This window comes from Nocardioides marmoriginsengisoli, assembly GCF_003725695.1.
GTDB classification, from domain to species: Bacteria; Actinomycetota; Actinomycetes; order Propionibacteriales; family Nocardioidaceae; genus Marmoricola; species Marmoricola marmoriginsengisoli.
In genome coordinates this window covers 454,346-510,369 of the sequence record NZ_RJSE01000009.1, presented here as the reverse complement: position 1 = coordinate 510,369, position 56,024 = coordinate 454,346, and the positions used below count along the sequence as shown (strand labels likewise).

Sequence of the window (56,024 nt, the reverse complement as noted above, 5' to 3'; positions counted from 1 at the left end):
GCCTCCGGCGTCACCCGCGCCCGGTTGCCGCGCGACAACGAGGTGCTCTGCACCCTGCGGGATCCGCGCGTCCCGGAGCTGGCGACTGCCTTCGGCACCACCCGGTCGGCCGCGGCGCTCGCACTCTGGGGCGACCGTCTCGACGGCGCGGTGGTGGCGATCGGCAACGCGCCGACGGCACTCTTCCACCTGCTCGAGATGCTCCTCGACGGCGGGCCGCGACCGGCCGCGATCGTCGGCGTACCGGTGGGCTTCATCGGTGCCGCCGAGTCCAAGCAGGCCCTCGCCGCACTGGCCGCGGACCACGGCATCGACGTCCCGTTCCTGACCGTGCACGGGCGGCGCGGCGGATCGGCGATCGCCGCCTCGGCGCTGAACGCCCTGGCCCAGGAGGCGGAGCTGTGACGGCCCTTCGCGACGGCGCCGGCGCGCCTCCTCGGGGCACCGCCGGGCGCTTCTGGGGTGTCGGCGTCGGTCCGGGCGATCCCGAGCTCACCACGCTGAAAGCGGCCCGGCTGATCGCCGCGGCCGACGTGATCGCCTACCACTCCGGCGTCGGCAAGCAGTCCAACGCCCGCCGGATCGCGGCCGACCTGGTGCCCGACGGGGTGATCGAGGAGAACCTGGTCTACCCGGTCACCACTGGGCTGACCGAGCACCCCGGCGGGTACGCCGGCGCGATGGCGGAGTTCTACGAGGCCAGCGCCGACCGGCTCGCCGGCCACCTCGAGGCGGGGCGCGACGTCGTCCTGCTCGCCGAGGGGGATCCGCTCTTCTACGGCTCGTTCATGTACATGCACGACCGGCTCAGCGGCCGCTTCAGCACCGAGATCGTCGCCGGGGTGCCGTCGTTCGCGGCCGCCACCGCGAGCGTCGCGACCCCGCTGGTCCGGCAGACCGACGTCCTCACGATCCTGCCCGGGACGCTGCCCGAGCCGGAGTTGGCCCGCCGCTTGGCGGACACCCAGGGCGCCGTCATCATGAAGCTCGGCCGGACGTTCCCGAAGGTGCGCTCCGCCCTGGAGCAGGCCGGGCGACTCGACCACGCGATGTACGTCGAACGCGCCTCGATGCCGGAGCAGCGCTGGTTGCCGGTGCGCGACGTGGACGCCGACACGGTGCCCTACTTCTCGTTGATCGTGGTGCCGGGCGACTCGGTCGCCGCCGACCCGGCCGGCCGGCGGAACGAGCAGCCCCGGACGTCGAGCCGCGGTGACGGACCTGCAGAGGTCCACGTCGTGGGCCTCGGCCCCGGCCCCGACGCCTGGCTCACCCCCGAAGCCAGCGCGATCCTCGCCGAGGTCGACCACGTCGTCGGCTACGCGCCGTACGTCGACCGGGTGCCGCAGCGGATCGGCCTGAGCCGGCACGCGTCCGGCAACACCGTCGAGGTCGACCGGGCCAGGTTCGCGCTCGACCTCACGCTCGCCGGTGAGCGGGTCGCGGTCGTCTCCGGCGGCGACGCCGGCGTCTTCGGGATGGCGGCCGCGGTCTTCGAGGCTGCCGAGGACCCGGCATACGCCGAGGTCGCGATCCGGGTTGCCCCCGGGGTCAGCGCCGTCCAGGCGGTGGCCGCGCGTGCCGGCGCTCCGATCGGCGGAGACTTCGCGGTGCTGAGCCTCTCCGACCGGCTCAAGCCCTGGCCGGTGATCGAGCGGCGGATCCGGGCGATCGCCGAAGCCGACCTGGTGCTGGCGATCTACAACCCGGCCTCGCGCTCCCGGACCACCCAGGTCGCCGAGGCACAGAAGCTGCTGCTGGAGGTGCGCTCCGCCGACACCCCGGTGGTGGTCGGCCGGGACGTCGGCCGGGCCGAGGAGTCGCTCACCGTCACCACGCTGGCCGAGCTCGACGCCGACAGCATCGACATGAAGTGCCTGCTGATCGTCGGCGCCGCCGGCACCCGACGTACCGCGCAGGGGCAGGTCTGGACGGCGAGGTCGGTCCCGGCGGCGGAATGAAGCCGAGCCCCTAGGCAGCCAACTAAGGTTAGGGTAACCTAACTCGCATGACTCGCCCGTCGACCGCGCTCACCCTCACGCCGGCGGAGCGCGCCCGCACCATCGTCGCCTCCGCCAGCACCCTGCGGGTGGTCTCGGCCGACCTGTCCCTCGACGTGCACCGCCACGGCGTGATCCCGGACGGCTCGCTGATGTTCCAGGCTCCCGCCGACGCCTTCTTGAACGCGTCGGGGGTCGGCGACCTCGGCCAGCGGGTGACCGCGACCGCCGTCGACGTCACCACCGTCCCGCAGCCGGACCGGCTCCGCGGCACCCTGACCCTGGCCGGCCCGGTGCACGACGTCGTCGAGCCGCTCCCGGCCGGGATGCGGATACACCTCACCGGCTCCGACAAGCCCGACCCGAGCACCCGGCTGCTCCGCCTCGTCCCGGACAGCGTCGGCCTCGCCTGGCGTTGCGAGGCCGGCGACGGCGAGCCGCCCGCTCGGCAGGTCGCTCTGGCCGACTACCGGTGCGCCTTCCCCGACCCGCTGCTCGGCTACGAGGCGGAGTGGTTGCCGCACCTGCAGGCCGACCACAGCCAGATCCTCACCGCGATCGCCCGCTACGAGCTGGGCTGGGAGGAGGACCCGGACGACGTCCGTGCCCTCGGCATCGACCGCTTCGGCCTCGTTCTGCGGGTCCGCGACGCCGCACTCGACGGCGGCGGCCGGGACCTGCGCCTCGGCTTCGACCGCAGCGTCGCCTGCGGTTGCGACGTCCGCAACGCATTCTCGGCCCTCCTCGAGCGAGCGCTCCCCGGCTACGGCCCCATCTGCTGATCCCGGCCTCGACAGGCGCACCAGGCGGTGGTTCAGGTCGCCACAACCTGCACCACCGCCCGGTGGGCTTGTCGAGGCCACGTCGTCGTACAGGGACCTGCGAATGTCGCGCATGTGGCGCACGGGAGTCACACGTGCACCGGCAGTGACATTCGCAGGTCGGTGTACGAGCCCGTGACCGTCAGCGTCGTTTGGCCGACCGGTCCCGGTCCGCGGCGTACAGGTAGGACTCGCCGACCTTCTCGGGGTCGAGGACGCGGCCGACCAGGATCACCGCTGCCTGCGTGAGTCCGGCCTCCTCGACCTGGTCGGCGATCGTGGCCAGCGTCCCGCGCAGGACGACCTGCTCCGGCTGGCTCGCCCGGTAGACGACCGCGACCGGGCAGTCCGACCCGTAGTCGGCGACCAGCGAGTCCGCGAGCTCGCGGGTGCGGGTGATCGCCAGGTGCAGGGCGAGGGTGGCGCCGGTCGCGGCGAAGGCGGCCAGCGACTCGGCCTCGGGCATCACGGTCGAACGAGCCTGGGCCCGGGTCAGGACGACGGACTGACTCAGCAGCGGCACGGTCAGCTCCCGGCCGAGGACCGCGGCCGCCGCGGCGTACGCCGGCACTCCCGGGGTCACGTCCCAGGGCACCCCGGCCGCATCGAGCCGAAAGGTCTGCTCGGCCACCGCGGAGTACAACGACGGGTCGCCCGAGCAGAGCCGCACCACCTCGCGGCCGGCCAGGTGCGCGGTCACCAGTTCGGCGGTGATCTGGTCCAGGCTGAGGTCCTGCGTGTCGACCAGCCGTACGTCGGCCCGGCAGTGCGCGAGCACGTCCTGGTCGAGGTAGGTCCCGGCGTAGACCACGACATCGGCCCCGCGCAGCAGCTCGGCCGCGCGCAGCGTGATCAGGTCGGCGGCTCCCGGGCCACCGCCCACGAAGTGGATCGTCATGCGGGTGCCCTCCAGGACCACTGGGTGATTGCCCGGCTCGGGGTCCAGCCGGTGAACGTGCCGATCGGACCGGCGGTCTCGACGTGCAGCCGGGTGAGGTCGCCGCCGAGGTCGCCGTACCGGCCGATCAGAAGTGCTTCGGTCTGGTGGGTCACCCCGTGGACGACCAGGCGGCCCCCCGGCCGCAGTGCCGCGGTGACCGCGTCCAGGACGCCGGCCCGGGTGGCGCCGCCGCCGACGAAGACAGCGTCCGGGGTCGGCAGGCCGGCCAGCGCCTCCGGTGCCGAACCCGCCACCACCTCGAGCCGCGGAACGCCGAGCGCACGCGCGTTCACAGCGATCCGGCGGGCGCGCTCGGGGTTCGACTCGACCGCCACCGCGCGCAGCGACGGGTGCACCCGCAGCCACTCGATGCCGACCGATCCCGCTCCCGCGCCGACGTCCCACAGCAGGTCGCCGGGGATCGGTGCGAGGCGGGCCAGCGCCGAGGCGCGGGCGTCCCGCCGGGTCAGCTGGCCGTCGTGCTCGAACGCGTCGTCGGGCAGCCCGGTCGTCCAGCCGTGGCCGTCACCGACGCAGGCGATCGCGATCACGTTCAGCGCCGGGGACGTCCCGGACCAGTCCGCCGCCAGGCCCTCGCGACGGCTCTCGCCGAGAGCCCCGAGATCGCCGAGGACGGTCAGCCGGCTGGTGCCGAAGCCGGCCGCGGAGAGCAGCTCGGCCACCTGGGCCGGGGTGGAGGCGTCCGAGGAGAGCACCAGCAGACGGTGCCCGTCGGCCAGCGAACGGCGCAGCGCGTCCGGGTCGCGACCGACCAGGGTCACCACCTCGACGGTCTCCGCGGCCCAGCCCATCCGGGCCCGTGCCAGCGCTACCGAGGACGTCGCCGGCTCGATCCGGACCCGGTCCGACCCGAGCAGGTCGATCAGCGTGCTGCCGATGCCGGAGACCAGCGGGTCGCCGGACGCCAGGACGACGACCTGCCGATCCGCGTGCTCCGCGAGCACGGCCGGCAGCTGTTCGCGCAACGGCGTCGGCCAGGCGACCCGGCGCTGACCGGGGACGTCCGGCAGCAGGTCGAGGTGCCGGGTTCCGCCGAGGACCACCTCCGCGGCGAGGATCTCCCCCTGCGCTCGGGAACCTAGTCCCGCCCAGCCGTCGGCACCGATGCCGAAGACGGCGAGCGAGGAGTCCATGACCGGAGACGATATCGTTGCCGCTCCAAGCACGAGGTGCCCCTGAGTCCGAGCAGTGATCGAGCTGATCACGACGAGGTCGACGGGGAGAATCTGGGAAGCCGGTGAGAATCCGGCACAGGGCCCGCTGCGGTGACCGGCGCACGCACGATGTGACGCCGGAAGTCCGAAGACCGGCCTCGCGCTCCGATGTTCGTTGGCTAAAGCGCGGGAGCCCCCATGCCACTGCAGTACCCCTTCACCGCCGTCGTCGGATCCGACTCGATGGCGCTGGCCCTGATCCTCACCACGATCTCGCCGGAGGTCGGCGGCGTCCTGGTCCGCGGCGAGAAGGGCACCGCGAAGTCGACGATGGTGCGCGCCCTCGCCGCGGTGCTGCCGCCGATCGAGGTGGTCGCCGGCGACCGGTTCTCCTCCGATCCGGCCGACCCGGGGGCGCTCTCCCCGGACGGTCCGTTCGCGACCGACGCGCCCGTCGAGACCCGGCCGGTGCGGCTGGTCGAGCTGCCGGTCGGCGCCACCGAGGACCGGGTCCTCGGGTCGTTGCACCTCGAGCGCGCACTGTCGGACGGCAAGGCCGAGTACGAGCCCGGCCTCCTCGCTCGCGCCCACCGCGGCATCCTGTACGTCGACGAGGTGAACCTGCTCCACGACCACCTGGTCGACCTGCTGCTCGACGCCGCCGCGATGGGACGGTCGACGGTCGAGCGCGACGGGATCTCGGTCGCCCACGCTGCACGCTTCGTCCTCGTCGGCACCATGAACCCGGAGGAGGGCGAGCTCCGGCCGCAGCTGCTCGACCGGTTCGGGCTCACCGTCGAGGTAGCCGCGCCGCGGGACCCCGCGCTCCGGGTCGAGGTGGTCCGGCGGCGGATGGCCTACGACGCCGACCCGGCCGGCTTCGTGGCGTCGTACGGTGACGCGGAGCGTGCCTTCACCAGCAGGATCGAGACCGCCCAGGCACTGCTGCCGGAGGTGGTGCTCGACGACGCGGCGCTGCTGAAGATCGCCGAGATCTGCGCCGCCTTCGACGTCGACGGGATGCGCGCCGACCTGGTCACGGCGCGGGCCGCGATCGCGCACGCCGCCTGGAACGGCCGCACCCGGGTGACCCGCGCCGACCTCCGCGCGGCCGCCTTGCTCGCACTGCCGCACCGCCGCCGGCGCAACCCGTTCGACGCCCCCGGTATCGACGAAGACCTGCTCGACCGGATCCTCGGGGAGGACGAGCCGGAGCCGACGCCCCCGGACGACCCGGACGTCGAGCCTGTCGAGACGCCCGCACCCGACTCCCCGGACGTCGAGCCTGTTGAGACGCCTGCGCTCGAGAACGAGACTCACGACAGCGCCGAACCTCAAGACGTCTCGACAAGCTCGACGTCCGGGGACAGCGCGGAACCTCAAGACGTCTCGACAGGCCCGACGTCCGGTCATGAGTCGGACCCGGGCGACCAGTCCGGGGCAGGCGACGCGACGACCGTCAGCGCCGGCGAGCCCTTCCGCCCGCGCCTCTTCTCGGTCTCCGGCGTCGGCGCCGGCGAGCAGGGCCGGCGCAGTCGCGCGATCACCACCTCCGGTCACCGGATCGGCGCGCGCAAGCCGGGCTCCGAGGGCGGCGCGGTGCACCTGATCGAGACCATCCGGGCCGCGGCACCGCACCAGGGCGCTCGCCGTACGGGAGGGACCCGGCTCAGCCTGCGCGCCGACGACCTCCGGGTGGCGGTGCGCGAGGGGCAGGAGTCGAACCTGATCCTGTTCTGCGTCGACGCCTCCGGATCGATGGCCGCACGGGCCCGGATGCAGCAGGTCAAGGCCGCCGTCCTGTCGCTGCTGCTCGATGCGTACCGCCGTCGGGACAAGGTCGGGCTGGTGACGTTCCGCGGCAGCGACGGCGTCCTCGCGCTGCCACCGACGTCCTCGGTCGAGATCGCCGCTGCCCGGCTGGAGGAGCTCCCCGCCGGCGGGCGGACCCCGCTGGCCGAAGGGATGCTGACCGCGCTGGAGTCGCTCCGGGTGGAGAGCGTCCGGGACCCCAACCGGCGTCCGCTGCTGGTGCTGGTCACCGACGGCCGGGCGACCTCCGGCACGAACGCCGTCGAACGCTCCCGGGTCGTGGCGCGCCACCTGGCCGCACGCGGGATCGCCAGCCTGGTGATCGACTGCGAGACCGGGCGCTTCCGGATGGGCCTGGCCCGCGAGCTCGCCGCAGACCTGGGCGCCGAGTACGTGCCGCTCGGCGAGGTGAGCGCCGAGGCGCTCGCCGGCGTCGTCCGGCTCAGCACCGACCGACACCGTGGGGGAGCAGCCTGATGCCGCAGGGACAGCCGGAGAACGTGCCCGACGACGGGCTCAGCACCAAGCAGCGCCGCAACCGACCGCTGATCGCCGTCCACACCGGCGACGGCAAGGGCAAGTCGACCGCGGCGTTCGGGCTCGCCCTGCGCGGCTGGAACCAGGGCTGGAGCCTGGGCATCTTCCAGTTCGTGAAGTCGGCCAAGTGGCGGCTCGGCGAGCAGTCCGTCTTCGAGCAGCTCGGCGAGCTGCACACCAGCACCGGAGCGGGCGGACCGGTCGACTGGCAGAAGATGGGCTCCGGCTGGTCGTGGTCGAAGAAGGCCGGCACCGAGGACGACCACGCGGCTGCTGCCGCCGAGGGCTGGGCCGAGATCAAGCGCCGGATCGCCGCCGAGGAGCACGACCTCTACCTGCTCGACGAGTTCACCTACCCGATCAACTGGGGCTGGATCGACATCGACGACGTGGTCAGCACGCTGACCGAGCGTCCCGGGCACCAGCACATCGTGATCACCGGCCGGCGCGCCGACGACAGGCTCGTCGAGATCGCCGACCTGGTCACCGAGATGGCCAAGGTCAAGCACCCGATGGACGCCGGCCAGAAGGGCCAGCGCGGCATCGAATGGTGAACCTCCCTCGGCTGGTGATCGCCGCGCCGGCGTCCGGTCACGGCAAGACCACCATCGCCACCGGGCTGATGGCGGCGCTGGCGCGCACCGGGATGACGATCAGCGGGCACAAGGTCGGGCCGGACTACATCGACCCCGGCTACCACGCGCTGGCCACCGGCCGCCCCGGCCGGAACCTCGACCCGCACCTCGTCGGTGAGGACCGGCTGGTGCCGCTGCTGCTGCACGGCGCCGCGGGTGCCGACCTCGCGATCGTCGAGGGCGTGATGGGCCTGTACGACGGCCAGCTCGGCGGCGACGGCTTCTCCTCCACGGCGCACGTCGCGGCGGTGACCAGGACCCCGGTGATCCTGGTCGTCGACATCTCGCACGCGTCCCGGTCGATCGCGGCGACCGTGCACGGGCTCCGCACCTGGCCGGAAGCCTCCGGCGGAGCCGGCGTCGACGTGGTCGGGGTGGTGCTCAACAAGGCCGGCTCGGTGCGGCACTCCGACGAGGTCGTCCGGGCGCTGTCCGGCAGCGGCCTCCCGGTCCTCGGCATCCTGCAGCGCGACGACGGGGTGGCCGCGCCGTCGCGGCACCTCGGCCTGGTGCCCGCGGCCGAGCGGCCGGACGCGGCAGCCTCCCTGGACCGGCTCGCGGCGCAGATCGCCGAGCGCATCGACCTCGAGGCGGTGGTCCGGCTGGCGCGCTCGGCGCCCGGCCTGACCGGTGAGCCATGGGACCCGGCAGCGGCGCTCGCCGTACCGGCGTCTGGCCCGGCTCACCCGACCAGAACGCCGGACCAGAACGGCCGACTCGACGAACGGCCGGTGATCGCAGTCGCGGGCGGGCGGGCGTTCACCTTCGCGTACGCCGAGACCACCGAGCTGCTGCGAGCGGCCGGGTGCGAGCCGGTGGTCTTCGACCCGACGACCGACGAGGCGCTCCCGGCCGGCACCCGGGGCCTGTACCTCGGCGGCGGCTTCCCGGAGATGCACGCGGCCGACCTCTCCGGCAACGAGTCGCTGCGCACCCGGATCCGGGAGGCGATCGGTGCCGGCCTGCCGACCGTCGCCGAGTGCGCCGGCCTGCTGTACCTCTGCCGGGGAGTCGATGGCGCCGCCATGGTCGGTGCCATCGACGCGGAGGCGGAGATGGCTCCGCGGCTGACCCTCGCCTACCGGCGGGCGACCGCGCCCGCCGACAACCTGCTCGCCCGCGCCGGCGAGGTCGTCACCGGCCACGAGTTCCACCGCACCCACCTGCTCGGTTCCACGGGCGCCCCGGCCTGGTCGTTCGCCACCGAGACCGACGACCGTGACCTGGTCGACGGGATCGCTGGCCCGACCCTGCACGCGTCGTACCTGCACACGCACTGGTCCGGCCACCCGCAGCTCGCCGCCCGTTTCGCCGCGGCCGCGCACGCCGCCGTACCGGTCGCGCCGCCCCCGCTTCGGTCGCCCGTTCGTCCGCCGACCCCGTCGTACACGGACCTGCACATGTCACCGGTGGGGCAGGAGCGCACTCCCCACGCCCCAGCCGACACCTTCGCAGGTCCGTCTACGACCGCGAACCAGGCACCACCCCAGGTCCCCGCCGACCCGCTCCGCCACCACGGCGACGTCGAGGCCACCGACGGACTGCTCGACTTCGCCGTCAACGTGTACGACGGCCCGCGACCGGGGTGGCTCGACAGCGCGCTCGCGGCGGCACCGATCGGCCGGTACCCGGACGCCCGCCCGGCCACCCACGCGATCGCCGCGCACCACTCCCGCCGGCCCGAGGAGGTGCTTCCCACCGCAGGCGCCGCCGAGGCGTTCGGGTTGGTCGCCCGCCTGCGCCGGTGGCGTCGCCCGGTGGTCGTGCACCCGCAGTTCACCGAACCCGACGTCGCCGTGCTCGCGGCCGGGCTCGCGCCGGAGCACGTGCTCCTCGACGCGGCGCAGGGCTTCGCGCTGGACCCGGCCGCGATCCCGCCGGACGCCGACCTGGTCGTCCTCGGCAACCCGACCAACCCGACCGGTGTCCGGCACCCGGCCGCGACCGTCCGGGCCCTGCTCGCTCCGGGACGCCTGGTGGTCGTGGACGAGGCGTTCAACGACGACGGCGTGGAGTCGTTGGCCGGGGCGCTCGAAGCCGGAGCGCCCGAGGACGGTCTCCTGGTGATCCGGAGCCTGACCAAGCTGTGGTCGATCCCCGGCGTACGCGCGGGTTACGTCCTCGGCGATCCGGAGACGATCGCCGGCCTCGGGAGTCTGCAGACCCCCTGGTCGGTCTCGGCCCAGGCCGTGGCCGCGCTGGTCGCCTGCCACACCGACGAGGCCCGGGCCGAAGCCGAGGTCCGGGTGGCCCGGATCTCCCAGGACCGCGAGCACCTGGTCGCGGGTCTCGGCGCACTGGGCATCACCCAGCTCCCGTCGACCGCACCGTTCGTGCTGGCCCGGCCGGGCGCCGGCGTCCACGAGGCTCTGCGCGAGGCCGGGATCGCCGTACGACGTGCGGACACGTTCCCCGGACTGGACGCCTCCTGGGTCCGGATCGCAGTGCGAGACAGGGACCTGACCGACAAGCTCATCGATGCCCTACGATGCATCCATCAGGCTCGAGGAAGCCGGTGGGAATCCGGCACAGTCGCGCTACTGTGACATCGCCCCGATCAGCAGCACCGGGGCGGTGGAGTCAGACCCGACAGCCTGATATCCCAACACTGGGACTTCAACTACCTGGGACGCATTCATCCCAAAGGAGGCTGAAATGGCTATCGCCACCCCCGCCGCTCCGAGCGTCGAGATCCCTACGATCCCGCTGCGTGAGCTGCTCCCCTGGCTCTTGATGTTCGCCCTGCTCGCCGTGCTGACGATCTTCTTCGTCAGCGCCGACCAGGGTGCGATCTCGATCCCCGCCGGCACCGCCATCCACGAGTGGGTGCACGACGGCCGCCACCTGCTCGGCTACCCCTGCCACTGAGCCCGCTGCGCCGCGTGCGCACCTGAGGTCCCGGGACGACCGCGCTGACGCCGGTCGCGAGACCTCCTTTCACCGTACGGCGACCTCGCCGACCCCTCCGTATCGAACGGACCCCTGATGACTGCACGTACCTTCCTGATCCACGGCCTGATCGCCGGCCTTCTCGCCGGTTTCGCCGCCTTCCTCGTCGCCTACCAGATCGGCGAACCCCCGGTCGAGGCCGCGATCGCCCTCGAGGAGGCCGGCGCACCCGCCGACGCCCACACCCACGAGTCGCCCGAAGCCGGCCACTCCCACGACGACGAGGGCGGCACCGAGGTCTCCCGGCAGAACCAGTCCACCTGGGGCCTGCTCACCGGCACCGTCGCGATCGGTACGGCGCTCGGCGGCCTGGTCGCTCTCGCCGCTGCCGGCGTCGTCGGCCGGATCGGCCGGCTGCGACCCTCGCAGTCGACGGCCCTGGTCGCGCTGATCGGCTTCGTCGCGGTCGCGCTGGTCCCGTTCCTGAAGTACCCGGCCTCGCCGCCGGCCACCGGCAACCCGGACACCATCGGTGACCGCACCTCGTACTACTTCGCGTTCCTGGCGATCTCGTTGCTGGTCGCGATCGCCGCCACCGTCCTCGGCACCCGGCTGCTCCCCGGCCTCGGCGGCTACCGGACGGTGCTGGTCGCGGTCGGCTCGTACCTGGTGGTGCTGGTGCTCGCGGCCGAGCTGATGCCGGCCGTCAAGGAGCTCGGCGAGTTCCCGGCGCAGACCCTGTGGGAGTTCCGGCGGGCCTCGCTCCTGACGATCGCCACCATGTGGGCCACGATCGGCGTCGTGCTGGTCGGCCTGGTCGGCCGGGCGCACGAGAAGGTCGCCGTCGAGAACGCCCGCCGCGAGCTGGCGGCGAGCCTGTGACCGTCAAGCCGCCGTCGGCGGCCGCCCAAGAGGAAGCCGCCGACCGGCTCGCCGGTCTGGCCACCCCGGCCGGTGCCCTGGGTCGCCTCGGCGAGCTCGGCGTCTGGCTGGCGGGCGTCCAGGGGCAGTGCCCGCCGGCGGTCCCCGAGCGCGTGCGTGCGGTGATCTTCGCCGGCGACCACGGCGTGACGTCGTACGGCGTCTCGGCCTACCCGGCGGCAGTCACGCCGGCGATGGTGCGGACCTTCGCCGCCGGTCGCGCGGGCGTCTCCGCCCTCGCCGCCGCCCACGGCGTCACGGTCCGGGTGCTCGACATCGCGGTCGACGACGACCTCGAGGGCATCGACCCGGACGTCCAGCGCTTCAAGGTACGGCGCTCCAGCGAGCCGCTGCACCTGCGCGACGCGCTCACCGTCGAGGAGACCCACCGGGCCCTCGACGCCGGCACCTCGGTCGCGGCAGAGGAGATCGCCGCCGGCGCGCAGCTGCTGATCAGCGGCGACATGGGCATCGGCAACACCACCCCGGCGACCGCGCTGATCGCGGAGAGCCTGGGGCTGCCCGCCGCCGAGCTGACCGGCCGCGGCACCGGCATCGACGACGAGGCGCTGGCGGCGAAGACCGCCCTGATCCAGCAGGCGCTCGACCGGGTCAAGGATCGCGGGCTCAGTCCCGTGGAGACCCTGGCCGCCCTCGGCGGCGCCGACCTGGCCGCCTCGACCGGGTACCTGGTGGCGGCGGCGCGGGCCGGCGTACCGGTACTGCTCGACGGCGTGATCGCGGTCGCGTGCGCGGTGATGGCGGACCGGATCGAGCCCGGTGCGGCCGACTGGTTCGCCGCCGGCCACCGCTCGACCGAGCCCGCCCAGTCGCTCGCCCTGGACAAGCTCGGCCTGGTGCCGCTGCTCGACCTGGGGATGCGCCTGGGCGAGGGCAGCGGGGCCGTCGCCGCGGTGCCGGTGGTGCGCTCGGCGGCGGCGGTGCTGCGCGACGTGGCGCTGCTCTCCGAGCTCGCGATCTAGAGCCGTGCGGATCCTGGTCACCGGAGGGGTGCGGTCGGGCAAGTCGGCCCACGCCGAAGCCCTGCTCCGGGACCGGGACACCGTCACGTACGTCGCGCCCGGACCGATGCCGTCGGCCGACGACGCCGAGTGGGCGGCCCGGGTCGCGGCGCACCGGGCCCGGCGACCGGCGACCTGGACGACCCGGGAGAGTACCGACCTGGGCGACCTCCCCGGCGGCAGCGTGCTGGTCGACTGCCTCGGCACCTGGTTGACGGCTCAGCTCGACGAGCTCGGTGCGTGGGAGGCGAACGCCGCTTCCACCTGGCGGACCCGGTTCGACGCACGCCTCGACGCCGCGGTCACCGCCGCGTCGACCGCGGCGGACCTGGTGCTGGTCACCAACGAAGTCGGCCTCGGGGTCGTCCCCGAGCACGCCTCTGGTCGCCTCTTCCGGGACCTGCTCGGCACCGTCAACCAGCGGTTCGCGGCGGTCTGCGACGAGGTGCACCTGGTCGTCGCCGGGCGCGTCCTGGTGCTGTGAGGAGCCGCGCGGCCGGGCTGGTTCTCGGCTTCGCCGCCGACCGGCTGCTCGGCGACCCCCGCCGCTTCCACCCGGTCGCCGGGTTCGGTCAGGTCGCCGCCCGGCTCGAGCAGCGCCTGTACGCCGACAGCCGGGCCCGCGGCGCGGCGTACTGGCTGGTGCTGGTCGGCGGGACCACGGCGGCCGGGATCGCGGTCGAGCGTGCCTCCCGGCACCGCCCGGTCCCGCACGCGCTGCTGACTGCCGCAGCGACCTGGGCGGTCCTCGGCGCCCGGTCGCTGGACCGCGAGGCCGCCGCCGTCGAGTCGCTGCTCGCCGACGACCTGCCGGCGGCGCGCCAGCGCCTGACCCACCTCGTCGGCCGGGACACCCGGTCCCTGGACGAGGCCGGCGTCGCCCGCGCCGTGGTCGAGTCGGTCGCCGAGAACACCTCGGACGCGGTGGTCTCCTCGCTCGTCCTCGGCGGGCTCTTCGGGATCCCCGGACTGCTCGGCCACCGGGCGGCGAACACGCTGGACGCGATGGTCGGCCACCGCAGCGTCCGCTACACCCGGTTCGGCTGGGCCAGCGCCCGCGCCGACGACGTCCTCAACCTCCCCGGCTCCCGGTTGACCGCGGCTCTCGCGGTGGCCCTCGCCGACGACCGACCCGCCGCGGTCGCCGCCTGGCGCCGGGACGCGGCCGCGCACCCGAGCCCGAACGCCGGCCCGATCGAAGCAGCCTTCGCCGGCGCCCTCGGCATCCGGCTCGGCGGCACCAACGTCTACGGCGACCAGGTGGAGGATCGCGCCCGCCTGGGCGACGGCCGGCCCGCCACGACCCGGGACATCGGCCGCGCCCGCGACCTGGCCCGGCGCATCGACCTCGCTGCCCTGGTGCTCGTCACCGTCGTCGCGTGGCGCCGGTCCCGGTAGCCGGAGCGCCTATCCGCTGGAGCGGATGACCCACGCAGCCGCCGCGGCCGGGTCACCGACCACCTCGACTCCCGACACCGCCGGCTTCCGTCGTACGACGACCACCGGGATCCCGAGCTCACCCGCAGCCGCCATCTTCGGCCAGGTCCAGTCGCCTCCGGAGTCCTTGGTGACCAGGACGTCGGCACCGGCTTCCACGAGTAGCTGCTTCTCGGACGCGAGCTCGTACGGCCCCCGGCTCAGCAGGATCCGCCACGAAGCCGGCACCTCCAGGTCAGGCTCGTCGACGACTCGCGCGGTCACCGCCAGCCGGCCCAACGCCGGCACGAACGAGCCGAGCGATTGCCGGCCGATGGTCAGGAACGGACGGGCCCCGAGCCGGGCCGCCACCGCAGCAGCCTCCTCGTGGGTGTCGACCCAGTGCCAAGTCTCCGCCTGCGGAGCACCGCCCCAGCCGGGACGTTCCAGCCGGAGCAGCGGGACCTGCACGGCAGCGCAGGCAGCGGTCGCGTTCGCCGAAATCCCAGCGGCGAACGGATGGGTCGCGTCGACGACCGCCGTCACCGCTTGGTCGCGCAGGTAGGCGATCAGCCCGTCGACGCCGCCGAAGCCGCCGATCCGCACGGGGCCTACCGGCAACCGCGGGCGGGCCACCCGGCCGGCGAGCGACGAGGTGAGGTCCACCCCGGCGTTCAGCAGCAGCGCCGCCACCTCGCGAGCTTCGGCGGTGCCGCCGAGCACCAGCACCTTCACCGGACAGCCCTCCTCGGCAGCACGCAACACCGGGGCGCAGGGCCGACCCGCGGAACCGTCGTCGGTGGCCGAGCCTCGGCCCTCCCCCCGAGCACCAGCACCGTCACCGGTCGGCACCCGGCGGCAGCAACGGCAGCCCGGGCGGCGCCCCGGTGACCGCGAGGTCGAGCAGCGCATCGACGTCGAGGTGCTCCTCGACGAGGTCGCCGAGCAGGTCGAGCCGTGCCTCGCGCCGTTCCGCGAAGACCACCGACGACGGCGTCCGGGTCCGTCCGACCGCGGCGGCCACCTCGCTCAGCAGTGCCTGCCGGAACGCGTCGCTCTCCAGGCTGCCGTGCCACATCGTGCCGAACACGGCACCGTCGCGGACCCCTCCCGGGAAGTCCTCCCCGGCGTCGACCTGCAGCCGGCCGTGGTGGATCTCGTAGCCGGAGACCGGCTGGCCCAGGCCCTGGCCGGTCGGCAGCCGCAGCACCTTCTCGGCACCGAAGCTGGTCCGCGCAGGCAGTAGGCCGAGACCCTCGGCCGCGCCACCGGCCCGGCCCTCGACCCCGTCCGGGTCGGCGATCTCGGTGCCGAGCATCTGCGCTCCGCCGCAGATCCCGAGCACGGCGCGGCCGGCGCGGGCGTGCTCCAGGATCGCCTGGTCCAGGCCGCGGGAGCGCAGCCACTCCAAGTCGGCCAGCGTCGCGCGGGTCCCGGGGAGGACGATCAGGTCGACCCCAATCAGGTCCCGGGGCGAGGCCGCGAACGAGACGTCCAGGTCGGCCTCCAGGCCGAGGGCGTCGACGTCGGTGAAGTTGCTGATCCGCGGCAACCGGACGACCGCGACCTTGAGCACCTGCGTCGCGTCGTCGCGGGACCGGCGGCCGTCGAGGTCCAGGGCGTCCTCGGAGTCCAGCCACAGCTCCGGGTGCCACGGCAGCACCCCGTACGTCGGCCGGCCGGTGAGCCGGGTCAGCTCGTCGATGCCGGGGCGCAGCAGGTCGAGGTCGCCGCGGAACTTGTTCGCGACGAACCCGGCGATCAGCGCCTGGTCGGCGGCCTCCAGCAGCGCGACCGTCCCGTGCAGCGCGGCGAAGAGCCCGCCGCGGTCGATGTCGCCGACGACCACGACCGGCAGGTTCGCGTGCCGGGCGAGGCCCATGTTCACGTAGTCACCAGAACGCAGGTTGATCTCGGTCGGGCTGCCGGCGCCCTCGGCGACGATCACGTCGTACCGGCTCGCCAGGTCGTCGTAAGCGGCGTGCGCGGCGGTGGCGAGGTGGCGCCGACCGGACTCCCAGTCGGAGGAGGAGACGGTCCCGCCGGGCTTGCCCATCACCACGACGTGACTGCGGGTGTCACCGCCGGGCTTGAGCAGGACCGGGTTCATCGCGGCCTCGGGCTCGGCACGAGCGGCGCGGGCCTGGACCCACTGCGCCCGGCCGATCTCGGCGCCGTCCTCGCAGACCATCGAGTTGTTCGACATGTTCTGGGCCTTGTACGGCGCCACCTTGATCCCGCGGCGGAGCAGTGCGCGGCACAGGCCGGTGGTGACGATGCTCTTGCCGGCGTCCGAGGTGGTGCCGGCGATCAGCAGCCCGCTCATGCGTCGGTGTCCTCGTCGTTCCCGTCGTCCTCGTCCGGTACGGCGGTCGCGACCTCGTAGCTGTCCCGGCACCACCGGAACCAGACGAAGAACGCGAAGGCGGCGAAGACCCACCACTCGATCGCGTAGAGGAAGTTGCGCAGCGCGGTGAACCCGGAGACCTCCGGGATCGCGGCGAGGGTGACGCTCTCCAGGCCGTCGGGCGCGCCGGAGACGTCGCGGGCGACGACGTACGCGCTGAACAGGTCGGCGTCGACGTGCTCGACCAGGGTGGCTAGCCGCATCATCGGAATCACGTCGTCGTGCGGGTCCTCGTCGATCGGTCCGCTGCCCTCGGTCGCCTGCAACCACCCGGTCACGGTGACGTCTCCGCTCGGTGCCGGGGCCTTCGGCTCCGGTGCCCAGCCGCGGACCACCGGCATCGCCGACTCGCTCCCGTCGACCTTGACCGGCGTGACCACCCAGTAGCCGCGCTCCTTCTTGCGGAAGCGGTCGGAGACGTAGACGGTCGAGTCGCTCATCCAGGTGCCGCTGAGGGTGACCGGCCGGCCGAGCGAGCGCCCGGGGAACGGGCTGTCGCCGCTCATCAGCGTGGCGAGCGCGACGGGAGCGTCGTTCGAGATATCCCGAGCGGCGTCGGCGCGACGGGTCTGCCAGGCGTCCAGCTGCCACACTCCGAGGCCCACCGCGATCGAGACGCAGACCACCATCGCCAGGTGCCCCGGCCAGTACCGCGGCCGAAGCAGCATCACGAACACTCGACCAGCCTACGGGTGAGGTGCAACGATCACGTTCGTGACCTCTTCCATTCGGCATCTGAACTGCGTGACCATGTCCCCGCGCGCACCCGGCGGGCTCACTCCCGCCCGGATGGTGGCGCACTGCCTGCTCGTCGAGGGACCCAACGGGCTGACCCTGATCGACACCGGGTTCGGCACCGCCGACATCGCCGAGAAGCGGATGGGCCGAGGCTTCATTGCGCTGATGGGCGCCGCACTGGACCCGTCCGAGACGGCGATCTCGCAGGTCCGCGCGGCCGGGCACCAGGTCGAGGACGTGACCGACGTCGTGGTGACCCACCTCGACCTCGACCACGCGGGCGGGCTCGGGGACTTCCCGAACGCCCGCGTGCACGTCTTCGCCGACGAGCTCGACGCGGCGCGCAAGCGGGCCTCGGTCAAGGAGAAGAACCGCTACATCGAGGCGCAGTGGGCGCACGGCCCGAACTGGATCGAGCACACGGTGGCCGGGGACCAGTGGCTCGGCTTCGAGTCCGTCCAGGCCGTCAGCGAGGACATCCTGCTAGTGCCGTTGCGCGGGCACACACGGGGACATTCCGGTGTCGCCGTACGCCGCCCCTCCGGAGGGTGGTTCCTGCACGCCGGCGACGCGTACTTCTCGCACGGCGAGAAGGAGACCCCGCCCACCTGCCCGAGCGGTCTGTCGATGTTCCAGACGATGGTGCAGATGGACAAGAAGGCGCGGCACGCCAACCAGGACCGGTTGCGCTCCCTGCACGCCGAGCACGGCCCCGACTCCGGTGCCGCCGAGATCGTCACCATCTTCAGCGCCCACGACGCCGTCGAGTACGACGCCCTGGCGGACGTCACCGACTGATCAAGGACGCGTCAGCGGACTTGATCGATGGCCGTCGAGCGGCGAACTCGGCGACCGAGCAGGTCGAGCTGTCGTGACGGACCCGCAGTCCTACGACATCCCGCCGTCGTGGGCCAGCACGCACCCCGTGATCATCCGGGCCGCCGGGCTCGCCAGGTAGACGATCGACGCACCGATCTCTCCGGGTGAGATCGCGCGTCCGGGCAGCATCATCATCAGCCGGTCGGCGACGCGGGGGTCCAGGTCGTCCGGGTACTTCTCGGCGACCTCGGAGACGATCGGGGTGTCGACGGTTCCGGGGCAGATCGCGTTGACCCGGATCCGCTCCGGAGCGAGCTCGAGCGCCAGCGACCGGGTCAGCTGGGTCAGTCCGCCCTTGGCTGCGGAGTACGCGGTGGTGTATCCCTGCGGCACCCGCCCGGCGACCGACGAGACGTTGACGATGTTGGCGTTCCGGGTGGCGCGCAGGTGCGGCAGCGCCTCCTGCATCACCATGAACGGCCCCTTGAGGTCGACGGCGTGGATCCGGTCCCACTCGTCGTCGGTGATGGTGTCGAACCGGCCGAACTGGACGATGCCGGCGACGTTGGCGAGCACGTCGATGCGCCCGTGCTCCGCGGCCTTGGCGATCGCGGCCTTGACCGACTCCCGGCTGCCGACGTTGCACTCGACGTAGGTCACGCCGTCGGGCACGGTCGGGTGGATGTCGAAGCCGTAGACGATGTCGCCGAGGTCGCGGAAGAGCTCGGCGGTGGCGTACCCGATGCCGGACGCGGCTCCGGTGATGACGACGACGCGCGGGGTGGTCTCAGACATGCGGGCTCCTGGGCTCGTGAGGCGTTGCTCGGACGGTAGCAGCAGAACTAGAACATGTTCTAGGGCAATCCCGCGTGGATTCGAATCCACAGCTGTGGGTAACTCTGTGGACTAAGTCCGCCTAAGTCCATACTCTAAAGGCATGGCGGCGATGGTCAACGTCCACGAGGCGAAGACGCACCTCTCCAAGCTCCTGGAGCGCGTGGAGAACGGCGAGACGATCGTGATCGCGCGCGCCGGGAAGCCGGTCGCGGAACTGCGCGCCTACAGCCCGAGAGTCCCGTTCGTCTTCGGAGGCCTCAAGGACACCGTCTGGTACGACGACAGCGGCTGGGACGACGAGCGGTGATCCTCCTCGACACCCGCACCTTCCTGTGGGCGGTAGCCGACGACCAGCGGCTCGGACCGGAAGCACGCCGCGTCATCGCGACGGCCGACGTCCGCTACCTCTCCTCGATCAGCCACGTCGAGCTCGCCATCAGGTCCGCGAACGGATCGGTGCGCCTGCCCCAGGACTACGAACGCTTGCTCGGAGCCTTCGGCATCGAGTCGCTTCCCTTCACCGACGAGCACGCCACGAAGGTGGCGGTCGACCGGGAGCACGGTGGCACGTTCGACTGGATGCTGCTCGCCCAAGCCGCCGCCGAGGGACTCATCCTGGTCACCGCCGACCGGGCCCTGAGCACGTACGACGGCACCCTCGACGCAACCCGCTGAAGGAGCACCATGACCGACCTCCCCGACTGGGCCGCCGACCTCGACCTGCGCCCGCACCCCGAAGGCGGCTGGTACGCCGAGACCTACCGGCACCACGCCGACGTCGAGACCGGCGCGGGCACCCGGTCGCTCGGGACGGCGATCTACTTCCTCCTGCTCCCCGGGGAGTCGTCGGCCTGGCACCGGGTCGCCTCCGACGAGCTCTGGTTCCACCACCGCGGCGGTGCACTGCGGCTCTGGATCGGGGACGACCCGGAGACCGCCTCGGAGCAGGTCCTCGGACCGGACATCGCGGCCGGCGAGCGGCCGCAGCTTCTGGTCCCGGGCGGCCGGTGGCAGGCAGCCCGCCCGGTGGACGACGCCGTCCTGGTCAGCTGCGTCGTCGTCCCGGGCTTCGACTTCGCCGACTTCGAGCTCGGCGGCGCGGCACCGAACTGATCAGCGACGCATGCCCTTGTAGATCGCGCGCCGGACGACCCACGGCTGCAGGAACGACCAGGCCGGCAGCGAGAACGACTGCCCGCCTGCGGTGAACACCTCGAGCTTGTTGCCCTGGGCGCCGACCACCGAGCCCCACCGACGGGTGGCCGGCTCGAACCGCTTCGCCGTACCGTCACCGAGGTCGGCGCGGATGTTCCGCGCGAGCAGCCCGTCGGCCCGGCCGCGTGCCGAGGTCCGCAGCGGGTCGGTGGCGGCGACGTCGCCGATCGCGTACACCCCGGGCGCGCCGGGGACCCGCAGGTACTCGTCGACCGCCACGAACCCGTCCGGGTCGAGGAGCGACGGCGGCAACCAGCCGGTGTTCGGGGTGACCCGGCCGATCGTCCAGAGGACCGCATCGGCCGTGCTCGCCGGCTGGCCGGTGCTCCAGGTGACCTCGCCGGCGGCGAGACCGTCACCGAACCCCGCCGGTACGACGGCGCGGTGCCCCGGGTGCACGCCCACACCGGCCCTCTCCAACCTGCCGCGCAGGATGGTCCACACCTTGCCGTGATGGTGCGGCAGCGCGCGGTCGCCGGGGAAGTACAGGTCGACCCGCTTCTCGGGCCAGGTCGTCGCGGCGTTGAGCGCGCTGCTGACCGCGGCCGCCCCGCCGCCGATCACGATCACGGTCGCCGCCTCCGCGAGCCGCTGGTGCGCCGCCGCGATCTCCGCGTCGATCTCGGCGGCGGTCTGCAGGTCGGGCCGGCGCCAGAACCCGTTGGTCACCCCGGTGGCGATCACCAGGGCGTCGTACGGCTCGGTGCTGGGGGTGCCGTCGGCGCCGACCACCTGCACGGCACGTTTCTCCAGGTCGAGACCGGCCAGCGAGCCGTGCACCGTCCGGACGCGGTCGAGCTTGCGGTAGCGGTCGAAGTGGTTCCAATAGTCCCGCGCCCACTCCTGCGGCCGGGCCAGGCGGAGGCCGAGCTCCTGCCCGCTGACCAGGCCGGGTTTCGCCGAGATCCCGACGACGTCGGCGTGCTTGTGCAGGTGGATCGCGGTGAGCAGGCCGGTGTCGCCGAGCCCGGCGACGACGATGCGGGGGCGGCTCATGCGGCGGCCTTCCGCGGCGGGCGGGGCACGAAGCGCGGAACCCGCGCCACCACGTCGGCGTACGACGGCCTCCGCTCGAGGCTGCGCTGCTCCATCATCGGGATGCTGGCGCCCTGGAACATCGCGTAGATGCCGAGCGCTCCGACCAGGGCCCACCACGCGTCCGGGTCGGCGGCCACTGCGAAGAGGCCGAGGGAGAGCCAGAAGGCGAACTCACCGAAGTAGTTCGGGTGCCGGGACCAGGACCAGAGCCCGCGATCCATCGCCTGCCCCGGCTGGCGGGAGCACGCGAAGCGGTACATCTGCAGGTCGGCGACGAACGCGAGGACCACCGCGCCCAGCCCGACGACGACCGCGACGACGTCGAGCCAGCCGATCTCACGACCGGTGCGGGTGAGGACGACGTACACCGGCACCATGCCGAGGAAGACCTGGAGGGTCGGCACCAGGTGGATGCCGACCAGGTCGACCACCGCCTCCGCCTTGCCGGCACGGTCGCGCAGCATCGAGTAGCGCCAGTCCTCGTGGTGCAGTCCTGGGAAGGCGTAGATCCAGTTGCCGGTCAGCCGGATCGACCAGACCAGCATCACCACGGCGACCAACCAGGCGCGCGGATCGTCTGCGGGCGTGCCGGACTCGATCCACCACGTCAGCATCAGCAACGGCGGCAGCACGCTCCAGTACGCGTCGTAGAAGCTGGAGTTCCGGTGCAGGCGGCTGGCGGCGAAGACGACCAGCGTGGCGATCAGGTCGGCGATCAACCCGTCCAGCCAGAGGTGGTCGGTGTTCGGCCCCCAGGCCATCCAGGCACCGCCGGCCCCGAAGGCGAACAGGTAGGAGATGCCGACGCGCGCGATCGACTCGGTCTTGCTCATCCGGCCGGTGTCCATGGGAGGACCGTATCTAGAACGTGTTCTAGTGCGCCAGGGTTCCGTGAGCCGGACCTCGAACGGGTCGGCCTACGAGCCGCCGAGCAGACCACCCAGCAGACCACCGAGCAGGCCGCCGTTGTTCGGAGCCGGCGGCGGGGGAGGGGTACTCGGCGCGGGCGGCCGAGCGGGGGTCAGCGGCTTGGCGTACCAGAGCGTCCGTCGCGACCAGTTCCCCGGACCTCGCCGCTTCCCGGAGCAGGTCACGATGACAACGCGCTCGGGACCGGAGGTACGGAAGGCGCTGCGGGTCGGCACCTTCTTCGCCGGATAGCTCTTCCGCTTGAAGATCACGTAGCAGGCCTTCCGGCCCTTCTTGCCGCGCAGGACGATGCCGTCGCCCTCGTGGAGGTTCCGCAGCATCGCGTTGCCGAGTGCGGATCCGTCGGGCCAGGTGTGACCCGAGAGCAGCACGCTGCCCCGGCGGCTGGCCGCGCGGTTGTGCGGGTCCATCGCCATCAGCCACTTCCCGGCCCTCGTCACCGGGCCCGCACCGGCCGCACCGCTCGCCGTACGACGGACCTGGATGACGCGTACGCTCCGCCCGATCGAGGGGATCGCCGCCCGGGTCGGCACGAAGCCGCGAGCCGGTCGGGTGCACGCCCTCGCCTGGGTCTGCACCTGAGCCTTCACGACCGGTTCGGCTGCTCCCGACGCAGCTGCTCCGGACTGGGCGGATCCGGACTCGGTCAGGAGTGCCTGCACCAGCACCACGGCCAGGAGACTCGCGCAGGCCCGAGTGTTTCGGGCAGGGCTCCACCAGTTCGTCACACCACCACAACGAAGGGGTGGTTCCGGGGTTACCCCGGAGTCCTCCGCCCAAGGAGTTCACGGATCGGTTGGTCGAGGAGGTCGATCGCATCGTTCATCAACGACTCACGGATGGGTGCGTCGCGATCCACGACGCCACGCAGGTCGCGCTCGGTCACCTGGAGCATGCTGGCATCGTTCCCGGTCCAACGGGTGACGGAGTCCCGGAGCCGGTCTATCTGGGAGGTCCACTCGACATCGTTCTCGGCGAGATCATTGGGGCGCACGATCAGGAGGTCGATGTCGGACTCCGTCGTGGCGTCGCCGCGAGCGACCGACCCGAACACCGCGGCGCCGACGGCGGGCACCGACCATGCGGACAGTTGGCTGCGCAAGCGGTTGAAGAACTCGCCCCTCAGTCCGGCCAGGGCGACCGCGATGCCGGCCGCGATGTGGTCGCGGTTCAGGAGATACACGTAGGCGTTGCCGGTCGCCTCCGAGAAGACGACACCTTGGTCGACCAGTCGGTTCAGCGCCTTGTTGATACTCGGCGCCGTCCCACGCCGCGACTGCCGGTGAACGTCTCGCCCGGTCAGACCCCGATTGGTCTGCGCAAGCACAGCGAGGACAGCACCGTCCAGTGACGACACTGCCGCTGTCGTCGGGTCGTTCCAGTCCATTGGCACCTCCACTATGTAAAGAAATCTTTACATTTGTAACGGTACCTTTACATAGCCTTTGAGGGGAAGCCCGTTCCGGAATGGTGGTGCAGTCACTCAGGACTGACCGCTATCTCCGTGAGCTCGACGTATGACCTCAGTGGAGCCAGCGGACTCGACAGACGAGCATGGTGGAGCCTAGGGGACTCGAACCCCTAACCCCCTGCTTGCAAAGCAGGTGCGCTACCAATTGCGCCAAGGCCCCGAGCCGACGTGGGCCGGCGGTGGGAGTGGAGGTGGATCAGGCCTTCGTGACCGGGTCGGTCGCCTGCTGCCAGAGATCCTGCTCGTTGCGCCCTTGGTCGATCTTCTTCTTGACGAAGACACCGGCAACTGCGGCGAGGACTACGAACAGGATCTTCTTCATTCCGACCTCCATGGTGGATCCTTTGTGGGCCTAAGAGGACTTGAACCTCTGACCTCTTCCTTATCAGGGAAGCGCTCTAACCGTCTGAGCTATAGGCCCGGGTGGCCGGCAGTTGCCTGCGTGACCGACAGCGAAGATTACCCCATGCGGTTCGGCCCCTACAAAACGAGGTCGGCCCTCGTGGAGCTGCGGCTCACTTGTCCTCGGCGAAGGTGACCTCGATACCCCCGACGAGGGTCGCCGCGAGGTTGTAGAGGAACGCCGCCAAGGTGGCGATGGCGGTGATCAGGACGATGTCGGCGACGGCGACCAGCATCGTGAAGCCGAGGATCCGCGAGGTCCCGAGGTAGTCCTGGATCTGGAACGGCGCTCCCTTGCTGTCCCCGATCGAGTCCTGCACGATCGAGTTCACCGAGTCCCAGAGCCCGGCCGCGCCGAGCACGCCCCAGACGATGGCGACCGCGACGACGGTGACGATCGCGATCGCGACGGAGAGTACGAACGCCGCCTTCATCACCGACCAGGGCTCGACCTGGACGAGGCGGAGCTTCGCCTGCCGCACCTGGCGGGGCGCGCCCTCGGCAGCACCCGGCGTACCGGGACCGGCGGCCGGCTGCAGACCTTCGCGCTCGGTACGGCGGAACCGCGAGGTCAGCGAGACCTTGTCGTCACCGGCCGTCCCGGGCTGTGCCGGAACCTTCGGCCCCTTCACCATCTGGGTCTCTCCCTCGGCCGCCAGCGTGCGCGCGGGAGCGATCGGCGAGGTCTCGCGTTTCGAAGCCATCAACTCTCCTCGCCGGTCTCAGTTGCCTCGATTGTTGCATCCGGGGCCTGAGCCTCCGCCGTCTCGACGCCCTCGCCCTCGGCGCCCTCGACACCCTCGCCCTCGACGAGGTCCTCGTCGTCCTCGGAGGACCGCTCGACGCTGCGCGCCACGACCGCCACCGAGTCGTCCTTCTTGGGCGTCACGAACTTCACGCCCATCGTCGAGCGACCGGTGGCCCGGAAGTCGGCGTTGATCGGGCTGCGGACGACCTGACCGCCGGAGGTGATCGACAGGATCTCGTCGCCCTCGACCACGATGAAGGCGCCGACCAGGCCACCGCGGTCCTCGTTGGCCAGCGACATCGCCTTGATGCCGATACCGCCGCGCGACTGGATCCGGTACTCCGAGATCCGGGAGCGCTTGGCGAAGCCGCCATCGGTGATCGTGAAGACGTACTGCACCTTGATCTCGTCGCCGCCCTCGGCACCTTCCTCGAGGGCCTCGTTCGCGACCTGGTCCGCGCGGATCACCGACATCGACAGCAGCGAGTCACCCTCGCGGAACTTCATCCCCTGGACGCCGGACGTGGCCCGGCCCATCGGGCGCAGCTGGCTGTCGTCCGCCGGGAACCGGATCGCCTGACCCTTCCGAGAGACCAGCAGGATGTGGTCCTCGGAGTCCACCAGCTCGGCACCGATCAGCTCGTCGTCGTCCTCGCGGAAGTTGATCGCGATGACGCCGGCCTGGCGCGGGCTGTTGTAGTCCCCGAGCCGGGTCTTCTTGACCAGGCCGTTGCGGGTCGCGAGCACCAGGTACGGCGACTGCTCGTAGTCCCGGATCGCCAGCACCTGGGCGATGCTCTCGTCGGGCTGGAAGCTGAGCAGCCCGGCGACGTGGCCGCCCTTCGCGTCGCGCGACGCCTCCGGGAGGTTGTACGCCTTCGTCCGATAGACGCGCCCGGCGGTCGTGAAGAACAGCAGCCAGTGGTGGTTCGACGTGGAGATGAAGTGATCCACCACGTCGTCGCCGCGCAGGGTCGCGCCGCGGACGCCCTTGCCTCCCCGCTTCTGGGTCCTGTACTGGTCGGCCCGGGTGCGCTTGGCGTAGCCGCCGCGGGTGATGGTGACGACCAGGTCCTCGTCCGGGATCAGGTCCTCCATCGACAGGTCGCCGTCGGCCGCGATGATCTGGGTACGACGGTCGTCGCCGTACTTCTCCACGATCGCGGCCAGCTCCTCGGAGACGATCGAGCGCTGCCGGCTGACGTTCGCGAGGATGTCGTTGAGGTCGGCGATCTCGAGCTCGATCTCCGCCAGGTCGTCGATGATCCGCTGACGCTGCAGTGCGGCCAGCTGGCGCAGCTGCATGTCGAGGATCGCGTTGGCCTGGAGCTCGTCGATGTCGAGCAGCGCGATCAGCCCCTCGCGCGCGTCGTTCGCGTCGGGGGAGTTCCGGATGAGGGCGATCACCTCGTCCAGCATGTCGAGCGCCTTGACCAGACCACGCAGGATGTGGGCGCGCTCCTCGGCCTTGCGCAGCCGGAAGGTGGTCCGCCGCTGGATGACCTCGATCTGGTGCGCGACCCAGTTGGAGATGAACTGGTCGATCGTCAGCGTCCGCGGGACGCCGTCGACGAGCGCCAGCATGTTCGCGGAGAAGTTGGTCTGCAGCTCGGTGTGCTTGAGCAGGTTGTTCAGCACCACCCGGGCCACCGCGTCGCGCTTCAGCACGACGACCAGGCGCTGACCGGTCCGGCCCGAGGAGTCGTCGCGGACGTCGGAGATGCCCTGGACCTTGCCGGAGTCGGCGAGCTCGGCGATCTTCAGCGCGAGGTTGTCCGGGTTCACCATGTACGGCAGCTCGGTGATCGAGAGGCAGGTGCGGCCCTTGCTGTCCTCGTCGATCTCGATGACCGCGCGCTGGGTGACCGAGCCGCGCCCGGTCCGGTACGCCTGCTCGATGCCCTGGCGGCCGACGATCAGCGCGCCGTTCGGGAAGTCGGGTCCCTTGATCCGCTCGATCAGCGCGTCCTGCAGCTCCTCGCGGCTGGCGTCCGGGTGCTCGAGCGCCCACTGCGCACCCTCGGCGACCTCGCGGAGGTTGTGCGGCGGGATGTTGGTCGCCATCCCGACGGCGATGCCGGCGGAACCGTTGACCAGCAGGTTCGGGTAGCGGGCCGGCAGCACGGTCGGCTCCTCGGAGCGGCCGTCGTAGTTCGGCTGGAAGTCGACGGTCTCCTCGGTGATGTCCCGGACCATCTCCAGCGCCAGCGGCGCCATCCGGCACTCGGTGTACCGCATCGCCGCGGCCGAGTCGTTGCCCGGCGAGCCGAAGTTGCCCTGGCCGTGGATCAGCGGCGCGCGCATCACCCACGGCTGCGCGAGCCGCACCAAGGTGTCGTAGATCGCGGTGTCGCCGTGCGGGTGGTACTGACCCATCACGTCACCGACGACGCGCGAGCACTTCGAGAAGCCGCGGTCCGGACGGTAGCCGCCGTCGTACATCGCGTAGAGCACCCGGCGGTGCACCGGCTTCAGACCGTCCCGTACGTCGGGCAGCGCACGCCCGACGATGACCGCCATCGCGTAGTCGATGTAGGCGCGCTGCATCGAGGTCTGCAGCTCGATCGGCTCGATCCGGCCGCTGGGGCCCGGGTTCTCGGTGGGGGTCTCAGTCATCCTTGGTTCCCTTTTTCCTTCGTCGTACGGCGTCTCGACAAGCTCGACATCCGGGTCACGCGGAGATCGAGCCTGTCGAGATCCCCGGACCTTGCAGAGCTAGATGTCCAGGAAGCGAACGTCCTTCGCGTTCCTCTGGATGAAGGACCTGCGCTGCTCCACGTCCTCACCCATCAGCGTCGAGAACACCTCGTCGGCCTGGGCGGCGTCGTCGAGCGTCACCTGGAGCATCAGCCGCGCGTCCGGGTTCATCGTGGTCTCCCACAGCTCCTCGGCGTTCATCTCACCGAGACCCTTGTACCGCTGGACCGGGTTCTCCTTCGGCAGCTTCTTGCCGTTGTCCAGACCGTCGGCCATCACCGCGTCGCGCTCCGCGTCGGAGTACACGAACTCGTGGTCAGCCGGCTTGTTCCACCGGATCCGGTAGAGCGGCGGCTGCGCCATGTAGACGTAGCCGAGCTCGATCAGCGGCCGCATGAACCGGAACAGCAGCGTCAGCAGCAGGGTGTTGATGTGGTGGCCGTCGACGTCGGCGTCCGCCATCAGCACGACCTTGTGGTACCTCAGCTTCTCCACGTTGAACTCCTCGTGGATGCCGGTACCGAGCGCGGAGATGATCGCCTGGACCTCGGTGTTGGCGAGGACCTTGTCGATCCGGGCCTTCTCGACGTTGAGGATCTTTCCGCGGATCGGCAGGATCGCCTGCACCCGCGGGTCCCGGCCCTGACGCGCGGAGCCGCCGGCCGAGTCACCCTCGACGATGAAGACCTCGCACTCCTCCGGGTTGGTCGACTGGCAGTCGCTGAGCTTGCCGGGGAGCCCGCCGCCGCCGAGCAGGCCCTTGCGGTTGCGGGCCAGGTCGCGGGCCTTGCGCGCGGCCAGCCGGGCCTGCGCCGCTGCCTGCGACTTGCGGATGATCTCCTTGCCCTCGGCCGGGTTCTCCTCGAGCCAGGCACCGAGCTGGTCGTTGACGATCCGCTGCACGAAGCCCTTGGCCTCGGTGTTGCCGAGCTTGGTCTTGGTCTGGCCCTCGAACTGCGGCTCGCCCAGCTTGATCGAGATGATCGCGGTCAGGCCCTCACGGATGTCGTCGCCGGAGACCCGGTCCTCGCGCTTCTTGATCAGGCCCCACTCCTCGCCCCAGCTGTTGACCAGCGTGGTGAGCGAAGCACGGAAGCCCTCTTCGTGAGTACCGCCCTCGTGGGTGTTGATCGTGTTCGCGAAGGTGTGCACCGACTCCTGGTAGGAGGTGTTCCACTGCATCGCGAGCTCGAGGCTCATGTGGTTCTCGGAGCCCTCGGGGGTCTCCGCCTCGAAGCTGATGATGGTGGCGTTCGCCACCACCTTGCGGCGGTTCAGGTGCTCGACGTAGTCGACCAGGCCGCGGTCGAACTTGAACCGACGCTCGAGAACGCCGCCCTTGCGACCCTCGTTCTCGGTCGCCTCATCGTCGGTCATCGGGTCGACCTGGGCGTCCGGGTCCTCGATGACGGCGTCGTCGACATCGGTCTGCATCGCGTCGTCGAGGATGTCCTCAAGACCCTCGGCCGGCGGCCGCTCGTCGCGGACGATGATCTCCAGGCCCTTGTTGAGGAAGGCCATCTCCCGGATCCGGTTGGTGACCGTCTCCAGGTTGTAGGTGGTCGTCTCGAAGATGTCGTCGGAGGCGTAGTACGTGATCGTGGTGCCGGTCCGCTCGCCGTCCTCCATCGGACGCACCTCGGCCAGGTCCGCGTCCGGTACGCCGACGGTGAAGGTCTGCCGCCAGAGGTGCCCGCGATTCTTCACCTCGGCGATGACCTTGGTGGAGAGGGCGTTGACCACCGAGATGCCGACGCCGTGCAGACCGCCGGAGACCTTGTAGCCGCCGCCGCCGAACTTGCCGCCGGCGTGCAGCATGGTCAGCGCCATCGTCAGCGCGGAGATGCCCTCGGTCGGGTGGATGTCGGTCGGGATACCGCGACCGTTGTCCTCGACCCGGACGCCGCCGTCGGCCTGCAGCGTCAGGATGATCTTGTCGCAGTGGCCGGCGAGCGCCTCGTCGACCGAGTTGTCGACGACCTCCCAGATCAGGTGGTGCAGACCGCGCTCCCCGGTGGAGCCGATGTACATGCCGGGCCGCTTGCGAACGGCTTCCAGGCCCTCGAGGACCTGGATCGCGCTGGCGTCGTAGTTGCCATCCTCGACGGCTGAACCGGTGGTCCCGGATTCGGATTGCCCTACTTCGTTGTGCGCCGGGTCAGCCACGAGCTACCTCTTCGTTCGGAGAAAGACGGCGTGCACGTTCGAAACGGTGTGCACGCACGGAAAATGGCCGCCGGCGCAATGTCTCCATCACTAGGACGACCACACCTCAGTCTACCCGCCAGGCCTCTTAAATCACGTGTCCATCCACAGGTTTGGGGGGATCTTCGACGAAATGTGGCCCCTGGAGGCCTCCGAAGGCGTCTCCAGCCTCACCGCAGGGCTTCAGGTGAGGGGGTGTACCGCTGCGATGCCCGCAGATCGGCACTGAAGCGATCCCGATCAGCCGTAGGTGTCCCGCGGCCCGCGGCCCTTGACCCGCAGCCGCCCACTGGTCCAGCGGGGCACGTGCGGACCGAGCACGTCGATCACCTCGATGGTGCCGTCGCCCAGCTCCTCGTTGAGTCGTCGTACGACGTTCGCAGCCAGCATCTTCATCTGCGTCGCCCAGGCCGTGGAGTCGGTGCGCACCACCAGGCGGCCCTCGACGTAGGACTCCGGGGTGACGTGCTCGGCGACCTCCTTGCCGACGATCGCCGGCCACCGGGTGAACACGCCGTGCACCCGGAGCTCGGTCTGCCAGCCCTGCTCGGTGACGAACCGGCCGAGGGTCGCGTCGAGGGTCTGCGGGTCGCGGTCGTCGGGGTGGGCCGAGCTCGACTGGACGGGGGTACGCCGCGGCGCCTTCCCCTTCCGCCGCAGCGGACCGGTCGTTCCGGCCAAGCCGCGGGCGATGCTCTTGGCCAGCTCGAGTCCGCCGTCGTCGTGCTCGGACGTCGAGGCTTTCGGGGAGCCGTCCGTGATCTCGACAGGCTCGGTCTCCGGGTCGACCGCGGGCTCGAGCTCCGGCTCGACCTCCGGGTCCGGGGTCCCGTCACTCATCCAAGGTCACCTCCCCGCCGGCGACGATGAAGCGACGACCGCGGAGCTGTTCGGGGATGTCCTCGGGAACCGCCGCGGTGATCAGCACCTGCTCCGCATCGGCGACCAGGTCGGCGAGCTGGGCACGCCGGCCGGAGTCGAGCTCGGCGAACACGTCGTCGAGGATCAGCACCGGGTCGTCACCACTGGCACGGAGCAGGTCGTAGGAGGCCAGCCGCAGCGCCAGCGCGAACGACCAGGATTCGCCGTGGCTGGCGTAGCCCTTCACCGGCAGGTCGCCGAGCCCGAGCAGCAGGTCGTCGCGGTGCGGGCCGACCAGGGTCAGGCCGCGCTCGAGCTCGTCGGCGCGGCGGCGGCCGAGCTCGTCGAGCAGCTGCTGCTCCAGCGGTACGTCGGGGACCAGGTCCAGGCTCGGCTTGTAGTCCACCGTGGTGTCGTCGCGCCGCGCGCCGCGGGCCACCGCTTCGTACGCCTTCCCGATCAGCGGGGCGAGGTCGGCGACGAGCTGGAGACGGCGGCGCAGGATCTCGGCGCCGAGCTCGGAGAGCCGGGAGTCCCAGACCGCCAGCGTGGAGAGCAGGGTCTCGTCGGCGTCGCGGGCGCGCCGGTTGGTCCGAGCCGTCTTCAGGAGCGAGTTGCGCTGCTTGAGCACCCGCTCGTAGTCGGCACGGATCCCCGCGAAGCGGGGCGAGATCTGGACGAGGAGGTCGTCGGCGAACTTCCGGCGCTCCGACGGGTCCCCCTTCACCAGGGAGAGGTCGTCGGGGGCGAACACCACGGTACGGACCAGGCCGAGGAGCTCCTTCGCCTTCGGGAGCGGCGACTTGTTGATCCGGGCCCGGTTCGACTTGCCGGGGTTGATCTCGATCTCCAGCACCGCACGGCGCTCGTCACGGATCACCGCGGCCCGGACGATCGCCTGCTGGGCGCCTTGGCGGACCAGCGGCGCGTCCGACGCAACCCGGTGCGAGGAGAGGCTCGACAGGTAGTCGATCGCCTCGACCAGGTTGGTCTTGCCCTGGCCGTTGCGGCCGACGAAGGCGGTGACCCCCGGACCGATCTCGACCTCGACGGCGGGATACGAACGGAAGTCGTGCAGGGAGAGGTGGGCGACGTACATCGCTACGCGCTGGCGGCGTCTCCGCCGGCCGGCGGCTCGGTGTGCAGCGCGTGACCGCCGAACTGGTTGCGCATCGCCGCGATCGCCTTCATCGCCGGGCTGTCGTCCTGGCGCGAGACGAACCGGGCGTAGAGCGCGGCCGTGATCGCGGGTGTCGCGACGGCGTGCTCGATGCCGGCCTCGACCGTCCACCGACCCTCACCGGAATCGTCGGCGTAGCCGCGGATCCCCTCGAGGCCGGGCTTCTCGTCGAGGGCAGCGACCAGCAGGTCGAGCAGCCACGACCGGATGACCGTGCCCTCCTTCCAGGAGCGGAAGACCTCGGTGACGTTCTCGACCAGGTCGACCGTCTCGAGGAGCTCCCAGCCCTCGGCGTAGGACTGCATGATCGCGTACTCGATGCCGTTGTGAACCATCTTGGAGAAGTGCCCGGCGCCGACCTTGCCGGCGTGCACCCAGCCGTACTCGCCCGCCGGCTTCAACGCATCGAACGCCGGCTGCACCTTGGCGATGTCGGCAGCACTGCCGCCGGCCATCAGCGCGTAGCCGTTCTCCAGCCCCCAGACGCCGCCGGATACACCGCAGTCCACGAACCCGATGCCCTTCGCGGCCAGCAGCTCGGCGTGCCGAAGGTCCTCGGTCCAGCGCGAGTTGCCGCCGTCGACGACGAGGTCGCCCTCACCGAGCAGTCCGTTCAGCGCGACCACGGTGTCGTCGGTCGGACCGCCGGCCGGAACCATCACCCAGACGACCTTGGGACTCGGCAGCGCCGCGACCAGCTCCTCGAGGCTGGCCGCGTCCGAGACCTCCGGGTTGCGGTCGAACCCGGTGACCGTGTGGCCGGCGTTGCGCAACCGGGTGCGCATGTTGCCGCCCATCTTGCCGAGGCCGACGAGTCCGAGGTGCATGCGCTGCGTCCTTTCGGTCAGGAGAGCAGGCGGCGAGGCATCAGGAGGTACTTGAAGGTCGAGTCGGTCGCGTCGCCGGAAGACTCCAACGTGTCCACTCCCGAGAGTACGACGGGCTTGGCCGACGTGGTGAAGGCCAGCTCCACGAACGGGGTCTCCAGGGCCGTCAGTCCGTCGAGCAGGAACTGCGGGTTGAAGCCGGTGGTCAGGTCGTCACCGGTGATGTTGGCCTCGATCGACTCGCTCGCCATCGCCTCCTCGCCGGACCCGGCGTCGAGGGTGAGGACCCCGTCGGCGAACGCCAGCTGGACGGCGGTGTTGCGCTCGGCGACCAGGGCGACCCGCTTCACCGCGTCGATCAGCACCGAGCGGTCGACCCGCGCCAGGGTGAGGTGCTCGCTCGGGAAGAGGGACCGGACCTTGGGGAACTCGCCGTCGAGCAACCGGGTCGTCGTACGACGGATGCCGCCGCCGGCGGAACCCTCGAAGCCGATGATGCCTTCACCGGCGCCGGAGGCGGAGAGGGCGATCGCGATCTCGGCACCCCCGGTCAGCGACTTGGCGGTATCGGCGAGGACCTTCGCCGGCACCAGCGCGGCGGCCGACAGATCGGGTGCGCCCGGCTCCCACTCGAGCTCGCGCTGGGAGAGCCGGAAGCGGTCGGTGGCGAGCATCGAGATCGAGCTGCCGTCGAGCTCCAGCCGGACACCGGTCAGCACCGGCAGCATGTCGTCCCGGCCGGCGGCGGTGACCGCCTGGCCGACGGCGTGGGCGAACAGCTCGCTCTTGACCCGGCCGCGGGCTTCCGGCATCGGCGGCAGCGACGGGTAGTCCTCGACCGGCATGGTCTGCAGGCTGAACCGCGCCGAACCGCAGGTCAGGGTGACCTTCGCGCCCTCGATCGACATCTCGACCGGCTTGTTCGGCAGGCTGCGGCAGATGTCGGCGAGGAGCCGACCGGAGACCAGGGCCCGGCCCTCGATCGAGACGTCGGCGTTCAAGGTGGCCCGCGCGGAGGTCTCGTAGTCGAAGGTGGACAGCTGCAGGCCGTCCGTCCCGTCGATGTTCCCGGCTTCGATCAGCAGGCCGGCGAGGACAGGTGCGCTGGGACGCAAGGGGAGAGCGCGGGCCGTCCATGCAACGGCATCAGCGAGAACATCGCGCTCGACGCGGAACTTCACGGGTGTTGCCTCCTGCGGGTCTACCTCAAGGTTGAGGACTCATGCCTGGGACGGGTCCCTGGGACTGGGCATCCTGCCACGCTCGTGTTTCACCCGGGAGGTTGTCCCCAAGTCGAGTCGGTCCCGGTTGTGGCGCGGCGAAGGATGAATTAGTAGATCTAGTCGTAGTAGTAGGGCCGGTGGATTCTGTGGATAACCCAGATAACTGCAGGTCACCGACAGTTTTGTGATCCACGAGGGCTGTGGATCTCCGGTGGTGGAACGACACGTTCCTGTGGTTCCAGGAGGTGGTTGTGCACGGTCTTGTCCGCTTCTCCACAGTGAGTCCCCAGGCTGTCCACCGGAATCGACCCGGTGAACCACAGGAATTCACGGTGGTTCCTACGGCTGCTTGGCTTGCTGCTTGATCCGCATGGTGAGCTCGTTGACCGTCTTGTAGGTGGTCTGGCGCTCGGCCAGGTCCTTGCGGATCCGTCGTTCGGCGTTCATCACGGTGGTGTGGTCGCGGCCGCCGAACTGCTGGCCGATCTTCGGGAGCGAGAGGTCGGTCAGCTCGCGACACAGGTACATCGCGATCTGGCGGGCCGTCACCAGGGCACGGGTCCGGCTCGGGCCGCAGAGGTCCTCGATGCTGAACGAGTGGTACGACGCGGTCTGCGCGATGATCAGCCCGGCGGTCACCTGCGGCTCGCCGCCCTCGGGGATCAGGTCCTTGAGCACGATCTCCGCCAGGGTCATGTCGACCTCCTGGTGGTTGATGCTCGCGAAGGCGGTCACCCGGATCAGCGCACCCTCGAGCTCGCGGATGTTGGTCTGGATCCGGCTGGCGATGAACTCGAGCACGTCGGCCGGCGCGTGCAGGCGATCGGCCGCGGCCTTCTTGCGCAGGATCGCGATCCGGGTCTCGAGGTCGGGCGGCTGGACGTCGGTGAGCAGACCCCACTCGAACCGGTTCCGCAACCGGTCCTCGAGCTGGGTCAGTCGCTTCGGCGGCCGATCCGAGCTGATCACGATCTGCTTGTTGGCGTTGTGCAGCGTGTTGAAGGTGTGGAAGAACTCCTCCTGCGTCTGCTGCTTGCCTTCCAGGAACTGGATGTCGTCGATCAGGAGCACGTCGACGTCGCGGTACCGGCGCTGCAGTGCCGCCGTGTTCGCGTCCTTGATCGCGTTGATCACGTCGTTGGTGAACGCCTCCGAGGAGACGTACCGGATCTTCGCCCCGGTGTAGAGGCTCCGGACGTAGTGGCCGATCGCGTGCAGCAGGTGGGTCTTGCCGAGACCGGAGTCGCCGTAGACCAGCAACGGGTTGTAGGCCTTGCCGGGTGCCTCGGCGACGGCGACGGCCGCGGCGTGGGCGAACCGGTTGGACGAGCCGATGACGAAGGTCTCGAAGGTGTACCGCGGGTTCAGCGGGCTGTCCGGGATGCCCGTGGTCAACGACGTGCTGCCCTGGATGTTTGTCGACAAAGCACCTTGTTGATTAAACGATGTATTGATGTTCGGTGCCTGGTCGAACGCGGTGGCCGGTTCGACGTCCTCGACCGGTGCGTCCGCAGTGATCGCCAGCTGCGGGTCGTTGGTCTCGTCGGTGGCCAGCGAGTCGTCGACGCTCACGGCGATCCGGATCGGCCGGTTGAGGCTGTCGCTGAGCGCGTCCTCGAGACGGGTGCGGAGCCGGCCCTCGAGCTGGGTCCTGGTGAACTCGTTGGGGACGGCGATGACGGCGGTCGACTCGGCGAGCATCACCGGCTTGCTCGTGGCCAACCAGACGCGCTGGTTCGGAGCAAGGCTGTCGAGGATGGTCGGCCAGAGGGCGTCCAGCTCCCGATTGGCTGATCCACCGGTGTTCGTCGAACCGGTGCCTGCTGCTGAATCCACGTGCGCCTCGTGCTCCCTCGTCCTGGTTGTCCGATCCACACCTTTGTCCACAGGTTGTGCAGGGTGCGCGAGCATGAAATTGAGTGGTGAACTCAGCGTTTTCAGGCGGGTCGGTGTGCGAACTTAACAACTGATGCCGTCGGCGATCAACTGGTCGTCCACAGGTTTCGTCGTTTTCCCGGCGTGTCGCTGCGCGCCTAGGCGTACTCAGGGTGCATAGTCGCCTCTTTTGACCGGGCCTTGGGGCTCCGTGTCATTCTGCGAATTGACCGTCCAATCGGATGCCGCGTACCGTGGGAAGGTCGATACCGGTTCGACCGGTGCCGCATGTCCACGATCGGACCCAGTTCTGGGTTCTGCCGCGCGGGCAGGCGGTGCCAGTCGAGCTGCTGGATATCCGTACCGGATCTCCGGCCGACTGGCGACGTTCTGCGTCGTGCGACCCGGTAGTAGACACGTGTCACTGGGCACTTCCCAGCAGTATCCCCAACAGAAGCGCGTGGAGATCTTCATGAGCAAGCGTACGTACCAGCCGAACAACCGTCGCCGTCACAAGGTGCACGGCTTCCGTCTCCGGATGCGGACCCGCGCGGGTCGCGCGATCCTGTCCTCGCGCCGCCGCAAGGGTCGCAGCAGCCTCGCGGTCTGAGCTCCTGCTGACCTGAGGTGCTGCCCTCGAACAACCGTCTGACCACTGCCGAAGGATTTCGGCACGTGGTCCGCCGGGGCCGCCGTGCCGGCGGTCCCTTGATGGTGGTGCACCTGGTGGAGCCGAATGTCGACAAAGCGATAAGTTCACCCACTCAGGTGGGGTTCGTCGTCGCGAAGTCGGTCGGCCCCGCCGTGACCCGGAACCGCGTGAAGCGCCGGCTCCGGCACCTGGTGCGGGAGCGGATCGATTCGCTCCCGGTCGGCAGCATGCTCGTGGTCCGGGCGCTCCCGCCGTCAGCCGATGCAGATTCGCGGGCTCTTTCCGTCGAACTCGATCGTTGTCTGGGTCGAGCATGAGGGAGGGATGGATGCGGTTCTCGCCTCTGAGGTGGATCCTCATCGGTCTCCTCAAGGGCTACCGGTTCGCGATCAGCCCCCTCTACGGCCAGGTCTGCCGCTACCACCCGACCTGCTCGGCGTACGCGCTCGAAGCGGTCTCGGTGCACGGCGGGATCAAGGGCAGCTGGCTGGCCGTACGTCGAGTTGCCTCGTGCCACCCGTGGGCGGCCGGCGGGTACGACCCGGTGCCTGCGAAGGCGACCAAGGCCCGCACCCAGCACGACCACAGCGAACTTTCGATCGACATGACCCCAGCGTCCGCTGGGTCCGTGAACACGACTCAAGGAGTCTGAGTGGGTTTCCTCGGCGATATCGGCAGCTTCATCATGACGCCGCTGTACTACGTGGTGTCGGTGGTCCTGGTCGGCTGGCACGAGCTCTGGGGCTCGGTCTTCGGGCCGGAGTCCGGCGTCTCCTGGGCACTCTCGATCGTCGGCCTGACGCTGGTGATCCGGGCCGCGCTGATCCCGCTGTTCGTCAAGCAGATCAAGTCCAGCCGGAACATGCAGCTGCTCCAGCCCAAGGTCAAGGAGCTGCAGAAGAAGTACGGCCACGACCGTGAGCGCCTGACCCAGGAGACGATGGCGCTCTACAAGGACACCGGGACCAACCCGTTCTCCTCCTGCCTGCCACTGATCGTGCAGATGCCGATCTTCCTCGCGCTCTTCCGGCTGCTGGACCAGGCGGCCAAGAAGGGCAACGGCCACGGTGTCCTGAGTGACGACCGCGCCAAGCAGCTCGCTGACGCGAAGCTCTTCGGCGGCGAGATCTCCTCGACGTTCCTGAACTCGGACGGCAACTCCACGGTTCAGATCATCGCGATCATCCTGGTGCTGGCGATGACCGCCACCACCTTCCTCACCCAGCGCCAGCTGATGAGCAAGAACATGCCGGCCGACGCGCTGTCCGGTCCGTACGCCCAGCAGCAGAAGCTCCTCCTCTACGTGCTGCCGCTGGTCTTCGCTGTCGGCGGTATCGCGTTCCCGATCGGCGTTCTCCTGTACTGGACGACGTCGAACCTGTGGACGATGGGCCAGCAGTTCTACGTGATCCGGAACAACCCGGCTCCCAACACCGAGGCCGCCCGCGCCAAGCAGCTGCGGGACGAAGCCAAGGCGAAGGCCAAGGGCCTGCCTGCTCCCGGCGCCGACAGCGCCGTTGCGGTGGAGGAGCCCGTGGTGGACCGCCGGCCGTCTCAGCGTCAGCAGCCCAAGAAGCAGTCCCGCCAGCAGCGCCGTGCGCAGGCACCCAAGAACCCATCGCCGCAGGGCGACAGCACCGAGCAGGGAGATTCCGAATGAGCGAGACCACTGACACCGAGACCCTGGCCGACGACGTCGCTGTGGACGAGACCGTCGTCGACGTCGAGGCCACCGACCAGGGCTCCGAGCGTCTTCCCCGGGTGAAGCGCCTCGAGCAGGAAGGTGAGATCGCGGCCGACTACCTCGAGGAGCTCCTGGAGATCGCCGACCTCGACGGCGACCTGGACATGGACGTCGAGGGTGACCGCGCCACCGTCTCCATCGTGGGAGCGAACCTGCCGCAGCTGGTCGGTGACAACGGCGAGGTGCTGGACGCGCTCCAGGAGTTGACCCGGCTGGCGGTCTACCGGGAGACAGGTGAGCGGTCTCGGCTGATGCTCGATGTCTCCGGCCACCGGGCTGCCCGCCGGGCGGCGCTGGAGGAGCAGGCGGCGAAGGTCGTGGCGGAGGTCCAGGAGTCCGGCGAGTCCGTGACTCTGGAGCCGATGTCCCCGTTCGAGCGCAAGGTCGTCCACGACGCGGTGGCCGCCGCCGGTCTCAAGTCCGAGTCCGAAGGCGTCGAGCCGCGTCGCTGCGTGGTGGTCCTCCCCGCTTGATGCGGTGTTTCACGTGAAACCAACGGATCCCGATACCTCGAACTCACCCTCCGCGCCGGACGTGGCGCGGAGGGTGTTTTCGCAATCCCTCCCCACAGCCGAGGCGTACGCCGAGCTGCTGGCGACCGATGGAATCGTCCGGGGGTTGATCGGGCCGCGTGAGGTTCCGCGTCTCTGGGATCGGCACCTGCTCAACTGCGCGGTCGTGACCGACGCCGTCGACCAGGGTGCCTCGGTGTGCGACATCGGCTCCGGAGCCGGCCTCCCAGGACTGGTGATGGCGATCCGGCGTCCTGATCTGATGGTCACGCTCGTCGAGCCCCTGCTCCGGCGGACGACCTTCCTCGAGGAGGCGGTCGGGATCCTCGCGCTCAAGAACGTCCGGGTACGCCGCGGTCGCGCCGAGGACTTGCATGGCGTGGCGACCTTCGACGTAGTCACGTCGAGGGCGGTTGCGCCCATGGATCGGCTGAGCCGGTGGTCTTTGCCGCTGGTGAGGTCTGGCGGGTCGTTCCTAGCCATGAAAGGCTCCTCTGCGGAGACCGAGGTCGCGGATGCAGCCAAGGTCATCGGCAAGGAGAAGGGTCAGGTCCAAGGCGTCATCGAACTCGGCACAGGCCTCCTGGAGACCCCGGTGCGCGTGGTCCGGATCGTCAAGCGATGACCGGATCACCCCTGTTCGAGCGAATCCGCCCTGGCATCACCCGGGGAGTTATCCACCGACTTTGACGGACCGCCGAGCGGGACTGTCCACAGATCCAACCAAGTTATCCACAGGCCCTCGGGTCTGTTTCACGTGAAACATTGCCTCAGGAGTCCTGTTGAACGAGAAGGAAGGCGTGGCCGAATCGGACCACGTTGCACCGTCGTCAGTACCGCCGTCCGTACGAACCGCCGCGGATCTCGACGCCGCTCCGACGGCGTACGGAGACCAGACGACTCCGCTCGCCCGTGCTATCGAGGCCGAGCTGCGCGCGCGGGAGAGCGTCAACTTCCAGGACCCCTTGCCCCGGCCGGCGGCCACCCGGGTCATGGTCGTCGCCAACCAGAAGGGTGGCGTCGGCAAGACGACGTCGACCGTCAACCTTGCGGTGGCGCTCGCCCAGGGCGGGCAGCGAGTGCTCGTCGTCGACCTGGACCCTCAGGGCAACGCGTCAACTGCTCTGGCTGTCGACCACCGGCGGGGGACTCCGTCGTCCTACGACATGCTGGTGGACGGGATGCCGCTCGCGGACGCCGTGCAGCAGCACCCGGACCTTCCGGGCCTGTTCGTCGTCCCGGCCACCATCGACCTCGCCGGCGCGGAGATCGAGTTGGTCAGCGTGGTGGCCCGCGAATCGCGGCTCAAGAAGGCGTTGGCGGCGTACCCGTTGATCGGCAGCCAGGACGAGGACCGTCTTGACTACGTCCTGATCGACTGCCCGCCCTCTCTCGGGCTGCTCACCCTGAACGCGCTGGTCGCCGGTGTCGAGATGCTGATCCCGATCCAGGCCGAGTACTACGCGCTCGAGGGGCTGGGCCAGCTGATCGAGACCGTCGAGATGGTCAAGCAGCACCTCAACCACGAGCTGTCGATCAGCACGATCCTGATCACGATGTACGACGCCCGCACCAACCTCGCGGCCGGTGTCGCCGAGGAGGTCCGGGAGCACTTCAAGGACCAGGTACTGCGAACCGCCATCCCGCGGTCGGTGCGCGTCTCCGAGGCGCCCAGCTACGGCCAGAGCGTGATGACATACGATCCGGGATCTCCGGGAGCGCTCAGCTACCTGGAGGCGGCGCGCGAGATGGCGATCAAGGGAGCAAGTGCATGAGTGAGAAGCGGCGTGGACTCGGGCGCGGACTGGGATCGCTGATCCCGACCCAGCCCGAGCCGACGGAGCAGGAAGCAGCCGCAGGGGCGGTGGCCGTGGCCCAGCCCCAGGAGACCGTCGCCGGCGCCTACTTCGCCGAGCTGCCGATCAGCGCGATCCGGCCCAACACCAAGCAGCCGCGCCAGGTCTTCGACGAGGAGGCGATGGCGGAGCTCGTCCACTCCATCAAGGAGGTCGGCCTGCTGCAGCCGATCGTCGTCCGCACCGTGGGCGACGGGCAGTACGAGCTGATCATGGGGGAGCGGCGCTGGCGCGCCACCACCGAAGCGGGGCTGACCGCGATCCCGGCGATCGTCCGCCAGACCGAAGACGACGACATGCTCCGGGATGCGTTGCTGGAGAACCTGCACCGGTCTCAGCTCAACGCACTGGAGGAGGCGGCCGCCTACCAGCAGCTCCTCGACGACTTCGGGTGCACCCACGAGGAGCTCTCGACCCGGATCGGCCGCAGCCGTCCGCAGATCAGCAACACGCTCCGGCTGCTGAAGCTCTCGCCCGCGGTCCAGCGCCGGGTCGCCGCCGGCGTGCTCTCGGCCGGCCACGCTCGGGCCCTTCTCGGTGTGACCGACGCGGGTGCTCAGGACCGGCTCGCCAGTCGGGTCGTGGCGGAGGGAATCTCGGTCCGCGGCCTCGAGGAGATCGTCGCGGTCGGTGGTGGCAGTGATGACGGCGAGACCGTTCGGTTCAAGGCGAACCGTCCGACGGCGCCGGGACTGGCCGAGCTCAACGACCGGCTGTCGGATCGCCTGGACACCCGGGTGAAGGTGGCGATGGGGAAGTCGAAGGGCCGGATCACGATCGAGTTCGCCTCGCTCGGCGACCTCCAGCGGATCGTCGGTGTGATCGATCCCCGCAACCGTGACGACAGGCCTATCTAGTACTTAAGCGACTTATCAATAAGTCGACAAAGCAATAGATAACTCTAGAGATCCAGTGCGAAAGCGCAGGTCAGAGGCTCGTCAGGAGCTCTTACGCTTCTTCGCGGCCTTCCGCTCCGCACGCAGGCGACGTTCCTCGGCGTACATCGCGGCCGCCTCCTCGGGGGTCGGAGCCGAGCCGCCGTACGAGGCCGGCAGCCACCAGGAGCCCGGGGGCTGCTCCTCCTGCGGGTGGCTGCGGATCAGCCGGTCGAGCATCGCCTGCATCCGGGTCTGGAGCTCGGCGGTGACCTGGTTGGCGTTGTCCTCGGGCTTCGGGTGCAGCGGCTCGCCGACCTCGATCCCGACCGTCTTGTGGCGCTTGAAGTCGCGCGGCTTGCCCTTCGTCAGGAAGCGCTGGGTGCCCCAGACGACGATCGGGACCAACGGGACGCCGGCATCCGCGGCGATCCGGACCGCACCCGTCTTCAAGGGCTGCAGCTCGAAGCTCTGCGAGATGGTGCCCTCGGGGAAGATCCCGACCAGCTCGCCGGCGTCGAGGTACTCGCGCGCCTTCGCCATGCCCTGCTGGCCGGCACCCCGGTCGATCGCGATGTGGTGGAACGACCGCATCACCGGACCGCCGATCGCGTGGTCGAAGATCTCCTTCTTCGCCATGAACCGGGTGAGCCGGCCGCGCTCGACGCCGGGGAAGCCGGCCATCACGTAGTCCACGAACGAGAGGTGGTTCACCGCGAGCAGCGCACCGCCCTTCTCGGGGATGTTCTCGATCCCGGTCATCCGGATGTCGATGGCCCCGACCTTGAACCAGGTCTTGGCGGCCGCGATGACGACCGGGTAGCTGAGATCTCGCATGGGCGAACCCTACGGGAGGACCGTTCACGGGCAGATATCCCCAGGCGACGGCGGTCGGCGATCTGCCAGACTTGCCCCATGCGCCCCATCGTCCAGAGCCGCAAGCTCCAACACGTCCGGTACGACGTCCGCGGTCCGATCCTGGTCGAGGCACAGCGCCTGGAGGCCGAGGGTCACAAGATCCTCAAGCTCAACATCGGCAACCCGGCGCCGTTCGGCTTCGAGGCGCCGGAGGCGATCGTCGCGGACATGATCCACAACCTGCCGGACGCGCAGGGGTACTCCGACTCCCGCGGGATCTACTCGGCGCGGACGGCCGTCGCCCAGTACTACCAGGGCCGCGGCCTGACCGACACCCAGGTCGACGACGTCTTCATCGGCAACGGTGTCTCCGAGCTGATCACGTTGGTGCTGCAGGCGTTCCTGGACGACGGCAACGAGATCCTGGTGCCGGCTCCGGACTACCCGCTGTGGACCGGCGCCGTGACGCTCTCCGGCGGCACCCCGGTGCACTACCGGTGCGACGAGGAGAACGGCTGGAACCCGGACCTCGAGGACATCGAATCGAAGATCACCCCGAACACCCACGGGATCGTGATCATCAACCCCAACAACCCCACCGGCGCGGTCTACAGCGAGGAGACCGTGAAGGGTCTGATCGACATCGCCCGCCGGCACGAGCTCGTCGTCTTCAGCGACGAGATCTACGAGAAGATCCTCTTCGACGACGCGGTGCACCACCACAGCGCCACCTACGCCGGCGAGGACGTCCTCTGCCTGACCTTCAGCGGCCTCTCCAAGGCCTACCGGGTCTGCGGCTACCGGGCGGGCTGGGTGATGGTCTCCGGGCCCAAGCACATGGCGTCGGACTTCCTCGAGGGCCTGACCCTGCTGGCGAACATGCGGATGTGCTCCAACGTCCCCGCCCAGCACGCGATCCAGACCGCGCTCGGCGGGTACCAGTCGGTGAACGAGTACATCGTGCCGGGCGGGCGCTTCTACGAGCAGGCCAAGGCGGCGACCGCGATGCTCAACGAGATCGACGGAGTCACCTGCGTCGAGCCGAGGGGAGCGCTCTACTGCTTCCCCAAGCTGGACACCGAGATGTTCGGCATCGACGACGACGAGAAGTTCGTGATCGAGCTGCTCCGGGCCAAGAAGATCCTGGTCACCCACGGCACCGGGTTCAACTGGTTCGAGCCGGACCACTTCCGGCTGGTGACGCTGCCGGACATGGACCAGCTCACCGAGGGCATCGGGCGGATCGCCGACTTCCTGAGCACATTGCGACGGTAGCGTCGACGTACCATCGGTGCTGTGGCACGGAAGGTCGACCGGCTCACGCTCGACAACCTGGGCAGCCTGCCCGGGCACGGAGCCACGTGCACGTTCTGGGAGCTCGAACCCGTACGGCGCGGTCGGATCCGCGGCCACGAGGCCGAGGAGAAGGCCGCCTGGCTGTCGGGGATGCTCCGCGACTGGGGATCCGTCGGCCGGGTCGTCTCGGTGGACGGCGTGCCAGCCGGGCACGTGATCTGGGCGCCCGCCCTGCACCTTCCCGGTGGCGACGGGTTCGCGACTGCGCCGGTGAGCACCGACGCGGTCCTGCTCGGTGAGCTGTACGTCGACGACGAGTTCCGCGGCCAGGGCCTCGGCCGGGTGCTGATCCAGTCGATGGCCAAGGACCTGATCAAGCACGGCGGGATCGGCGCGGTGGAGACCTTCGGCGCGCACCGGCCCCGTGCCGACGTCTGCGTGCTTCCCGTGGACTTCCTCCTCGCGGTCGGGTTCAAGACGCACCGCGGCCACCCGCGCTACCCGCGGATGCGGATGGACCTGCGGAGCACGATCACCTGGCGCGAGGAGTTCGAGGTCGCAGCCGGGCGTCTGCTCGAGGTGGTGAAACGACCCGCGAGGCAACCCGCCCCGCACCCGTCCCCGCGCGGCGTGCCGTTCCGTGAGGCGGGCGGTTCAGCGACGCGCGGTCTGCTCAGTGCGGAAGGTCCGCGCCCCGGGGCGACCCCAGGGCCTGTCGGAGCTCGCTGACCCGGAGCACGCCGGTGTGCGCGTCGGTCTCCGGGCTCAGGTAGAACCGCTGCACCGCGACCACGACCGCCTCGGCCAGGACGTCGCGGAAGCCCGGGTCCGCCAGCCGCCGGGCATCGCCGGTGTTGGAGAGGTAGCCGGCGTCCAGCTGCACCGCCGGCATCCGGGTCCGGCGCAGGAAGTCCCAGGCCTTGGCGTGGCAGCGCAGGTCCACCAGATCGGTACGCGCGACGATCTCGCGCTGGACGAGGCTGGCGAACCGCTCGCCGGTCGAGGAGCGGGTGTGGTGCTTCTCCGAGCCGAAGAAGTACGTCGCGACGCCGCAGGCATCGGGGTTGGTGGAGGCGTCGACCGCCAGCGAGATCGACAGGTGCGCATTCGCCCGGTTGGCGAAGGCGGCCCGCTCGACCTCTTCGATGACCTCGGCGTCCACGGCGACCGCTCGGTGCCGACCGGCCCGTGACGCGGTCAGGAAGGCCTGGACGCCGGTGGCGACCAGACGGCCCTCGATCCGGGCCGCGAGGTCGTGCACGATCTCCGCCGCGGCTTCGGCGTACTCGGGCGGCAGGTGCTGTCCGGGGGACGGGTCGATCACCACGATCTTGCCGCCGAGCTGCGGCCCCGCGTTGCGGATCCGCTCCTGGGCGCGCATCGCGTTCGGGGCGCCGCCGCTCACCATCGGCGCGAGCTGGGCGAGCTGGCGGAGCGTGAACGGACCGCAGGTGCCGTCCGCCGGGATGCCGACGTTGCGCTGGAAGTCGCGCAGCCCGGCCTCGGTCTCGGCGCCGAAGTAGCCGTCGACCCGGCCCACCTTGAAGCCGAGCTCGAGCAGGCGTCGCTGCAACGCGAAGACGTCGTCCCCGGCCATCAGGTTGCCGGGCAGGTGGGTCAGGATCCGGTCACCGAGGTTCCAGCGGGCCTCGTCGAGGCGGCGGAAGGTCGCCGTACCGACGACGCCGTCGACGTGCAGGCCGCGCTGCTGCTGGAAGGTACGAACGGCCAGCTCGACCCGGTCGTCGTACGACGCGGGGAGGTCGGTTCCGTCGATCAGACCGAGGTGGGCGAGCAGGCCGACGATCTGCGTGACTGCGGGACCCGTGTCACCAGTGCCGACGATCGTGCTCACGCAGTACTCCCCTCTCGACTGGTGGCAACCGCCGAAGACTTCCCGGTCGCAGGACAACTGAAACAGATCGCGCGCCCGGAGCACCAGTCCGATACCGGATCGGGGCTCCGAGCGCGCGCGGGATGGTGCGGGGCGACGCTCAGCCGAGGATGTCGGCCAGCTCGCGGAGCAGGGCAGCCTTGGGCTTGGCGCCGACGATCTGCTTCACGACCTCGCCGTTCTGGTACACGTTGAGCGTCGGGATGCCGGTCACGCGGTACGTCGCCGGGGTCACCGGGTTCTCGTCGACGTTCAACTTCACCAGGCGGATCTTGCCCTCGTTCTCAGCGGCGATCTCGTCCAGGATCGGGGCGACCTGGCGGCACGGACCGCACCACTCGGCCCAGAAGTCGACCAGCACGGGGGTTTCCGACTTGAGCACCTCGGCCTCGAAGTCGGCGTCGGTGACGGCCTGAAGGTTGGCCATGGTTGCTCCTCGTTGTCTCGGATGGGGCTTGCTCTGATTGAACACGCGAGCGGCGACAAATCTTCCGTCCTGCGCCACCGAAGATCAGTGTCGCGACGGGGCCGCTTCAGACTGTAGCCGGGACCGCGGTCGCCGAGGCGTGCTCGAGGTCGGCCAGGTAGCGCTCGGCGTCCAGGGCGGCCGCGCAGCCGCTGCCGGCGGCGGTGATCGCCTGGCGGTACGTGTGGTCGACCAGGTCGCCGCAGGCGAAGACACCGGGCAGGTTGGTCCGGGTGCTGCGCCCCTCGGCGAGGACGTAGCCCTCGTCGTCGAGGTCGACCTGGCCGGGCAGCAGCTCGGAGCGCGGGTCGTGGCCGATCGCGATGAACAGCCCGGTGGCGTCGAGCTCGCGGGTCTCGCCGGTGACGGTGTCCTTCAGGGTCACGCCGGTGAGCTTCTCGTCGCCGTGGATGGTCTCGACCGCGGAGTTCCAGGCGATCTCGATCTTCGGGTCGGCGAACGCGCGCTCGGCCATGATCTTCGAGGCCCGCAGCTCGTCGCGCCGCACGATCAGGGTGACCTTGGACCCGAACCGGGACAGGAAGGTGGCCTCCTCGACGGCCGAGTCGCCGCCGCCGACCACGGCGATGTGCTGCTCGCGGAAGAAGAAGCCGTCGCAGGTCGCGCACCAGGAGACGCCGTGGCCGGAGAGCCGGTCCTCGTCGGGGTTGCCGAGCTTCTTGTAGCCCGAGCCCATCGCGAGGATGACGGCCTTCGCGGTGAAGGTGCCCTCCTCGGTCTTGACGACCTTGATGTCGCCGGTGAGGTCGACCTCGATCACGTCGTCAGCGACCAGCTCGGCGCCGAAGCGCTCGGCCTGGGCGCGCATCTCGTCCATCAGCGCCGGGCCCTGGATGCCATCGCGGAAGCCGGGGAAGTTCTCCACCTCGGTGGTGTTCATCAGGGCGCCGCCGGCGGTGACCGCGCCCTCGAAGACCAGGGGCGCGAGGTTGGCGCGGGCGGCGTACACAGCGGCCGTGTAGCCGGCCGGGCCGGAGCCGATGATGATCACGTTGCGGGTCTCGGACATCTGCTGCCTGCTCTGCTAGTCGGTCTTCGGTGGTCGATCTGGGTCTGCCGGCGCCGCGGTGCGCGGGTGCCGATCAGCTGTTGCCAGAACAGATCGTAGGCATACCGCATTCCCCGGCACGACCCGTCCCAGCGGGTAGTCCACCCAGAACCGTGCCCGGGTCGCGCCCGGGTCGTGCCCGGTCCGCCGCTAGGTCCGGGCTCAGCGGTCGATCGAGGCCGACGCCAGGACGGCGGTGCCGTCGCAGGACCAGGCCCGGACCAGCCGGGATCCGTCGACCAACGGGCCGACGACCAGGGCCGCCGGCTTGCCGTCGAGCCGGATCGGCAGCACGTCGCCGCCCGGGTCGGCCGGGCCGGGGCAGACGGTGGCTGAGTAGCCGTTGAGCTCCTTGTTGAGCATCGAGAGGCCGTCCGAGGTGCGGGCGCGCGGGGTCGGGTTGGTGGGCGCCGGCATCGGCTGCTCCTCCGCGGCCGAACCGCCGTTGCTGGGCGCGTTGTCGCCCCGGTCCTGGTCCGGAGCCCGCCCGGCGACGTCGGTACTGCCGAAGAACGCGTCCACCTGGGTCTCGAACCGTGCCGAGGAGAAATTGAACCCGGCCGCGTCGGCCTTGGACGAGGTCACGCCGTCGAGGAGTGCTCCGTTGCCACTTGCAGGTTCGGGCGTCTGCTGGGGCGCTACCTCAGGGGCGTCCGCCGTGACCCTCGGGGCATCCTTCGCCGCTGTGCCGGCAGCCGGACTGCCCGAGTCGGCGGAGTTCTTGAGGACCTGGTTCACGCCGACGCCGCCCGCACCCACCAGCACGACCGCCGCGGCGGCTACGAGCAGTCGAGGGGCGAGCCGGGACCGGCGCCGGAGCGGAACCGCGACCGGGTTGGTTTCGGGGTTGGTTTCGGGGTCGGCTTCGGGGCCGGTTTCGGGGTCGGCCGTCTCGACCGCACGCAGACCCGCGGCCGGGCGGCGGTCCGCGGTGAGCTCGGCCAGGGTGTCGTCGAGGCGCGCGGCGACCTCGGCCGGGATCGGGGCGTCGAGGCGCGCAGCCGCGAGCAGGCCGCGCAGCTCGTCGTACGCGGGGTCGTCGAAGTCGGCGTCGAGGGACGGATCCTCGTGATCGGTCATCGTGCACCTCCTCCAGTCGAGGCTCGATCGGTTCCCTGATCGGACGCACCGGTGCCCGGAGCGGTTCCGGTGATCCCGGTCTCAGCCAGCAGACCGAGCAGGCGCCGTCGGCCCCGGGCGCAGCGACTCTTCACCGTTCCGGTCGGACAGCCGAGGATCCTGGCCACCTCGTCGACCGGGTAGCCCTCCATGTCGACGAGCACCAGGGCAGCGCGCTGGTCCGCGGGCAGCTCGGCCAGAGCGCCCAGGACGGCGGCCCGCTGGTCCGCGCGGACAGCCGCCGTGGCCGGGTCCGTGGCGGCGGCCTCGGAGCCGATCACCGCGCCCCGGCTCGCGTAGTCCTCGAGGTCGTCGGGCAGCGGCTGCGCGGCACGGACCTTGTTGCGGCGCAGTCGGTCCAGGCTGGCGTTCACCACGATCCGGTGCAGCCAGGTGGTGACCTGGGCGTCGCCCCGGAAGTCCGCGGCTCGCTTGAACGCCGAGATCATCGCCTCCTGCAGGGCGTCGGCGGCGTCCTCCGGGCTGCCGGTGGTGCGTAGCGCCACCGCCCAGAGCCGGTCCCGGTGGCGGGTGAAGAGCACCCCGAAGGCGTCCGGGTCGCCGGCACCGTGGGCGGCCAGCAGGGCGCGGTCGTCCAGCTCGGGCAGTCCGGCGGTCACGAGCGGACCGTGATCTCGGCTATCTGGCCGCGGAACTCGTCGCCGACCTTGGGGAGCCCGGTGAGCCAGACGATCAGGTACCGGGTCCGGGTGTTGGCGTCGAGACGGATGATCGCGCTGTCGTTGTCGGCGGTGAGCCCGCCCTTCCGTTCGGCGTCGGCCAGCTCGAGCGGAGGGTCGGTCACCCCGGGCGGGGTCGCCCAGAGCTCCAGCGAGGTCGGTACGCCGACCAGGTCGACCTGGACCGAGCCGACGTCGCGGTCCTTGCCGAGGTCGAGGACCAGGCCGACACCGCTCTTCAGACCGCCGAGGTCGGCCTGGGTGTACGCGCTCGTCCGCCAGCCGGTGGCGGGCTTGCCGTCGATGGCGAGGGGCGCCTGCTTCGGGTTCTCCTCCGGCGGATCGCCCTCGGGGTCGAAGTCGCCGACCGCCACGATCGGCAGCGGGGATCCGGTGATCACCGGCGTCGGCGGTGCCGAGGTGGTCGGTGTGGCGGCGGGCCGCTTCGGGGTGCTCGGGTCGTCGGTCGCGGAACGGTAGCCGACGTAGCCGGCGGCGATCAGGCCGATCAGCATCGCCACCACCAGGACGATCCGCAGCCGGGAGCGCCGGCGCGGGGGAGCGACGTACGGGGCTGGTTCGTCCTCGTAGGGCCAGCTCGCCGAGTCCGGCGGAGGCAGGGTCGGCGCACCCGGCGGGACCCGGCGCTCCTCGGAGGCGAAGAGCGGTCGGGCCTCGGGGAGCTCGAACGGGGGCGGCGGCGGGGCCGGTTCCCACTCCTCCGGTTCCAGGAGCTCGATGCCCGACGGGGAGAACGGGGCCGGGGCGGCCATCGTCGCGTCCGGGTCGGTCGGGACCCGCGGGTCCGGTACGGCGGCAGGAGGGGTCGGCATCCGGGCCGGGGTCGGACCGCGGGGCTTGTCCGCCTCACCGGGCGCGTCGGACTCGGCCCCGACGGGCGCTGCCCCGTCGAGAGCTGCCGCCTCGGGGGCCGCGTCTGCCGACGCAGCCGCGGAAGCTGCGGCTGGCGGTGCGGCGGCTGGCGGTGCAGCTGCCGGCGGTGCAGCTGCCCCGGGCGACGGGGCGGCGCCGGTCGCGGGAACTGCCCCCGGCGCGCCCGCGGCGGTTCCGTCCGTGGTTCCCGGCTCGGCGGCGGACGGTTCCGGCACGCTGGCTCCGGGCGCGGCTCCCAGCGCGGCTCCCGGCACGACGCCGGTCGCGGCCGCGGCGGTTCCGTCCGTGGTTCCCGGCTCGCCGGCGGACCGTTCCGGCACGCTGGCTCCCGGCACGGCGCCGGGCGCGGCCGCGGCGGCTCCGCCCGTGGCTCCCGGCTCGTCGGCCGACGCTTCCGGCTCGCCGGCCAGCGGTGCGACGCCAGGCGCGACTACCGGCGGCGCGGGAGGTGCGGGGGCAACCGGCGCCTCGGGGTCGTCGTGCATGCTCGGGACGTCGACGGGCGCGACCGCGGCCGGGTCGCCGACGAAGTCGCTCAGCGCGGCGGCGATCTCGTGCGCGGTCTCGATCGGCATCACGTGCTGGGCGGCTTCCTTGTGCAGCACCCGGTCGCAGATCGCGTCCAGGGTCCGCGGCACGCCGGCCCGGACCTGGCGCGGGCGCAGCGGCCGGCTCCCCTCCCGCGGTGCCGGCGGCAGTGCCGACGGGGCAACCCCCGGCCACCGGCCGGTGAGCGCCGCGTAGAGGATCCCGGCCAGGTCGACCACGTCCGCCTCACGGGCACTGATCGCGCCGTACGGGGAGACCGGGGAGCGCGGCCGGTCGAACGCCGCGTTGACGACGAATCCGATGATCTTGACGGTGCCGGACTCGGTGACCAGCACCGCCTCCGGGTTCAGCCGCCCGTGCACGAGTCCCTTGGCGTGCGCCGCGGCGATCGCCTCGGCGACCTCGCGGGCCAGCCACGCCGCCCGCATCGGTGGCAGCGTGCCCTGGGCCAGCATCACGTCGAGGGAGGTGCCCTCACCCCACTCGTTGATCACCCAGGTGACGCCGTCGACGTCGTCGCAGTCCAGCACCCGCAGGAAGTGCTGCTCGCTGATCCCGGCGGAGTGCCGCGCGGCCGCGAGGACGGCCTGAGCCCGGGAGTCCGTGCTGGCGACGACGTGCACGGCCACGCTCCGGGCCAGGACGGTGTCGGTGGCACGCCAGAACCGGGCGCCGTTGTGCTCGGAGAGCAGCACCTCGAGCCGGTAGCGCCCGTCGAGCATCGTCCCGGGGCTCATCAGCCCGGGCTTGATCGGGTTGGGGGGCACGTCGTTCACCTGCTCACGCCCTCCTCGAGTGCGGCGACCGCGCCCATCGTAGACGCGTCGTCATCGCGGGCGCCGGAACCGGGACGTCACCAACGCGGTCACCTCGGTGACCTCGGCGACCCGGAACAACCGGGCCAGTCCGAGGTAGGCACCCAGCCCGATGCCGGAGATCACCGCGAGACGGAGCAGGACCGCGACCTTGGAGGTGTCGTCGAGGAGTTGCTCGAGTCCCTCGCGGGCGCCGTACGCGATGCCGGTGGCGAGTCCCACCACGACCGCGATCCGGACCGCGAACCGGAGCAGCTCCCGGCCGCCTAGTCCGCCGAGCACGACGGACAGCTGCCGGTACGAGATCGCCGCACCGACCGCGTAGGCGATCGCGTACGCGATCACCAGACGGGGAGCGGTCTGCTCCGGGTCGACCCCGCGGGTCAGCGCCACCGCGGCGACGATGTTGACCACCGCGATCGCGCACTGGATGAAGAACACCCGCCGGGTCTGCTCGAGGGCGTAGAACCCGCGCAGCACCAGGTAGTGACTGGTGAAGAAGAAGATCCCGAGCGCGAAGAAGGAGAGCGCCGGGACGAAGTCGGAGTAGGTGTCCGCGGCGGCGCCCCAGCCGAAGACCAGGCTGGCCAGGTACGGCGCCAGCACCGGGATCAGCGCGAGCACCGGCAGCGCCAGGGCGTAGGTCGACCGGATCGTCGAGGTGACGGTGCCGGCCAGCCCGCGCAGGTCGTCGGCGACCGCGAACCCGGCCAGCCGGGGGAGCACGGCCGTGGCCAGCGAGACGGTGATGATCGCGTGCGGCACCATCACCAGCAGGAACGCGTTCGAGTAGACGGTGTAGCCGGTACCGCCGTCGGCCGAGCCGGACGAGGCCAGCCGGACCACGACCGTGTACGCGATCTGGTTGACGATCACGAACGCGACCGTCCAGACGCCGAGCCGGAAGGTCAGCCCCAGTCCGCTGCCGCGGAAGTCGAAGCGCGGGCGGAAGGTGAAGCCCGAGCGCCGGAGGTACGGGATCAGGATCAGGAACTGGGCGGCGATGCCCAGCGTCGAGCCGATCCCGAGCAGCGCCTCGGCGCCGGCGGAGTAGCCGATCGCGTCCTTCTCGACGCCGATGGTGAACAGGTAGATCACCAGCACCCCGACCGAGATCACGTTGTTCGCGATCGGGGCCCACATCATCGGCCCGAAGCTGCGCCGGGCGTTGAGCACCTGGCCGACCAGGACGAACATGCCGTAGAAGAAGACCTGCGGCAGGCAGTACCGGGCGAAGGTGATCATCGAGTCGCGTGCCTCGGCGTTGGACGCGTCGAAGTACGACGGGTCGACGAGCACGCGCATCACCAACGGTGCGGCGACCACCAGCAGGATCGAGACCAGGCCGAGGAAGAGCGCGGCCAGCGTGATCACCCGGTTGGTGTACGCGGCACCGCCGTCCGGGTCGTTCCGGATCGCCTTCACCAGCTGCGGCACCAGGACGGCGTTGAAGACACCGCCGGCGAGCAGGATGTAGAGCATGTTCGGGATCGTGTTCGCGATGTTGAAGACATCGGCGTGCAACCCGGTGCCGAGCGCGGCGGCCAGGAGCGACGCGCGCACGAAGCCGGAGAGCCGGGACACCACGGTGCCGGCGGCCATCAGCGCGCTGGACCCGAGGACCGACGGTTCCTTCGGCTCCTCCTCCGGCTGCTCGGACGTGCTCACGCGCGCCGCCAGTGGTGGTCGCGGACCGCGCGGCGGATCCGGCGCGCGATCATCACGATCAGCAGCAGCCCGCCCGCCAGCAGGATGATCCAGATCAGCTTGCCGACCTGGCTGGTCCGCAGGCTGAAGGTGAGCGGCGAGCCGATCGCGGTGCCGTTCTCGGTGACCGGGGTGAGGACGACCTGGGTGACCCCGATCCGGGAGGCCTCGGTCTTCAGGCGCAGCACGGTGCGCTGGCCGGGTGCCATCTCCAGGGGCTTGGCGGACTCGATGGTGACGTCGGCCGAGCCCACCCGCGGCTCCACGCCGACGGTGATCGGCTGGTCGAGGCCGTTGACGAGGGTGACCGCGAGCGTTCCCGATCCGCCGGAGAGGGTGACGAAGTCGGTGCCGAGGACCTGGACCTTGCCCAGGGTCGCCCGCATCCGGGCGTTGGTGGCGCCGACCTGGTCGCGGGTGCTGCGCGCGTCCCGGCGGGCGTGCAGCGAGACCGCGTTCAGGGCGATCCCGGAGAGGTCATGGCCGACGGTGTTCTTCGAGCGCAGCAGGTTGTTGAGCGCGCTGGTGGTGACCACCAGGGTGCGGGCGGCGCTGATGTTCGCGGTGCCGAGCTCCTCGCGGCGCTGGTCCGCGGCGTACGGCAGGTCGCCGGTGTAGGTCGGCGTGGACAGGTCGGTCGACCCGGACAGCGGCACCAGGTCCAGCCAGTCGGTGTCGAGCTCGGTGAAGAAGTCGGCGAGCTGCCAGGCCGGGCCCGGGTCCCAGTTCGCCGGCAGGTCGACCACCAGCGGTCCCGGTGCACCGGTCCGGCTGCGCAGGGCCGCGTCCGAGATGATCCGTTGCCGCAGTGCCAGGGCGTCGGTCGGCTCGGTCGGACCCGGACCCCCGCTGGCGGCCTGGCCGTCGGCGAAGACGAGGTCCTGGTCGGTGCCGGTCCGCCACTGCTGCCGGTAGCGGGTCCGGCCCTGGTCGGAGAGCAGCACCATCGACTCCGGCGCGATCCGCTCCAGGGCGTCCGGCGCCAACCAGCCGTCGGCCGGTGCCACCGCCGGGACCGCGGCGATGTCGAGGTTGCCGAAGGTGGTGGCGGCGAGCTTGGTGGAGAGCTCGAGCATCGACGGGCGGCGGCGGGAGAGCGCGGAGACGTCCGGGTCGGCGTACCCGAGGCCGAGCACGGTGTGGGTGCGCGCGGCCGCGGTCACCGTCGACAGCCAGGCGTCGGCGTTGGCCAGGTCGGCCGGGTCGAGCCGGTTCACCGAGCGGGACAGGTTCGGGCTGGGGGTGGCCGACGGACTCGGGGTCTCCTCGGGCTCGCCGTCACCGAGGGAGAGCGGCGGATTCTTCTCCTTCAGGTCCGCCACCGCGTCCAGCACGGACGGGTCGATGAGCAGCGTCGCGGCCCGGCCGCCGGCCGACGCGATGAAGCCGCCGAGCCGGCCGAGGCGACCGGTCGGCGCGAGGGCGTCGGACCAGCGGGTGGTGCCGAGGACGCGGCCGTCTGCGTCCCGGCGTACCTGCTCGCGCACCGGGACGACGAGCGCGAACGTGGTCGTCCGCGAGCCCTTGACCAGCGGGATGAAGGTGCGCGCCCGGCCGATCACCTCGCGGACGCCGTTGTGGTCCTGGCCGAGCGCGTGCAGGCCGATCCAGTAGACCCCCGCCTCACCGGTGCCGGTGGTGACCGGCAGGTCCTTGACCGGCAGCGCGATCCGGAAGGTGACGGTCTGCCCGGGGGCCAAGTCGCCGAGCGCGGCGAACTGCCCCGGCTCGACCAGCCGGGTGCCGACGTCGGTCGCCGGATCCGAGTCCGCGGCGGTGGCCAGCTCGGCCCGGGTCCGGATCGGCGTGCTCGACATGAAGGGGTGCAGGTTGACCGCGGTGTAGGCCGACTCGGAGTCGTTGCTGACCGTCCCCGCGAAGACCACCTTGCCCTTGCTGGGCAGGGCCGCGGGCGTCATCCGGACCAGTCGCACCGTGAGCGGGGTCGCCTCGGCGGCGGGATCGGCGGCGAGCGCCGGAGAGCCGGCCAGGACCGGCAGCAGGGTGGCGATCAGCAGCGCCAGCAGTCCCGCCACGCCCGCACGCGCGGAACGAATTCCGGCGTCGGGGTGGGGGAGAGTCACCCCGCGATGCTAACCAGTCCGGGCACTACAGTTGTCTCCCGTGTCCGCCGAGCCTCCTTCTGCACCTCCGACTGCTCCCCTGCTGATGTCGGAGGTCCAGGCGCGCGCGGTCTCCGAGTTGCTCCGGATCGCGCCGGTGATCGACGAGCTCGGCGAGCGGTTCGTCGCCGCCGGGGAGCAGATCGCGCTGGTCGGCGGACCGGTCCGGGACGCCATGCTCGGCCGGCTCCAGAACGACCTCGACTTCACCACCTCGGCCCGCCCGGAGGTCACCGAACGGCTGCTCAAGGGCTGGGCCGACGCGATCTGGGACATCGGCCGGGACTTCGGCACGATCGGCTGCCGCCGCGGCGACTGGCAGATCGAGATCACGACGTACCGCTCGGAGACCTACGACCCCGCCAGCCGCAAGCCCGACGTCTCGTACGGCGACTCGCTCGCCGGTGACCTCGGCCGCCGCGACTTCACCGTCAACGCGATGGCAGTGGCCCTGCCCGGGCGCGAGTTCGAGGACCCGTACGGCGGCATCGTGGACCTGGCGCACCAGGTGCTCCGGACGCCGGGCCGCCCCGAGGACTCGTTCAGCGACGACCCGCTGCGGATGATGCGCGCCGCCCGGTTCGCCTCCCAGCTCGGTTTCACGGTCGCGCCCGAGGTCAAGCAGGCGATGACCGAGATGGCGGACCGGATCACGATCATCTCCGCCGAGCGCGTCCGCGACGAGCTGGTGAAGCTGGTCTGCTCGCCCCGTCCCCGCGCCGGTCTGCTGCTCCTGGTCGAGACCGGTCTCGCCGAGCACGTGCTCCCGGAGCTGCCGGCGCTGGCCCTGGAGCGCGACGAGCACCACCGGCACAAGGACGTCTACGAGCACACCCTGACGGTGCTCGAGCAGTCGATCGACCTGGAGGACCGCCTGCCCGAGGGCGGGCCGGACTTCGTCTCCCGGTTCGCGGCCCTGATGCACGACGTCGGCAAGCCGAGGACCCGCAAGTTCCAGGGCGACGGGACGGTCACCTTCCACCACCACGACGTCGTCGGCGCCAAGATCACCCGGAAGCGGATGCAGGCGCTGAAGTTCTCCAACGACGAGACCGCCGACGTCAGCACCCTGGTCGAGCTGCACCTCCGGTTCCACGGGTACGGCGACGGTCAGTGGACCGACTCGGCCGTCCGCCGCTACGTCCGCGACGCCGGCCCGCTCCTCTCCCGGCTGCACATCCTCACCCGCGCGGACTGCACGACCCGCAACCAGCGCAAGGCCGATCGGCTGCGCCGTACCTACGACGAGCTGGAGGAGCGGATCGCCCGCCTGT

At 70.8% G+C, this 56,024-nt stretch carries 54 protein-coding genes, 2 tRNA genes and 1 riboswitch (2 of these 57 running past the window's edge); of the genes, 26 read left to right on the top strand and 30 right to left on the bottom strand.

Annotation, left to right across the window (positions count from 1 at the left end; translation table 11 throughout):
• The 3 genes in view from EFK50_RS21030 to EFK50_RS21020 are tightly spaced (at most 47 nt apart) and all read left to right on the top strand, a layout consistent with a single transcriptional unit that may run on beyond the window.
• Window positions 1–405 carry the 3' portion of a precorrin-8X methylmutase gene (locus EFK50_RS21030; RefSeq protein ID WP_123229532.1) on the top strand. Its footprint begins 261 nt before the window's first position, so 405 of the gene's 666 nt are visible here — the last part of the coding sequence; its start codon lies beyond the left edge, outside the window; it ends in the stop codon at window positions 403–405.
• Window positions 402–1,961 carry a precorrin-2 C(20)-methyltransferase gene (locus EFK50_RS21025; RefSeq protein ID WP_123229531.1) on the top strand — a complete coding sequence of 520 codons (1,560 nt, stop codon included), beginning with the start codon at window positions 402–404 and terminating at the stop codon, window positions 1,959–1,961. The genes EFK50_RS21030 and EFK50_RS21025 overlap by 4 nt, the downstream gene beginning before the upstream one ends.
• Before the next feature lie 47 nt (window positions 1,962–2,008).
• Complete coding sequence (locus EFK50_RS21020) at window positions 2,009–2,782, top strand: DUF2470 domain-containing protein (RefSeq protein ID WP_123229530.1); 774 nt, start codon at window positions 2,009–2,011, stop codon at window positions 2,780–2,782.
• Window positions 2,783–2,963: 181 nt separating this feature from the next.
• Here the strand turns inward: EFK50_RS21020 and cobM are convergent, their stop codons facing one another.
• Together cobM and cbiE are read right to left on the bottom strand one after the other, a co-directional pair.
• Entirely contained in the window at window positions 2,964–3,719 is a 756-nt protein-coding gene (gene cobM, locus EFK50_RS21015) for a precorrin-4 C(11)-methyltransferase (protein ID WP_123229621.1), read from the bottom strand.
• Entirely contained in the window at window positions 3,716–4,915 is a 1,200-nt protein-coding gene (cbiE, locus tag EFK50_RS21010; protein WP_123229529.1) for a precorrin-6y C5,15-methyltransferase (decarboxylating) subunit CbiE, read from the bottom strand. Before cbiE ends, cobM begins: the two co-directional genes overlap by 4 nt.
• A 59-nt stretch (window positions 4,916–4,974) precedes the next feature.
• A riboswitch (cobalamin riboswitch) is annotated at window positions 4,975–5,111 on the top strand.
• A gap of 23 nt (window positions 5,112–5,134) precedes the next feature.
• Between cbiE and EFK50_RS21005 the strand changes: the two genes are divergently transcribed.
• From EFK50_RS21005 to EFK50_RS20965, 8 genes are all read left to right on the top strand, one after another.
• The gene (locus EFK50_RS21005; protein WP_123229528.1) at window positions 5,135–7,225 is read left to right on the top strand and encodes a magnesium chelatase subunit D family protein; all 2,091 of its coding nucleotides are present in this window, start codon (window positions 5,135–5,137) and stop codon (window positions 7,223–7,225) included.
• Window positions 7,225–7,839 (top strand): cob(I)yrinic acid a,c-diamide adenosyltransferase, encoded by a 615-nt coding sequence (gene cobO / locus EFK50_RS21000; RefSeq protein WP_123229527.1) that lies wholly within the window; start codon window positions 7,225–7,227, stop codon window positions 7,837–7,839. The genes EFK50_RS21005 and cobO overlap by 1 nt, the downstream gene beginning before the upstream one ends.
• Complete coding sequence (cobBC, locus tag EFK50_RS22390; protein WP_183407944.1) at window positions 7,833–10,466, top strand: bifunctional hydrogenobyrinic acid a,c-diamide synthase/histidinol phosphate aminotransferase CobBC; 2,634 nt, start codon at window positions 7,833–7,835, stop codon at window positions 10,464–10,466. Before cobO ends, cobBC begins: the two co-directional genes overlap by 7 nt.
• A gap of 109 nt (window positions 10,467–10,575) precedes the next feature.
• Window positions 10,576–10,788, top strand: coding sequence for a CbtB domain-containing protein (locus EFK50_RS20985; protein ID WP_123229526.1), 213 nt, complete (start codon window positions 10,576–10,578; stop codon window positions 10,786–10,788).
• 117 nt (window positions 10,789–10,905) lie between these two features.
• On the top strand, window positions 10,906–11,691 hold the full coding sequence (locus tag EFK50_RS20980; RefSeq protein WP_123229525.1) for a CbtA family protein: 786 nt from the start codon (window positions 10,906–10,908) through the stop codon (window positions 11,689–11,691).
• The gene (gene cobT / locus EFK50_RS20975; protein ID WP_123229524.1) at window positions 11,688–12,713 is read left to right on the top strand and encodes a nicotinate-nucleotide--dimethylbenzimidazole phosphoribosyltransferase; all 1,026 of its coding nucleotides are present in this window, start codon (window positions 11,688–11,690) and stop codon (window positions 12,711–12,713) included. The genes EFK50_RS20980 and cobT overlap by 4 nt, the downstream gene beginning before the upstream one ends.
• 4 nt (window positions 12,714–12,717) lie before the next feature.
• Window positions 12,718–13,236, top strand: coding sequence for a bifunctional adenosylcobinamide kinase/adenosylcobinamide-phosphate guanylyltransferase (locus EFK50_RS20970; RefSeq protein ID WP_123229523.1), 519 nt, complete (start codon window positions 12,718–12,720; stop codon window positions 13,234–13,236).
• Window positions 13,233–14,150 (top strand): cobalamin biosynthesis protein, encoded by a 918-nt coding sequence (locus tag EFK50_RS20965; RefSeq protein ID WP_123229522.1) that lies wholly within the window; start codon window positions 13,233–13,235, stop codon window positions 14,148–14,150. Before EFK50_RS20970 ends, EFK50_RS20965 begins: the two co-directional genes overlap by 4 nt.
• A 9-nt stretch (window positions 14,151–14,159) precedes the next feature.
• Here EFK50_RS20965 and EFK50_RS20960 read toward each other — a convergent pair whose 3' ends face one another.
• From EFK50_RS20960 to EFK50_RS20950, 3 genes are all read right to left on the bottom strand, one after another.
• Window positions 14,160–14,903: a cobalt-precorrin-6A reductase gene (locus EFK50_RS20960; protein WP_123229521.1), complete on the bottom strand. Its 744-nt coding sequence runs from the start codon at window positions 14,901–14,903 to the stop codon at window positions 14,160–14,162.
• Between the two features lie 103 nt (window positions 14,904–15,006).
• Window positions 15,007–16,494 carry a cobyric acid synthase gene (locus EFK50_RS20955; RefSeq protein ID WP_123229520.1) on the bottom strand — a complete coding sequence of 496 codons (1,488 nt, stop codon included), beginning with the start codon at window positions 16,492–16,494 and terminating at the stop codon, window positions 15,007–15,009.
• The gene (locus tag EFK50_RS20950; protein WP_246004274.1) at window positions 16,491–17,243 is read right to left on the bottom strand and encodes an SURF1 family protein; all 753 of its coding nucleotides are present in this window, start codon (window positions 17,241–17,243) and stop codon (window positions 16,491–16,493) included. Before EFK50_RS20950 ends, EFK50_RS20955 begins: the two co-directional genes overlap by 4 nt.
• Window positions 17,244–17,289: 46 nt before the next feature.
• Here EFK50_RS20950 and EFK50_RS20945 point away from each other — a divergent pair, with 46 nt between their 5' ends.
• Entirely contained in the window at window positions 17,290–18,111 is an 822-nt protein-coding gene (locus EFK50_RS20945; RefSeq protein ID WP_221177498.1) for an MBL fold metallo-hydrolase, read from the top strand.
• 90 nt (window positions 18,112–18,201) lie between these two features.
• Here the strand turns inward: EFK50_RS20945 and EFK50_RS20940 are convergent, their stop codons facing one another.
• Window positions 18,202–18,927, bottom strand: coding sequence for an SDR family NAD(P)-dependent oxidoreductase (locus EFK50_RS20940; RefSeq protein WP_123229517.1), 726 nt, complete (start codon window positions 18,925–18,927; stop codon window positions 18,202–18,204).
• Window positions 18,928–19,069: 142 nt separating this feature from the next.
• Here EFK50_RS20940 and EFK50_RS20935 point away from each other — a divergent pair, with 142 nt between their 5' ends.
• From EFK50_RS20935 to EFK50_RS20925, 3 genes are read left to right on the top strand one after another with little or no spacing between them, the layout of a single operon-like run.
• The gene (locus EFK50_RS20935; RefSeq protein WP_123229516.1) at window positions 19,070–19,276 is read left to right on the top strand and encodes a type II toxin-antitoxin system Phd/YefM family antitoxin; all 207 of its coding nucleotides are present in this window, start codon (window positions 19,070–19,072) and stop codon (window positions 19,274–19,276) included.
• Window positions 19,273–19,644, top strand: a complete 372-nt coding sequence (locus EFK50_RS20930) for a type II toxin-antitoxin system VapC family toxin (RefSeq protein WP_183407943.1) — start codon at window positions 19,273–19,275, stop codon at window positions 19,642–19,644. Before EFK50_RS20935 ends, EFK50_RS20930 begins: the two co-directional genes overlap by 4 nt.
• 9 nt (window positions 19,645–19,653) lie before the next feature.
• Window positions 19,654–20,082 carry a cupin domain-containing protein gene (locus EFK50_RS20925; RefSeq protein WP_123229514.1) on the top strand — a complete coding sequence of 143 codons (429 nt, stop codon included), beginning with the start codon at window positions 19,654–19,656 and terminating at the stop codon, window positions 20,080–20,082.
• On the opposite strand, the gene EFK50_RS20920 is transcribed toward EFK50_RS20925, so the two are convergent.
• The 15 genes from EFK50_RS20920 to dnaA all read right to left on the bottom strand — a co-directional run bounded on the left by EFK50_RS20920 (window position 20,083) and on the right by dnaA (window position 35,602).
• Window positions 20,083–21,180, bottom strand: coding sequence for an FAD-dependent oxidoreductase (locus tag EFK50_RS20920; protein WP_123229513.1), 1,098 nt, complete (start codon window positions 21,178–21,180; stop codon window positions 20,083–20,085).
• Complete coding sequence (locus tag EFK50_RS20915) at window positions 21,177–22,070, bottom strand: DUF1295 domain-containing protein (RefSeq protein WP_123229512.1); 894 nt, start codon at window positions 22,068–22,070, stop codon at window positions 21,177–21,179. Before EFK50_RS20915 ends, EFK50_RS20920 begins: the two co-directional genes overlap by 4 nt.
• 69 nt (window positions 22,071–22,139) lie before the next feature.
• Entirely contained in the window at window positions 22,140–22,823 is a 684-nt protein-coding gene (locus tag EFK50_RS20910; RefSeq protein ID WP_183407942.1) for a class F sortase, read from the bottom strand.
• 86 nt (window positions 22,824–22,909) lie between these two features.
• Window positions 22,910–23,539 carry a nucleotidyltransferase domain-containing protein gene (locus EFK50_RS20905; RefSeq protein ID WP_123229510.1) on the bottom strand — a complete coding sequence of 210 codons (630 nt, stop codon included), beginning with the start codon at window positions 23,537–23,539 and terminating at the stop codon, window positions 22,910–22,912.
• 168 nt (window positions 23,540–23,707) lie between these two features.
• Window positions 23,708–23,783, bottom strand: a tRNA-Ala gene (locus EFK50_RS20900).
• 36 nt (window positions 23,784–23,819) lie between these two features.
• A complete protein-coding gene (locus EFK50_RS22385) occupies window positions 23,820–23,957 on the bottom strand; it encodes a DLW-39 family protein (RefSeq protein WP_183407952.1) in 138 nt (45 codons plus the stop codon).
• Window positions 23,958–23,970: 13 nt separating this feature from the next.
• A tRNA-Ile gene (locus EFK50_RS20895) sits at window positions 23,971–24,044 on the bottom strand.
• A 94-nt stretch (window positions 24,045–24,138) separates the two neighbouring features.
• Complete coding sequence (locus EFK50_RS20890) at window positions 24,139–24,729, bottom strand: DUF3566 domain-containing protein (RefSeq protein WP_246004259.1); 591 nt, start codon at window positions 24,727–24,729, stop codon at window positions 24,139–24,141.
• Window positions 24,729–27,389, bottom strand: coding sequence for a DNA gyrase subunit A (gene gyrA / locus EFK50_RS20885; protein ID WP_123229509.1), 2,661 nt, complete (start codon window positions 27,387–27,389; stop codon window positions 24,729–24,731). The genes EFK50_RS20890 and gyrA overlap by 1 nt, the downstream gene beginning before the upstream one ends.
• Before the next feature lie 99 nt (window positions 27,390–27,488).
• Complete coding sequence (gene gyrB, locus EFK50_RS20880; RefSeq protein WP_123229508.1) at window positions 27,489–29,636, bottom strand: DNA topoisomerase (ATP-hydrolyzing) subunit B; 2,148 nt, start codon at window positions 29,634–29,636, stop codon at window positions 27,489–27,491.
• Window positions 29,637–29,915: 279 nt separating this feature from the next.
• Window positions 29,916–30,515: a DciA family protein gene (locus EFK50_RS20875; protein ID WP_123229507.1), complete on the bottom strand. Its 600-nt coding sequence runs from the start codon at window positions 30,513–30,515 to the stop codon at window positions 29,916–29,918.
• Window positions 30,508–31,635 carry a DNA replication/repair protein RecF gene (gene recF, locus EFK50_RS20870; protein ID WP_123229506.1) on the bottom strand — a complete coding sequence of 376 codons (1,128 nt, stop codon included), beginning with the start codon at window positions 31,633–31,635 and terminating at the stop codon, window positions 30,508–30,510. Before recF ends, EFK50_RS20875 begins: the two co-directional genes overlap by 8 nt.
• Before the next feature lie 2 nt (window positions 31,636–31,637).
• Window positions 31,638–32,543: a phosphogluconate dehydrogenase (NAD(+)-dependent, decarboxylating) gene (gene gnd, locus EFK50_RS20865; RefSeq protein ID WP_123229505.1), complete on the bottom strand. Its 906-nt coding sequence runs from the start codon at window positions 32,541–32,543 to the stop codon at window positions 31,638–31,640.
• A gap of 17 nt (window positions 32,544–32,560) precedes the next feature.
• Window positions 32,561–33,724: a DNA polymerase III subunit beta gene (gene dnaN, locus EFK50_RS20860; RefSeq protein ID WP_123229504.1), complete on the bottom strand. Its 1,164-nt coding sequence runs from the start codon at window positions 33,722–33,724 to the stop codon at window positions 32,561–32,563.
• Between the two features lie 381 nt (window positions 33,725–34,105).
• Window positions 34,106–35,602 (bottom strand): chromosomal replication initiator protein DnaA, encoded by a 1,497-nt coding sequence (dnaA, locus tag EFK50_RS20855; RefSeq protein ID WP_425454395.1) that lies wholly within the window; start codon window positions 35,600–35,602, stop codon window positions 34,106–34,108.
• Window positions 35,603–36,113: 511 nt separating this feature from the next.
• Between dnaA and rpmH the strand changes: the two genes are divergently transcribed.
• The 8 genes from rpmH to EFK50_RS20815 all read left to right on the top strand — a co-directional run bounded on the left by rpmH (window position 36,114) and on the right by EFK50_RS20815 (window position 41,262).
• A complete protein-coding gene (gene rpmH / locus EFK50_RS20850; RefSeq protein WP_123229502.1) occupies window positions 36,114–36,251 on the top strand; it encodes a 50S ribosomal protein L34 in 138 nt (45 codons plus the stop codon).
• Window positions 36,252–36,268: 17 nt separating this feature from the next.
• Window positions 36,269–36,610, top strand: a complete 342-nt coding sequence (gene rnpA, locus EFK50_RS20845; RefSeq protein WP_123229501.1) for a ribonuclease P protein component — start codon at window positions 36,269–36,271, stop codon at window positions 36,608–36,610.
• Between the two features lie 11 nt (window positions 36,611–36,621).
• Complete coding sequence (yidD, locus tag EFK50_RS20840; RefSeq protein WP_123229500.1) at window positions 36,622–36,945, top strand: membrane protein insertion efficiency factor YidD; 324 nt, start codon at window positions 36,622–36,624, stop codon at window positions 36,943–36,945.
• Window positions 36,946–37,953, top strand: coding sequence for a membrane protein insertase YidC (gene yidC / locus EFK50_RS20835; protein WP_123229499.1), 1,008 nt, complete (start codon window positions 36,946–36,948; stop codon window positions 37,951–37,953).
• Window positions 37,950–38,510: a Jag family protein gene (locus EFK50_RS20830; RefSeq protein WP_123229498.1), complete on the top strand. Its 561-nt coding sequence runs from the start codon at window positions 37,950–37,952 to the stop codon at window positions 38,508–38,510. The genes yidC and EFK50_RS20830 overlap by 4 nt, the downstream gene beginning before the upstream one ends.
• 13 nt (window positions 38,511–38,523) lie before the next feature.
• Window positions 38,524–39,174, top strand: coding sequence for a 16S rRNA (guanine(527)-N(7))-methyltransferase RsmG (gene rsmG, locus EFK50_RS20825; RefSeq protein ID WP_123229619.1), 651 nt, complete (start codon window positions 38,524–38,526; stop codon window positions 39,172–39,174).
• A gap of 175 nt (window positions 39,175–39,349) precedes the next feature.
• Window positions 39,350–40,324 carry a ParA family protein gene (locus EFK50_RS20820; RefSeq protein ID WP_342772492.1) on the top strand — a complete coding sequence of 325 codons (975 nt, stop codon included), beginning with the start codon at window positions 39,350–39,352 and terminating at the stop codon, window positions 40,322–40,324.
• Window positions 40,321–41,262, top strand: coding sequence for a ParB/RepB/Spo0J family partition protein (locus EFK50_RS20815; RefSeq protein ID WP_123229497.1), 942 nt, complete (start codon window positions 40,321–40,323; stop codon window positions 41,260–41,262). The genes EFK50_RS20820 and EFK50_RS20815 overlap by 4 nt, the downstream gene beginning before the upstream one ends.
• Window positions 41,263–41,343: 81 nt before the next feature.
• Here EFK50_RS20815 and EFK50_RS20810 read toward each other — a convergent pair whose 3' ends face one another.
• Window positions 41,344–42,117 carry a lysophospholipid acyltransferase family protein gene (locus tag EFK50_RS20810; protein ID WP_123229496.1) on the bottom strand — a complete coding sequence of 258 codons (774 nt, stop codon included), beginning with the start codon at window positions 42,115–42,117 and terminating at the stop codon, window positions 41,344–41,346.
• Window positions 42,118–42,195: 78 nt separating this feature from the next.
• Here EFK50_RS20810 and EFK50_RS20805 point away from each other — a divergent pair, with 78 nt between their 5' ends.
• Both EFK50_RS20805 and EFK50_RS20800 read left to right on the top strand, forming a co-directional pair.
• Window positions 42,196–43,413 (top strand): pyridoxal phosphate-dependent aminotransferase, encoded by a 1,218-nt coding sequence (locus EFK50_RS20805; protein ID WP_123229495.1) that lies wholly within the window; start codon window positions 42,196–42,198, stop codon window positions 43,411–43,413.
• Between the two features lie 21 nt (window positions 43,414–43,434).
• On the top strand, window positions 43,435–44,163 hold the full coding sequence (locus tag EFK50_RS20800) for a GNAT family N-acetyltransferase (protein WP_123229494.1): 729 nt from the start codon (window positions 43,435–43,437) through the stop codon (window positions 44,161–44,163).
• Here EFK50_RS20800 and EFK50_RS20795 read toward each other — a convergent pair.
• The 8 genes from EFK50_RS20795 to EFK50_RS20760 all read right to left on the bottom strand — a co-directional run bounded on the left by EFK50_RS20795 (window position 44,108) and on the right by EFK50_RS20760 (window position 54,711).
• The gene (locus EFK50_RS20795) at window positions 44,108–45,289 is read right to left on the bottom strand and encodes an N-acetylmuramoyl-L-alanine amidase (RefSeq protein WP_221177497.1); all 1,182 of its coding nucleotides are present in this window, start codon (window positions 45,287–45,289) and stop codon (window positions 44,108–44,110) included. The two genes, EFK50_RS20800 and EFK50_RS20795, sit on opposite strands and share 56 nt — an antisense overlap.
• 139 nt (window positions 45,290–45,428) lie before the next feature.
• Window positions 45,429–45,755, bottom strand: a complete 327-nt coding sequence (gene trxA / locus EFK50_RS20790) for a thioredoxin (RefSeq protein ID WP_123229493.1) — start codon at window positions 45,753–45,755, stop codon at window positions 45,429–45,431.
• 106 nt (window positions 45,756–45,861) lie between these two features.
• A complete protein-coding gene (gene trxB / locus EFK50_RS20785) occupies window positions 45,862–46,824 on the bottom strand; it encodes a thioredoxin-disulfide reductase (RefSeq protein ID WP_123229492.1) in 963 nt (320 codons plus the stop codon).
• A gap of 201 nt (window positions 46,825–47,025) precedes the next feature.
• Window positions 47,026–47,943, bottom strand: a complete 918-nt coding sequence (locus tag EFK50_RS20780) for a hypothetical protein (protein WP_123229491.1) — start codon at window positions 47,941–47,943, stop codon at window positions 47,026–47,028.
• Window positions 47,940–48,602 carry an RNA polymerase sigma factor SigM gene (gene sigM, locus EFK50_RS20775; RefSeq protein WP_246004258.1) on the bottom strand — a complete coding sequence of 221 codons (663 nt, stop codon included), beginning with the start codon at window positions 48,600–48,602 and terminating at the stop codon, window positions 47,940–47,942. Before sigM ends, EFK50_RS20780 begins: the two co-directional genes overlap by 4 nt.
• Window positions 48,599–50,881 carry a protein kinase family protein gene (locus EFK50_RS20770; RefSeq protein WP_123229490.1) on the bottom strand — a complete coding sequence of 761 codons (2,283 nt, stop codon included), beginning with the start codon at window positions 50,879–50,881 and terminating at the stop codon, window positions 48,599–48,601. Before EFK50_RS20770 ends, sigM begins: the two co-directional genes overlap by 4 nt.
• Before the next feature lie 51 nt (window positions 50,882–50,932).
• Complete coding sequence (gene murJ / locus EFK50_RS20765; protein ID WP_246004257.1) at window positions 50,933–52,588, bottom strand: murein biosynthesis integral membrane protein MurJ; 1,656 nt, start codon at window positions 52,586–52,588, stop codon at window positions 50,933–50,935.
• Window positions 52,585–54,711, bottom strand: a complete 2,127-nt coding sequence (locus EFK50_RS20760) for a DUF6049 family protein (protein ID WP_148046251.1) — start codon at window positions 54,709–54,711, stop codon at window positions 52,585–52,587. The genes murJ and EFK50_RS20760 overlap by 4 nt, the downstream gene beginning before the upstream one ends.
• A gap of 85 nt (window positions 54,712–54,796) precedes the next feature.
• Here EFK50_RS20760 and EFK50_RS20755 point away from each other — a divergent pair, with 85 nt between their 5' ends.
• Window positions 54,797–56,024, top strand: the 5' portion of a protein-coding gene (locus tag EFK50_RS20755; RefSeq protein WP_123229488.1) for a CCA tRNA nucleotidyltransferase. 191 nt of this gene lie beyond the right edge of the window; only the first 1,228 of its 1,419 coding nucleotides appear in the window; it begins with the start codon at window positions 54,797–54,799; its stop codon lies beyond the right edge, outside the window.

Excerpts from the sequence above, each read along its gene's own strand:
- EFK50_RS21020 (WP_123229530.1), top strand. The coding sequence starts at position 2,009 with ATGACTCGCCCGTCGACCGCGCTCACCCTCACGCCGGCGGAGCGCGCC.
- cobM (WP_123229621.1), bottom strand. The coding sequence starts at position 3,719 with ATGACGATCCACTTCGTGGGCGGTGGCCCGGGAGCCGCCGACCTGATC.
- cbiE (WP_123229529.1), bottom strand. The coding sequence starts at position 4,915 with ATGGACTCCTCGCTCGCCGTCTTCGGCATCGGTGCCGACGGCTGGGCG.
- EFK50_RS21005 (WP_123229528.1), top strand. The coding sequence starts at position 5,135 with ATGCCACTGCAGTACCCCTTCACCGCCGTCGTCGGATCCGACTCGATG.
- cobO (WP_123229527.1), top strand. The coding sequence starts at position 7,225 with ATGCCGCAGGGACAGCCGGAGAACGTGCCCGACGACGGGCTCAGCACC.
- cobBC (WP_183407944.1), top strand. The coding sequence starts at position 7,833 with ATGGTGAACCTCCCTCGGCTGGTGATCGCCGCGCCGGCGTCCGGTCAC.
- EFK50_RS20985 (WP_123229526.1), top strand. The coding sequence starts at position 10,576 with ATGGCTATCGCCACCCCCGCCGCTCCGAGCGTCGAGATCCCTACGATC.
- EFK50_RS20980 (WP_123229525.1), top strand. The coding sequence starts at position 10,906 with ATGACTGCACGTACCTTCCTGATCCACGGCCTGATCGCCGGCCTTCTC.
- EFK50_RS20955 (WP_123229520.1), bottom strand. The coding sequence starts at position 16,494 with ATGAGCGGGCTGCTGATCGCCGGCACCACCTCGGACGCCGGCAAGAGC.
- EFK50_RS20950 (WP_246004274.1), bottom strand. The coding sequence starts at position 17,243 with ATGCTGCTTCGGCCGCGGTACTGGCCGGGGCACCTGGCGATGGTGGTC.
- EFK50_RS20940 (WP_123229517.1), bottom strand. The coding sequence starts at position 18,927 with ATGTCTGAGACCACCCCGCGCGTCGTCGTCATCACCGGAGCCGCGTCC.
- EFK50_RS20935 (WP_123229516.1), top strand. The coding sequence starts at position 19,070 with ATGGCGGCGATGGTCAACGTCCACGAGGCGAAGACGCACCTCTCCAAG.
- EFK50_RS20925 (WP_123229514.1), top strand. The coding sequence starts at position 19,654 with ATGACCGACCTCCCCGACTGGGCCGCCGACCTCGACCTGCGCCCGCAC.
- EFK50_RS20920 (WP_123229513.1), bottom strand. The coding sequence starts at position 21,180 with ATGAGCCGCCCCCGCATCGTCGTCGCCGGGCTCGGCGACACCGGCCTG.
- EFK50_RS20915 (WP_123229512.1), bottom strand. The coding sequence starts at position 22,070 with ATGGACACCGGCCGGATGAGCAAGACCGAGTCGATCGCGCGCGTCGGC.
- EFK50_RS20905 (WP_123229510.1), bottom strand. The coding sequence starts at position 23,539 with ATGGACTGGAACGACCCGACGACAGCGGCAGTGTCGTCACTGGACGGT.
- EFK50_RS22385 (WP_183407952.1), bottom strand. The coding sequence starts at position 23,957 with ATGGAGGTCGGAATGAAGAAGATCCTGTTCGTAGTCCTCGCCGCAGTT.
- EFK50_RS20890 (WP_246004259.1), bottom strand. The coding sequence starts at position 24,729 with ATGGCTTCGAAACGCGAGACCTCGCCGATCGCTCCCGCGCGCACGCTG.
- gyrA (WP_123229509.1), bottom strand. The coding sequence starts at position 27,389 with ATGACTGAGACCCCCACCGAGAACCCGGGCCCCAGCGGCCGGATCGAG.
- EFK50_RS20875 (WP_123229507.1), bottom strand. The coding sequence starts at position 30,515 with ATGAGTGACGGGACCCCGGACCCGGAGGTCGAGCCGGAGCTCGAGCCC.
- recF (WP_123229506.1), bottom strand. The coding sequence starts at position 31,635 with ATGTACGTCGCCCACCTCTCCCTGCACGACTTCCGTTCGTATCCCGCC.
- gnd (WP_123229505.1), bottom strand. The coding sequence starts at position 32,543 with ATGCACCTCGGACTCGTCGGCCTCGGCAAGATGGGCGGCAACATGCGC.
- rpmH (WP_123229502.1), top strand. The coding sequence starts at position 36,114 with ATGAGCAAGCGTACGTACCAGCCGAACAACCGTCGCCGTCACAAGGTG.
- yidD (WP_123229500.1), top strand. The coding sequence starts at position 36,622 with ATGCGGTTCTCGCCTCTGAGGTGGATCCTCATCGGTCTCCTCAAGGGC.
- EFK50_RS20830 (WP_123229498.1), top strand. The coding sequence starts at position 37,950 with ATGAGCGAGACCACTGACACCGAGACCCTGGCCGACGACGTCGCTGTG.
- EFK50_RS20815 (WP_123229497.1), top strand. The coding sequence starts at position 40,321 with ATGAGTGAGAAGCGGCGTGGACTCGGGCGCGGACTGGGATCGCTGATC.
- EFK50_RS20810 (WP_123229496.1), bottom strand. The coding sequence starts at position 42,117 with ATGCGAGATCTCAGCTACCCGGTCGTCATCGCGGCCGCCAAGACCTGG.
- EFK50_RS20805 (WP_123229495.1), top strand. The coding sequence starts at position 42,196 with ATGCGCCCCATCGTCCAGAGCCGCAAGCTCCAACACGTCCGGTACGAC.
- trxA (WP_123229493.1), bottom strand. The coding sequence starts at position 45,755 with ATGGCCAACCTTCAGGCCGTCACCGACGCCGACTTCGAGGCCGAGGTG.
- trxB (WP_123229492.1), bottom strand. The coding sequence starts at position 46,824 with ATGTCCGAGACCCGCAACGTGATCATCATCGGCTCCGGCCCGGCCGGC.
- EFK50_RS20780 (WP_123229491.1), bottom strand. The coding sequence starts at position 47,943 with ATGACCGATCACGAGGATCCGTCCCTCGACGCCGACTTCGACGACCCC.